General features: G+C 52.3%; 59 protein-coding genes and 1 riboswitch (1 of these 60 only partly in view). Of the genes, 46 read left to right on the top strand and 13 right to left on the bottom strand.

Annotated features, from left to right (window positions below):
- The 13 genes from RSX24_RS28210 to RSX24_RS28150 form a co-directional block, all read left to right on the top strand.
- A protein-coding gene (locus RSX24_RS28210) for a HAMP domain-containing sensor histidine kinase (protein ID WP_343262431.1) crosses the window boundary here: on the top strand, positions 1-161 show its final stretch. It extends 1,024 nt beyond the left edge of the window; only the last 161 of its 1,185 coding nucleotides appear in the window; the start codon falls outside the window, past its left edge; it ends in the stop codon at positions 159-161.
- Between the two features lie 82 nt (positions 162-243).
- Positions 244-912, top strand: a complete 669-nt coding sequence (locus tag RSX24_RS28205; RefSeq protein ID WP_438286897.1) for an ABC transporter ATP-binding protein — start codon at positions 244-246, stop codon at positions 910-912.
- A gap of 1 nt (position 913) precedes the next feature.
- Entirely contained in the window at positions 914-3,340 is a 2,427-nt protein-coding gene (locus RSX24_RS28200) for an ABC transporter permease (protein WP_343262430.1), read from the top strand.
- A gap of 35 nt (positions 3,341-3,375) precedes the next feature.
- Positions 3,376-3,822 (top strand): hypothetical protein, encoded by a 447-nt coding sequence (locus RSX24_RS28195; protein ID WP_343262429.1) that lies wholly within the window; start codon positions 3,376-3,378, stop codon positions 3,820-3,822.
- 131 nt (positions 3,823-3,953) lie between these two features.
- Entirely contained in the window at positions 3,954-4,532 is a 579-nt protein-coding gene (locus RSX24_RS28190; protein ID WP_343262428.1) for an RNA polymerase sigma factor, read from the top strand.
- Positions 4,529-5,827, top strand: coding sequence for a hypothetical protein (locus RSX24_RS28185; RefSeq protein ID WP_343262427.1), 1,299 nt, complete (start codon positions 4,529-4,531; stop codon positions 5,825-5,827). Before RSX24_RS28190 ends, RSX24_RS28185 begins: the two co-directional genes overlap by 4 nt.
- 70 nt (positions 5,828-5,897) lie before the next feature.
- Positions 5,898-6,356, top strand: coding sequence for a 2-thiouracil desulfurase family protein (locus tag RSX24_RS28180; protein WP_236420750.1), 459 nt, complete (start codon positions 5,898-5,900; stop codon positions 6,354-6,356).
- Between the two features lie 145 nt (positions 6,357-6,501).
- Positions 6,502-7,179, top strand: a complete 678-nt coding sequence (locus RSX24_RS28175; RefSeq protein WP_343262426.1) for an NAD(P)H-dependent oxidoreductase — start codon at positions 6,502-6,504, stop codon at positions 7,177-7,179.
- A 179-nt stretch (positions 7,180-7,358) separates the two neighbouring features.
- Positions 7,359-7,733 carry a MarR family winged helix-turn-helix transcriptional regulator gene (locus RSX24_RS28170; RefSeq protein WP_339275954.1) on the top strand — a complete coding sequence of 125 codons (375 nt, stop codon included), beginning with the start codon at positions 7,359-7,361 and terminating at the stop codon, positions 7,731-7,733.
- 137 nt (positions 7,734-7,870) lie between these two features.
- The gene (locus tag RSX24_RS28165; protein ID WP_343262425.1) at positions 7,871-8,452 is read left to right on the top strand and encodes an NAD(P)H-dependent oxidoreductase; all 582 of its coding nucleotides are present in this window, start codon (positions 7,871-7,873) and stop codon (positions 8,450-8,452) included.
- A gap of 115 nt (positions 8,453-8,567) precedes the next feature.
- Entirely contained in the window at positions 8,568-8,879 is a 312-nt protein-coding gene (locus RSX24_RS28160) for an ArsR/SmtB family transcription factor (protein ID WP_236420754.1), read from the top strand.
- A 168-nt stretch (positions 8,880-9,047) separates the two neighbouring features.
- Positions 9,048-10,082, top strand: a complete 1,035-nt coding sequence (locus tag RSX24_RS28155; RefSeq protein ID WP_236420755.1) for an LLM class flavin-dependent oxidoreductase — start codon at positions 9,048-9,050, stop codon at positions 10,080-10,082.
- Positions 10,083-10,387: 305 nt separating this feature from the next.
- Positions 10,388-11,539, top strand: a complete 1,152-nt coding sequence (locus RSX24_RS28150) for an AI-2E family transporter (protein WP_236420756.1) — start codon at positions 10,388-10,390, stop codon at positions 11,537-11,539.
- A gap of 100 nt (positions 11,540-11,639) precedes the next feature.
- Here RSX24_RS28150 and RSX24_RS28145 read toward each other — a convergent pair whose 3' ends face one another.
- Complete coding sequence (locus RSX24_RS28145) at positions 11,640-12,011, bottom strand: ArsR/SmtB family transcription factor (protein ID WP_236420757.1); 372 nt, start codon at positions 12,009-12,011, stop codon at positions 11,640-11,642.
- 225 nt (positions 12,012-12,236) lie between these two features.
- Between RSX24_RS28145 and RSX24_RS28140 the strand changes: the two genes are divergently transcribed.
- Both RSX24_RS28140 and RSX24_RS28135 read left to right on the top strand, forming a co-directional pair.
- Positions 12,237-14,573 (top strand): heavy metal translocating P-type ATPase, encoded by a 2,337-nt coding sequence (locus RSX24_RS28140; RefSeq protein ID WP_343262424.1) that lies wholly within the window; start codon positions 12,237-12,239, stop codon positions 14,571-14,573.
- Positions 14,574-14,687: 114 nt separating this feature from the next.
- Entirely contained in the window at positions 14,688-15,023 is a 336-nt protein-coding gene (locus RSX24_RS28135; protein ID WP_343262423.1) for an SdpI family protein, read from the top strand.
- Between the two features lie 66 nt (positions 15,024-15,089).
- On the opposite strand, the gene RSX24_RS28130 is transcribed toward RSX24_RS28135, so the two are convergent.
- Positions 15,090-15,467 (bottom strand): VOC family protein, encoded by a 378-nt coding sequence (locus RSX24_RS28130; RefSeq protein ID WP_236420760.1) that lies wholly within the window; start codon positions 15,465-15,467, stop codon positions 15,090-15,092.
- A gap of 324 nt (positions 15,468-15,791) precedes the next feature.
- Here RSX24_RS28130 and RSX24_RS28125 point away from each other — a divergent pair, with 324 nt between their 5' ends.
- From RSX24_RS28125 to RSX24_RS28110, 4 genes are all read left to right on the top strand, one after another.
- The gene (locus RSX24_RS28125; protein ID WP_236420761.1) at positions 15,792-16,241 is read left to right on the top strand and encodes a MerR family transcriptional regulator; all 450 of its coding nucleotides are present in this window, start codon (positions 15,792-15,794) and stop codon (positions 16,239-16,241) included.
- A gap of 117 nt (positions 16,242-16,358) precedes the next feature.
- Complete coding sequence (locus tag RSX24_RS28120) at positions 16,359-17,579, top strand: MFS transporter (protein ID WP_236420762.1); 1,221 nt, start codon at positions 16,359-16,361, stop codon at positions 17,577-17,579.
- A gap of 18 nt (positions 17,580-17,597) precedes the next feature.
- Entirely contained in the window at positions 17,598-18,020 is a 423-nt protein-coding gene (locus RSX24_RS28115; RefSeq protein ID WP_343262422.1) for a universal stress protein, read from the top strand.
- Positions 18,021-18,099: 79 nt separating this feature from the next.
- Complete coding sequence (locus tag RSX24_RS28110; RefSeq protein WP_343262421.1) at positions 18,100-19,524, top strand: aldehyde dehydrogenase family protein; 1,425 nt, start codon at positions 18,100-18,102, stop codon at positions 19,522-19,524.
- A 197-nt stretch (positions 19,525-19,721) separates the two neighbouring features.
- On the opposite strand, the gene RSX24_RS28105 is transcribed toward RSX24_RS28110, so the two are convergent.
- Positions 19,722-20,204, bottom strand: coding sequence for a GAF domain-containing protein (locus tag RSX24_RS28105; protein WP_236420765.1), 483 nt, complete (start codon positions 20,202-20,204; stop codon positions 19,722-19,724).
- 191 nt (positions 20,205-20,395) lie between these two features.
- Between RSX24_RS28105 and RSX24_RS28100 the strand changes: the two genes are divergently transcribed.
- From RSX24_RS28100 to RSX24_RS28090, 3 genes are all read left to right on the top strand, one after another.
- Positions 20,396-20,692 carry a hypothetical protein gene (locus RSX24_RS28100; protein ID WP_339275966.1) on the top strand — a complete coding sequence of 99 codons (297 nt, stop codon included), beginning with the start codon at positions 20,396-20,398 and terminating at the stop codon, positions 20,690-20,692.
- Positions 20,693-20,876: 184 nt separating this feature from the next.
- Positions 20,877-21,452 (top strand): GNAT family N-acetyltransferase, encoded by a 576-nt coding sequence (locus tag RSX24_RS28095; protein ID WP_343262420.1) that lies wholly within the window; start codon positions 20,877-20,879, stop codon positions 21,450-21,452.
- 49 nt (positions 21,453-21,501) lie between these two features.
- Positions 21,502-23,013, top strand: a complete 1,512-nt coding sequence (locus tag RSX24_RS28090; protein WP_343262443.1) for an MDR family MFS transporter — start codon at positions 21,502-21,504, stop codon at positions 23,011-23,013.
- A gap of 158 nt (positions 23,014-23,171) precedes the next feature.
- On the opposite strand, the gene RSX24_RS28085 is transcribed toward RSX24_RS28090, so the two are convergent.
- Positions 23,172-23,639 (bottom strand): MarR family winged helix-turn-helix transcriptional regulator, encoded by a 468-nt coding sequence (locus tag RSX24_RS28085; RefSeq protein WP_343262419.1) that lies wholly within the window; start codon positions 23,637-23,639, stop codon positions 23,172-23,174.
- A gap of 341 nt (positions 23,640-23,980) precedes the next feature.
- Between RSX24_RS28085 and RSX24_RS28080 the strand changes: the two genes are divergently transcribed.
- The 5 genes from RSX24_RS28080 (at position 23,981) to RSX24_RS28060 (ending at position 27,521) form a co-directional block, all read left to right on the top strand.
- Positions 23,981-24,709 (top strand): ABC transporter ATP-binding protein, encoded by a 729-nt coding sequence (locus RSX24_RS28080; RefSeq protein WP_343262418.1) that lies wholly within the window; start codon positions 23,981-23,983, stop codon positions 24,707-24,709.
- 18 nt (positions 24,710-24,727) lie between these two features.
- Positions 24,728-25,975, top strand: coding sequence for an ABC transporter permease (locus tag RSX24_RS28075; protein WP_343262417.1), 1,248 nt, complete (start codon positions 24,728-24,730; stop codon positions 25,973-25,975).
- Positions 25,976-26,076: 101 nt separating this feature from the next.
- Positions 26,077-26,277, top strand: a complete 201-nt coding sequence (locus RSX24_RS28070; RefSeq protein ID WP_236420771.1) for a ribbon-helix-helix domain-containing protein — start codon at positions 26,077-26,079, stop codon at positions 26,275-26,277.
- Positions 26,278-26,294: 17 nt separating this feature from the next.
- Positions 26,295-27,095: an alpha/beta fold hydrolase gene (locus tag RSX24_RS28065; protein WP_339275981.1), complete on the top strand. Its 801-nt coding sequence runs from the start codon at positions 26,295-26,297 to the stop codon at positions 27,093-27,095.
- 39 nt (positions 27,096-27,134) lie between these two features.
- Positions 27,135-27,521, top strand: a complete 387-nt coding sequence (locus RSX24_RS28060; protein ID WP_343262416.1) for a hypothetical protein — start codon at positions 27,135-27,137, stop codon at positions 27,519-27,521.
- Positions 27,522-27,641: 120 nt separating this feature from the next.
- On the opposite strand, the gene RSX24_RS28055 is transcribed toward RSX24_RS28060, so the two are convergent.
- Positions 27,642-28,913, bottom strand: coding sequence for a BaiN/RdsA family NAD(P)/FAD-dependent oxidoreductase (locus tag RSX24_RS28055; protein WP_343262415.1), 1,272 nt, complete (start codon positions 28,911-28,913; stop codon positions 27,642-27,644).
- Between the two features lie 286 nt (positions 28,914-29,199).
- Between RSX24_RS28055 and RSX24_RS28050 the strand changes: the two genes are divergently transcribed.
- The 5 genes from RSX24_RS28050 to mutY all read left to right on the top strand — a co-directional run bounded on the left by RSX24_RS28050 (position 29,200) and on the right by mutY (position 34,528).
- On the top strand, positions 29,200-30,885 hold the full coding sequence (locus tag RSX24_RS28050) for a two-component system sensor histidine kinase NtrB (RefSeq protein WP_343262414.1): 1,686 nt from the start codon (positions 29,200-29,202) through the stop codon (positions 30,883-30,885).
- Positions 30,886-31,066: 181 nt separating this feature from the next.
- A complete protein-coding gene (locus RSX24_RS28045; protein WP_236420776.1) occupies positions 31,067-31,501 on the top strand; it encodes a BrxA/BrxB family bacilliredoxin in 435 nt (144 codons plus the stop codon).
- Between the two features lie 135 nt (positions 31,502-31,636).
- On the top strand, positions 31,637-32,446 hold the full coding sequence (nadE, locus tag RSX24_RS28040; protein WP_236420777.1) for an NAD(+) synthase: 810 nt from the start codon (positions 31,637-31,639) through the stop codon (positions 32,444-32,446).
- A 346-nt stretch (positions 32,447-32,792) separates the two neighbouring features.
- Positions 32,793-33,215, top strand: coding sequence for a holo-ACP synthase (acpS, locus tag RSX24_RS28035; RefSeq protein WP_343262413.1), 423 nt, complete (start codon positions 32,793-32,795; stop codon positions 33,213-33,215).
- Positions 33,216-33,268: 53 nt separating this feature from the next.
- On the top strand, positions 33,269-34,528 hold the full coding sequence (gene mutY / locus RSX24_RS28030) for an A/G-specific adenine glycosylase (RefSeq protein WP_236420779.1): 1,260 nt from the start codon (positions 33,269-33,271) through the stop codon (positions 34,526-34,528).
- Positions 34,529-34,628: 100 nt separating this feature from the next.
- On the opposite strand, the gene RSX24_RS28025 is transcribed toward mutY, so the two are convergent.
- Positions 34,629-35,240, bottom strand: coding sequence for a superoxide dismutase (locus RSX24_RS28025; protein WP_236420780.1), 612 nt, complete (start codon positions 35,238-35,240; stop codon positions 34,629-34,631).
- A gap of 412 nt (positions 35,241-35,652) precedes the next feature.
- On the opposite strand from RSX24_RS28025, the gene RSX24_RS28020 reads away from it, so the two are divergent.
- The 8 genes from RSX24_RS28020 to RSX24_RS27985 all read left to right on the top strand — a co-directional run bounded on the left by RSX24_RS28020 (position 35,653) and on the right by RSX24_RS27985 (position 43,203).
- The gene (locus RSX24_RS28020) at positions 35,653-36,078 is read left to right on the top strand and encodes a GNAT family N-acetyltransferase (protein ID WP_236420781.1); all 426 of its coding nucleotides are present in this window, start codon (positions 35,653-35,655) and stop codon (positions 36,076-36,078) included.
- 884 nt (positions 36,079-36,962) lie between these two features.
- On the top strand, positions 36,963-37,556 hold the full coding sequence (gene lepB, locus RSX24_RS28015) for a signal peptidase I (RefSeq protein WP_236420782.1): 594 nt from the start codon (positions 36,963-36,965) through the stop codon (positions 37,554-37,556).
- A gap of 166 nt (positions 37,557-37,722) precedes the next feature.
- Positions 37,723-39,567: a tRNA epoxyqueuosine(34) reductase QueG gene (gene queG / locus RSX24_RS28010; RefSeq protein WP_343262412.1), complete on the top strand. Its 1,845-nt coding sequence runs from the start codon at positions 37,723-37,725 to the stop codon at positions 39,565-39,567.
- A gap of 15 nt (positions 39,568-39,582) precedes the next feature.
- Positions 39,583-40,614, top strand: a complete 1,032-nt coding sequence (locus RSX24_RS28005; protein ID WP_343262411.1) for an HD-GYP domain-containing protein — start codon at positions 39,583-39,585, stop codon at positions 40,612-40,614.
- Between the two features lie 189 nt (positions 40,615-40,803).
- Positions 40,804-41,067 (top strand): YneF family protein, encoded by a 264-nt coding sequence (locus RSX24_RS28000; protein ID WP_236420785.1) that lies wholly within the window; start codon positions 40,804-40,806, stop codon positions 41,065-41,067.
- 53 nt (positions 41,068-41,120) lie between these two features.
- Complete coding sequence (folE, locus tag RSX24_RS27995; RefSeq protein WP_236420786.1) at positions 41,121-41,714, top strand: GTP cyclohydrolase I FolE; 594 nt, start codon at positions 41,121-41,123, stop codon at positions 41,712-41,714.
- 346 nt (positions 41,715-42,060) lie between these two features.
- A complete protein-coding gene (locus RSX24_RS27990) occupies positions 42,061-42,909 on the top strand; it encodes a lipoate--protein ligase family protein (RefSeq protein WP_343262410.1) in 849 nt (282 codons plus the stop codon).
- Between the two features lie 69 nt (positions 42,910-42,978).
- A complete protein-coding gene (locus RSX24_RS27985) occupies positions 42,979-43,203 on the top strand; it encodes a hypothetical protein (protein WP_236420788.1) in 225 nt (74 codons plus the stop codon).
- A gap of 111 nt (positions 43,204-43,314) precedes the next feature.
- On the opposite strand, the gene RSX24_RS27980 is transcribed toward RSX24_RS27985, so the two are convergent.
- From RSX24_RS27980 to RSX24_RS27970, 3 genes are all read right to left on the bottom strand, one after another.
- On the bottom strand, positions 43,315-43,935 hold the full coding sequence (locus RSX24_RS27980) for a hypothetical protein (protein WP_343262409.1): 621 nt from the start codon (positions 43,933-43,935) through the stop codon (positions 43,315-43,317).
- A gap of 124 nt (positions 43,936-44,059) precedes the next feature.
- Positions 44,060-45,361 (bottom strand): Fe-Mn family superoxide dismutase, encoded by a 1,302-nt coding sequence (locus tag RSX24_RS27975; RefSeq protein ID WP_343262408.1) that lies wholly within the window; start codon positions 45,359-45,361, stop codon positions 44,060-44,062.
- Between the two features lie 165 nt (positions 45,362-45,526).
- On the bottom strand, positions 45,527-46,552 hold the full coding sequence (locus tag RSX24_RS27970) for an alpha/beta hydrolase (protein ID WP_343262407.1): 1,026 nt from the start codon (positions 46,550-46,552) through the stop codon (positions 45,527-45,529).
- A gap of 546 nt (positions 46,553-47,098) precedes the next feature.
- On the opposite strand from RSX24_RS27970, the gene RSX24_RS27965 reads away from it, so the two are divergent.
- Together RSX24_RS27965 and thiC are read left to right on the top strand one after the other, a co-directional pair.
- On the top strand, positions 47,099-47,842 hold the full coding sequence (locus RSX24_RS27965; RefSeq protein ID WP_236420792.1) for an IclR family transcriptional regulator: 744 nt from the start codon (positions 47,099-47,101) through the stop codon (positions 47,840-47,842).
- Between the two features lie 127 nt (positions 47,843-47,969).
- Positions 47,970-48,083, top strand: a riboswitch (TPP riboswitch).
- 382 nt (positions 48,084-48,465) lie between these two features.
- Entirely contained in the window at positions 48,466-50,202 is a 1,737-nt protein-coding gene (gene thiC / locus RSX24_RS27960; protein ID WP_343262442.1) for a phosphomethylpyrimidine synthase ThiC, read from the top strand.
- Between the two features lie 149 nt (positions 50,203-50,351).
- Here thiC and RSX24_RS27955 read toward each other — a convergent pair whose 3' ends face one another.
- The 4 genes from RSX24_RS27955 to RSX24_RS27940 form a co-directional block, all read right to left on the bottom strand.
- On the bottom strand, positions 50,352-51,044 hold the full coding sequence (locus tag RSX24_RS27955; protein ID WP_343262406.1) for a hypothetical protein: 693 nt from the start codon (positions 51,042-51,044) through the stop codon (positions 50,352-50,354).
- A gap of 94 nt (positions 51,045-51,138) precedes the next feature.
- Positions 51,139-51,306: a hypothetical protein gene (locus RSX24_RS27950; RefSeq protein WP_236420795.1), complete on the bottom strand. Its 168-nt coding sequence runs from the start codon at positions 51,304-51,306 to the stop codon at positions 51,139-51,141.
- A gap of 524 nt (positions 51,307-51,830) precedes the next feature.
- A complete protein-coding gene (locus RSX24_RS27945) occupies positions 51,831-52,619 on the bottom strand; it encodes a zinc ribbon domain-containing protein (protein ID WP_343262405.1) in 789 nt (262 codons plus the stop codon).
- Positions 52,620-52,694: 75 nt separating this feature from the next.
- Positions 52,695-53,645, bottom strand: coding sequence for a helix-turn-helix transcriptional regulator (locus RSX24_RS27940; RefSeq protein WP_343262404.1), 951 nt, complete (start codon positions 53,643-53,645; stop codon positions 52,695-52,697).
- A gap of 83 nt (positions 53,646-53,728) precedes the next feature.
- On the opposite strand from RSX24_RS27940, the gene RSX24_RS27935 reads away from it, so the two are divergent.
- From RSX24_RS27935 to RSX24_RS27920, 4 genes are all read left to right on the top strand, one after another.
- Positions 53,729-54,424 (top strand): response regulator transcription factor, encoded by a 696-nt coding sequence (locus RSX24_RS27935; RefSeq protein ID WP_236420798.1) that lies wholly within the window; start codon positions 53,729-53,731, stop codon positions 54,422-54,424.
- Positions 54,417-55,514, top strand: a complete 1,098-nt coding sequence (locus tag RSX24_RS27930; protein WP_236420799.1) for a sensor histidine kinase — start codon at positions 54,417-54,419, stop codon at positions 55,512-55,514. The genes RSX24_RS27935 and RSX24_RS27930 overlap by 8 nt, the downstream gene beginning before the upstream one ends.
- A 94-nt stretch (positions 55,515-55,608) precedes the next feature.
- Positions 55,609-56,490, top strand: coding sequence for a M15 family metallopeptidase (locus RSX24_RS27925; protein ID WP_343262403.1), 882 nt, complete (start codon positions 55,609-55,611; stop codon positions 56,488-56,490).
- Positions 56,491-56,525: 35 nt separating this feature from the next.
- Complete coding sequence (locus tag RSX24_RS27920; protein WP_343262402.1) at positions 56,526-57,071, top strand: VanZ family protein; 546 nt, start codon at positions 56,526-56,528, stop codon at positions 57,069-57,071.
- Positions 57,072-57,671 lie beyond the last annotated feature (600 nt).

Below are 57,671 nucleotides of genomic sequence, written 5' to 3'. Positions count from 1 at the left end.
TCCCTTTTTACAGGGGCGAACATGCAAATAGTCAGGATAGACATTCCGGCCTTGGGCTCTACATATGCAAAACTCTGGTTGAAAAGCATGGAGGAACGATAGATATATCCAATAACGAGACTGGAGGAGCTACGGTTCAGGCTATGTTCAGATTAGGTTGAAATTAATGGTTAAAGTTGATAAAAAGTTGAAAATGTTACGTTATGATTCGCTTGTGACCAAATTACGGGCGGAGGGATAACAATGATTTTGGAAGGAAATCATCTCCATAAAGTATACGGACAGGGCGAAAATCAGGTTAGCGTGATCAATGACGTTCATTTTGGCGCAAAACAGGGGGAATTCGTAGCGATTGTAGGGAAATCGGGAGCAGGGAAAAGCACATTAATGCATATTATTGGCGGTCTGGAGCCGCCCACAAAAGGAGAGGTCCTTATTAAAGGGACTTCGGTATATGACCTCAAAGCCGATGAACGCGCGATATTCAGGAGACGCGAGATCGGTTTCGTATTCCAGGCTTTTAACCTGGTCCCCTCCTTGAATGTTTGGGAAAATACATTGCTGCCGATCGGACTGGATGGGAAAGAACCGGATCTTCCGTTCGTGGAAGATGTACTTGCTACACTTGGCGTGGAAACGAAAAAAACGAGTCTCCCGGCTTCGCTTTCGGGCGGCCAACAACAGCGGGTTGCTATTGCGCGGGCGCTTGCCCCAAAACCAGCCATTATTTTGGCAGACGAACCGACAGGCAACTTGGATAGCCGAACCAGTAAGGACGTGCTTGAACTTCTTCGCGTATCTGTGTCCAAATATGGCCAAACGATCATCATGGTAACCCATAACGAAGAAATCGCCGGATTGGCCGATCGAATTGTCAAAGTAGAAGATGGCCAAGTCATGACGGAGAGCTGACATGAAGCAGAACAAGATCGTAAAAGAGATGGCGATCCGTCACCTTGTTTTCTATAAGGGGCGCACACTGGTGACTGTCGCTACAATTGCTCTTTCCGTAGCATTGATGGTTGTCGTCCTCATGTTTTTCCATTCCGATCAAGAGAGAAATCGCAGGGCAGCCATAAATGAAATCGGGGCTTATCATGCTCAATATGATCATCTGACGGAGGAACAGCTGCGCCATTTGCAAAAAAATCAAAAATTTAAAAAGGTTTATGCTGCATATAACATCAAAAATGTAAGCTTTGAACCCTTTGTAGAGAAAAAAATAGATATGGCTATGGTGTATACAGAAGGGATCGAAGACGGCCTGATCGCTCTCAAAAAAGGGAGGGCTCCTCGCACGCCGAACGAAATCGTTTTGGATGAATGGGTGATTGGGGAGCTGGGCTATGCGCCTACTCTTGGACAGGAAATAAAGATGAAGGCACGGTTTGAAGAAAAGGGAAGCCCTAGCTCCAAGGTTATCTCTTTTAAACTCGTGGGGATTACCGAGGATATTGCTGTAAGGAAAGTTGCGCGAGCGGGATTAATGCTGGTATCGGAACCCTTCTTAAATCAGAACGCCATCAAGCCGGATATCAGCTTGTTTGTTTTGTTAAACTCCGATTTTAATGCAACTTCCGTAGCGAGGAACATTGGAATCGCAGAAGGGCTGAATGATGCCCAAATCGTTATCAATGAACGATATACGGGTGCCTACGAATGGAGTCCTGTGTCCATTTTTCAAATGATCATCCTCGTCATGATTGTAGTGTTATGTGCAGGAATGGTCATTTACAATATATTCAATATTCATGTGTCCCAAAAGATCCGTTTGTTCGGAATGTTGCGTGCTATCGGCATGAGTGCTGCACAAATAAGGCGCATGATTGTATTGGAAGGACTCGTTCTGGGCGTTTGGGGAAGTACGATTGGCGTCATTCTAGGAATCGCAGGGAGTTTTGTTGTGCTGCCTTGGGTCGGGGAGCGAATCAGCGGTTCAACTTTAGAGGTACAACTCTCATGGGTAATCATTGCGGTTTCATGGATCAGCGGAATTGCATTGGTACGGTTATGTATCGAACATCCCATTCGAAAAAGCACAGCGGGGTCAGAAATTGAAGCTATGAAATACAAGCTGACTGGAGAAACGGATTATGCGGGCGGGACATCATCCAGACCATTGAACTCGGAAATAGGCATTTGGGGTCTCTCGCTTCTGCAGCAATTCAGATCCAAAAAAAGAACGATCATTACGGTAGCTTCCATCACGTTTACGGGGCTGATATTCATGACGTCTGCAAGCATTTTATACAGCATGAATATAAACAATCTAGCCGGAAGCATGGTGCCCGGCGATTTCAAAATCAGTTTGGCCGGATCTTCAGGCAGCGCTGCCAGCCATAGTTATATCCAAGAAAAAACAATGAACCAAGTGAAGCAAATCGAAGGTGTCCGTGAAGTACTTACGGAAAAATACGACGGCCTGATCTACAATAAAACGGATGCACGTAAACACCTTAATCATTGGGAGGAAATAAAGGGTTCACGGATTATTGCGGATATTTACGGGTATGACCCGAATCTGCTTCAAAAGGCCATTGACCGAACCGGAGGCAGCTCCGAAATGTTGCAGCAGATGAAGGAAGGGAACTACCTGATTGCCATCTCCGAAGACGGAACATACCAATCTGGCGATAAAGTTCGGATGGCGAGTCTGGATGATCAGGGAAAGGAAGAAGAGTACACCATTATAGCCGTCTTGCCCACATACATGACTTATAGAGGCAGCGCGAGCGAAGGAGGCATCTTTGTTGCGCACGAGAACCTGTTTGAACGAGTAGGACTTGATCCGACCATGAAGCAATTCAGCGTGACGGTTGATCCATCCAGACAACGAGACGTGGAGCAACAACTTAAAAGGGTCATTGGAGAAGAGCCTGATTTGATCCTTACATCCTTTCAGGACATTTATCAGGAATACAGCGAGTCCAAACGACTGATGGAGGTCGCTGCATACGGGTTCATTTCGATGTTAATGGTCATTAGTGTGTTTAATCTGATCAATTCCAATTTGAGCAGTTTCCTGGCGAGAAAAAGGGAAATCAGCATGATCGAGGCCATCGGCCTGTCCCGGAAGCAATTGCGAATACTGATTGGAAGCGAGGGACTTGTGATTGTGGTCAGCAGCATACTATTAACCATTTTGCTAGGGACTCCCTTAGGATATTACAGCGTTCGTTTATTTGCCGTTGAGGCTTCTTATGCCATTTATCAGTTCCCTTATCTAGCGCTCACGGTGCTTGTTATCTTTTATTTGGCCGTGCAGTGGGTGGCAATATGGTACATGGAGCGATATCTGCATAGAAGCAATTTGATGGAACGCCTCCGTTTGGATGGATGACCAGGACTTCAATAAGATAGGAGGTGGGAATAAAGATGATTTCGAATTATCGGCTGTTTAGCGCGATTGCTGTAGTATCCCTATTCTTATTGGCGTTAACGGGGTGCGGATCAGGTAAAAGCGACAGTTTGGCACCTGAATACAAGGGCATCAAGTTTATCGGTCAGGGAGAAGAGACGACGGATATCAACGTAGCCATTTTCAATGATCTGGAAGAAGTCGTATTCATTCAAACCGTTAGAGTGATCGATAACCAACCAAGCGCAGAGAAAGTATTTCAGGCCATAACGGCGAATAAGGATCTGGGGATGAATGTCACTCAAAATAAGGAAGGTCATGTTGAAGGCGTAGAAGGTCTTAATAGCAACAAGGAGTATGAGTGGAGGTTGTACGTAGATAATCAAGAGGATAACCGGAGATTGAGTGATATTACGTTGGATGAAGGGCAGCCGCTAACGTTACGATACGAATCGGTACATTAGTTCAATTGCAACAGCATTGCTCATTTTATGAGACATGCTGTTTTTTTTCGTATACAGTAGTAAGGAAAATTTTCACCAAACGGGAACCGGAAGAGCTGCGCTGCAGTCTTATTGAATGAGGTGAATGCCAGTTGGATTTTCAATTTTTGGAGCAGGCCAGAGAGATCGACAATCACACGCTCAGCCAGATCATGGACGAGTACGGGAAGGACGTGTGGAACTATGCCTACTTTCTGACGAGGAGTGCCGAACAGGCAGATGAGCTTTCGCAGGAAGTGTTTATTCGGGCTTACTTGGGCATCTCCCAATTTCGCGGGCAATGCTCGTTGAAGACATGGCTGCTGACCATAACCAGAAACACGACCTTTACATACCGAAAATCGAAGTTTTTTCGCAGCAGCCAGTGGGGAGGCATTTTGCCGATGGAAAACGGAGAAGCGGAAAGGGGCGGATTAATGTCTATTCCCGAAATGCAGGCGCATCCCTCCGCAGAAGCTGAAGCCATTCGGCGGGAGCATGTGCATGAAATCTGGGATGTGGTCATGTCTTTGCCGGACAAATTCAGGGAGCTGCTGCTGCTCCATCTGAAGTATGAACTGACGCTGGCCGAAATTGCGGAGATGCTGGACATCAGCATCGGGACGGCCAAATCAAGACTGTCGCGCGCAAAAGCGAAAGTACGGAAACGATGGGAGGAACGAGACGAATGAAGACAGGGAAGCGTGAAGAATGGGAAGAGGTGCTGAAGGGTGAGCCATTTGCAGGATCAGCGTTTACGGAACGCCACAAGCAGAGCGTGCTGCAGCGGGTAGCGGGAACGAAAGCAATTCAGGGACAAAGCGATGTCGATTCACCGTTTACCAAAAGCATGGAGAAGCTGAATTTGCCGGGTCCACGCAAAAGTCGCAAAAAAGGGTGGGTCGCAGCCATAACCGCAGTTGCCGCGGCGGCAGGGATTTTATTATGGAACGGACAGTACATGGAGTCTGTCGTTGAACGCCTTTATCCCGCTTCAGCCCTTTTATTGGCAGATGACGTGAATAAGGAGCTCCTGACCGAACCGATGAAAAGAACGATTGCCGTTACAATGAGGGATTATTTGGGCAAACAATTGGAAGTGACTATGGTAAGGGACGATACGGCATTTCCGAATGACTCGCATACCATTTACGTGCAGGCCGGGCAAAAAACAGATCACAATTATGCGGAGTTCTCAATTGATGCGGCTACCGGGGAAATGCAAAGTTGGACCCTAAGGGGGCAAATGGATGTCAGCCAGCTCGAACCCCGTTATTTGAGCCAGATTCCAGCCCTTCTCCAAGGCATAGGCAGTGACGGAACGATGAAGCCTTTGCAGGTGGACCGCTCGGCGCATATGTCCCCAAGCGAGGATGATGGGCAGCCGGAAGTGATGACTCTCGTAAAACTCGGAAATGAAAATGGTAAAGTCGAGGGGAGCATCATCTGGCAGCAGGATGAGGTGATATATGTTTCCGGGTCCATTGATCTTGAGAGAGCACCCAAAGAAGCCGTGGTTCGTGCCGAGCAAGCCGTTGAGGCGTACTGTGGTTACTCGGCGTTGCCATTAACAAGTATTGCGTACAATAAAAATATGCAGGACCATTGGAGCAAATGGGATCTAACCTTTGGGGAACGCTATCTTGTAACCTTGTTTGACGGAAAGTATGGTAAAGATGCTGAGGTCTCCATCTATGATATGGCATTGCATCCTGCGTTCAATAGCGATGCAAGGGAAGAAGCAAAGACCGACCAAGGCAAACAACGACTTATGGATGTCCCTGAATCTGCGATCAGGGAAGCCGCCGAGCCGATCATAAAGAACATGTTTCATGCGCCTTTGGAAGAATACAGCTTTTCTCAGGATGCGGACCATCCGGGACAAGGCACCTTCAAACTAGAGAAGAATAGCCAAGTTAAGGATGTAATCGATGTGAGTTACGATGCCGAAGGCCGAATCACTTCACTCTCACGAAGCCGCGAATGAACCTGATCCGTGTGGTACAATTTTCTTTTTAACAGGTTGGAAGTGAGTGCAATAAGGAGAGATTGGATCGATGAAGTATTTAGTGAGCTCTTGTCTCGCGGGCGTTGCTTGTCGTTACAATGGTACGGCGAGTCTGGACGAGAAAATTCAAGAACTGGTGGAACGGGAAGAGGCTAAGATGCTGTGTCCTGAATTGCTTGGCGGTTTTTCGACCCCGCGGGAACCGGCTGAAATTATCGGCGGGAACGGCAGGGACGTGCTGGCAGGCACGGCCAAGGTGATCGAGAAGAGCGGCACCGACGTCACGGAGCTTTACGTCAAAGGTGCTTACGAAACGTTGGACTGGGCCCGGAAGCTCGGCGTGACCTGCGTGGTTCTGAAAGAGTTCAGTCCGTCTTGCGGCTCGCAGATGATCTATGACGGCACGTTCGGCAACGAAAAGATTCCGGGCGAAGGCGTGACAGCTGCTTTGCTTCGTCAGGAAGGGTATACTGTCATTTCCGAAAATGAATTTATGGCTGACCTATGAGCCAGTCGGTTTCAAAGGCCGTAAAGTATCAAAACATATACCTGGTAACATCAATGTGCGTACTTTCAATAAGGCATGATTCATTTTAGAATGATACTGTATCCCAATGAAACTGTACCCCAATAGATTAAAGGATGTGGAGAAAGTGGAATCGACGACACCATTAAATAGAAAAGAAGAAATTTTGAAGGCGTACCATTTCCGGCACGCGACCAAACGTTTTGACCCGAATCGCAAAATTTCGAAAGAAGATTTCGAATTCATTTTGGAAACGGGGAGGTTATCCCCAAGCTCCGTTGGCTCCGAGCCATGGAAATTCGTCATCGTGCAGAATCCGGCGCTGCGCGAGCGCATGGTCGAGTTTTCGAGCGGCGGCAAAGGGCAATTCCCGACCGCAAGCCATCTCGTCGTTTTCCTGGCGCGTACGGACGTGCGTTATGACTCGGCGCATCTGGAATACATTTGCAAGGAAATCAAAGGCATGGACCAGGAAACCTATGAGCGCATTCCGGCAGCATACCGCACGTTCCAGCAAAACAAAGGCATTCTGGACAGCGAGCGGACATTGTTCGACTGGGCGTCCAAACAGACGTATATTGCGCTGGGCAACATGATGACCGCAGCAGCCCTCATCGGCATCGATTCCTGCCCCATCGAAGGATTCAATCAGGAGGAGACCCGCCGCATCTTCGCCGAGGAAGGTTTGCTGGAAGACGGCGTCTGGGACGTTTCCGTCATAGCGGCCTTCGGGTATCGTGCAGAGGAGCCGAAATACGGCAAAACGAGACAGTCGCTGGAGCAGGTTACGCACTGGATCGAATAAGCACCAGCATTCAGCATTCTTTATGTTTATGGAAGATAACAATACCTCCCAATCGTCCGCATCAAGATGGTTGGGAGATTTATATGAATAAGCTGCTTGAAAATGAATAGATATCTATGTATAATGAGGGCATGCCAAAATATAATGCAATCTCAATGATATCCCGGATCAGGGACCACGTGAACAAACGCATCGTGCAAGAACTGGAGCAGCAGGGCGTGAATGGCATAGTGCCATCCCATGGAGATATTCTGATCTTCCTTTATCGGGAAGAGGCCCTGTCCATCAAAATGCTGGCCGAGCGGGTTCATCGTACGCAGCCCACCGTGACCGTGCTTGTCAACAAGCTGGAGAAGCTGGGTTTCGTGGAGCGCAGCAAGAGTGCCGAGGACAGCCGGGTGACGATGATCCGACTGACTGAACAAGGAAGAAGGCTGGAGCCGATCTTCGTGCAAATTTCCGAACAGATTAAAGAGATGGTATACGGCGGTTTGACGGAAGAGCAAGCGGAACAGCTGGAAAACTTGCTCGGCAGCATCCTTCGAGAGATGTAATTTTTTTTGGTTATAAACATAGATGTCTATGTTTTGTAGGTGCAGATTTGAAACAAAGGCATGCTTTGCGGGGATTCATCCCGAAGAAGATGCGCACGCTATATGATAAATCATTTGAACTAATGGAGGGAATACTCATGAAACATCTGATCGTATATGCACACCCGCACACGGACAGCTTCAATAAAGCCATTCTGAATACTACGGTAGACGTATTGGAATCCAAGGGGCACGAGGTCGTCGTGCGCGATCTGTACGCGCTGAACTTCCAACCTGTATTGAAAGCCGAAGATACCCTAGCCATGCGTGCGGGACAGACACCCGAGGATATCGCTGCCGAGCAAAAATACATCACGGATGCAGACGTCATCACAATGATCTATCCTATATGGTGGACAGGGCTTCCGGCTATCATCAAAGGGTACATTGACCGCGTGTTTGCTTTTGGTTTCGCGTATGGAGCAAATGAGACGGGTATCGTCAAACTGTTGACAGGCAAAAAAGGGTTCATCATCAACACGCACGGTACACCGAAGGAAATTTATGACCAGATCGGCATGACAGACGCCTTGAATATGACTTCCGATACAGGCATCTACGACTTTGTCGGTATCGAACCTGTTGGGCATATCCTTTTGGGCGGGGTCGGCAACGTGGACGAAGCGGCTCATGCAGCCATGCTGGAAGAGGTAAAACAAACCATTCAGGCTGCCTTCTAATCGAGGAGCAATACCTGTACAATAAAGAGATCAAAACATTGGGGCTATCCTGCGGAGGGTAGCCTGTTTGCCATAAAAGTTTGCAAATTAATCGAAAGGGGGTATAATCGTACCCATGGAACCAATACTCATTTACAAAGCATTGTCGAACGAAACGCGCAGACAAATTTTGGAGTGGCTCAAGCAACCGGAAGAGCATTTCTCACCAGCGGAGCTGTCTACGCATCCCGATGGAGGGAAGAACGGAATCTGTGTGGGGACCATTCAGATGAAGGCCGGTTTGGCCCAGTCCGTCATATCCAGCTATCTGCTTACCATGCTCAAGGCTGGATTGCTGTTGTCGGAGCGAAGAGGCCAATGGACCTACTATCGCCGCAACGAGGAGACCATCCGCGAATTTGCCGAATATGTGCAGCACAAGCTGTAAGCCGTATGCCGGAACGGAAGCACCCATGCTGGTGCGTAAGGGATTTCCGTCCGGATGCAGACGGCAGCGTGAGGAATATCAACTGCACTGGAAAGTTGTTTTTTTGCACCAATATATCTATATATCTGAATATACGAAATAACAATTCGGAAAAGGAGATTCGATATAATGACTACCGAAACCAATGGTTCGTTCAATAGAAAAACGATTCATGACGTTAAACTGTCCATTCTGGACCTTGCCCCGGTTACCGAGGGAGCGACGCCCGCAGATGCGCTGCGGAACAGCCTTGATCTGGCGCAGCACGCCGAACGCTGGGGTTATCACCGCTATTGGGTGGCAGAACATCACAACATGCCGGGCATTGCCTCTTCCGCGACTTCGGTCGTCATCGGTTACCTCGCCGGCGGCACCAAGAGCATCCGTCTCGGATCAGGCGGCATCATGCTGCCGAACCATGCTCCGCTCGTCATCGCCGAGCAATTCGGCACGCTGGAATCGTTGTATCCGGGCCGGATTGACCTTGGCCTGGGACGGGCCCCGGGCAGCGACCGCCGCACAACGCTGGCGCTGCGCAGAGAGCTGAACAGCGGAGAAGATTTCCCGGAACTGCTCGCTGAACTTAGAGCTTATTTCGATGCATCGGCCACTTCCTATCATGCCCCGGTACGTGCCGTTCCTGGCGAAGGGCTGAACATTCCGATTTATTTGCTGGGTTCCAGCGATTTCAGCGCACGCCTGGCCGGAAGACTCGGATTGCCGTTTGCGTTTGCGAGCCACTTCTCCCCGGATTATACCCGGGTAGCGATTGAAGCATACCGCAGCAGCTTCCAGCCTTCGGACGTCTTGGCGAAGCCTTACGTGATCGCCGGCGTAAATGCCGTGCTGGCCGATACGGACGAAGAGGCGGAATGGCTCAGCACCACGCTGTTGCAGCAGTTTCTGAACATCATCCGCGGCACCACGGGTCTGGTCAAACCGCCAGCCGACATGGAGGGCAAATGGACGGATCGCGAGCAAGCGGCGGTAGCGCAAACGCTGAAAGCCGCGGTCAAAGGAGCGCCGGACACCGCGCGCGGCCAATTGGAACAGTTCATCGCCCAGACGCAGGCGGACGAACTGATCGTGACGTCGATGATCTATGATCATCAGGCACGACTTCGTTCCTACGAACTGCTGGCCGGGCTGGCAGGCAAAATCTGATGAACTCTGCATTACGCGGCCCGTCTCTCTGGAGGCGGGTCTTTTTTCGATGCTTTTTTATGTCCGGCTGGCAGCTGCCCGGGAGGTCATTTTTTCAAAAGAGGAGAATGGGCAGCACGGCCATTTTCGGGTAAACTGATAAGATAGAACGTTTCTTTTTGAAACGATCGAACGGCTGCCTTCGTATATACAGAAAGGTTTTTTGCATATGTTGGTTCGGACAACGTCTTCTTTGCGGGAACGATGTGAAGAAGCCTTTTTCGGCCTGAATTATGGGAGGATACATAAGAAAGGAAGACTTGCCTATGGAGCAACCACGCGTGTGGCCTGACCGATTCAAGCGATTTTTTCTGAATAACAAGTTTGTCCTGTTTCTGCTGGTTTTGTTGCTGATCGGACTGAATGTGATGGTGCTGAACAAAGTATCCTTCGTCCTTCATCCGTTTGCGGTACTTCTCAAAACGATCGTGCTGCCCATTATTTTGTCGGGAATTCTGTATTATCTGCTGAACCCGATCGTGGATCTGATGGAACGCTGGAAGATCGGTCGGGGGTGGAGTATCCTGATTCTTTATCTGGCCATTGCGGGCGTGCTCACGGTCATCATTTTGGCCGTCATTCCGGTGCTGCGCAATCAAATCATGGGGTTGATCGCCAACTTTCCGACGTACAGCGAGAACGTGCGCGTACAATTCGAGGAATTGACGGGCAGCCAGCTCTTTTACCAGCTGCAGGATGCCGTCAATTGGAATTCGACGGACTGGTGGAGCACCGTAACGAAGAAGGCAACCGAGATTCTGAACCATACCTGGACGCGTATTGGCGGGTTCCTGGGTGCGTTTACCGAAGTGGTGCTGTCCATCGTCACGGTTCCGTTCATCCTGTTTTATCTGCTGAAGGACGGCAAAAAGCTGCCTGGCAAAATTTTGTCCTTCCTGCCTGTACAAAGCCGCTCCGGCGCGATGCATGTGCTTCATGACATTAACCATCAGATCAGCTCGTTCATTCGCGGACAGATCATCGTCAGCTTCTGCATCGGCGTTCTGCTGTACATCGGTTATATGATCATTGGACTGGATTATGCACTAATTCTGGCTATCATCGCTTCGTTTACAAGCGTGGTGCCTTATCTCGGACCGGCCATCGCGATTACGCCAGCGCTGATCGTCGCCTTGGTCACTTCGCCGGTGATGCTGCTGAAGATGGTGGCGGTATGGACGATCGTGCAGTTGATCGAAGGCAAATTCATCTCGCCGCAAATCATGGGCAAAACGCTCAAAATTCACCCGATCACCATCATTTTCGTGATCCTGACTTCGGGCAACCTGTTCGGCGTCGTCGGCGTACTGCTTGCTGTTCCGGGGTATGCGGTGCTGAAAGTCTGCGTATCGCACGTATTTAACTGGTTCAAGGATAGATCCGGACTGTATGATCCGAAAGACGGCAACCCTGTTTAATTTTAATCGAACAACGGTGCCCTTATGAAACAAAAGCCCCCGCCAATCGGCTGATAGCCGAAGGGCGAGGGCTTTTGTTTGTTTCGCAGGCCGGCAGAGCCTAGCCGTGCTTGATATGCTGAAGCGTCTGCAGGAAAATCTGCTCGATATGTGTATCGTCCAGAGAATAAAACACGGTTTTGCCTTCTTTACGCCGTTTGACAATCCGCATGTTGCGGAGGGATCGCAGCTGGTGCGAGATGGCCGATTGTCCCATATCGAGCAGTACCGTCAGATCGTGCACACATAATTCCTTCTGCAGCAGTGCATCAATAATACGTAGGCGCGTCGGATCGCTGAACGCCTTGAACCAATCTGCCATTTCGGAAGACGTTTCCCGATCAATCAGCGAGGCACGAATGCCTTGCATATCCGCTTCTGTGCCGAAGCAGGTTGCGTCGCATTCAGCTGGGGCTTTGACTGGTTGTTCCATTTCTATCACCGCCTATGTTAACAACTATACATTCATTATATCCAAAAAACGCCTAAAGCGAAATCATTACTATTAGCATAATTTGGTTGGAAAATCAGCTCTCTTTGGTTGACACATATGAGCACGCGTGAATATAATGGGTTTAATTAAACATATGAATGATTGCTCATATATAAACCGGTATACAATAACGATTGTTTTTTGTACAGCAAAGGGGAGATGGAAATGTCGACCGAACAAAAGCTTGTCAAAAGGGAACTGTTGCTGGACGGTTTGGATTGCGCGAATTGTGCGCTCAAGATTGAGAATGGAGTCAAAAAAATTCAGGGCGTCAGCGAATGCTCCGTCAATTTTGTCACGAAAACCCTATCGATGCACACGACGTCCGACATGGATGAGCAGGTGGTTGAAGAAGCGAAACGCAAAGTGCTGAGACTGGAGCCGCACATCCGCATCTCGGAGAAAAGAAATGCTGCCGGACAGACGGCGGGCGGAGTGAACTCTGACCTTGCCGGCCATTCGCTGTCGAATCAGCATGCTCATGGGCATAAGCACGGGAGCTGCGAGGGACATGATCACGACCATCACCAAGGGCACGCGCATGACCATGGGCAAGGCCAAGCACATCAGCATGATGATTCCGCCGGACACGCTCATGCTCATGCAGGCCATGGCCATGCGGGGCATTCTCACGAGCATGGTGCAGGGCAGACCAAGGTGCTGCTGGCTCGCCTAGCAGCTGGTTCCGCGCTGGTTGCCGCCGCCGTTTGGTCTCCGCTGGAGGGGTGGGCACAGCTGGTTTTGTATATTGCGGCCTACCTGATCGCCGGCGGAGATATCGTGCTTCAGGCATTCAAAAACATGGTGCGGGGGCAAGTGTTTGACGAATACTTCCTGATGACCGTAGCGACGCTCGGCGCATTCGCCATCGGGGAATACCCGGAAGGCGTTGCCGTCATGCTGTTTTATCAGCTTGGCGAGCTGTTCCAAGGAATGGCGGTCAATCGTTCCCGCAAATCCATCCAATCGCTGATGGACATCCGGCCCGATTATGCCAACGTGTTGATGGGATCGGGCGATGAAACCAAACGCGTCTCTCCGGAAGACGTACGCATCGGAGACCGGATCGTCGTCAAAGCCGGAGAGAAGGTGCCGCTGGACGGCGTCGTCAAAGCAGGAAGCTCCATGGTAGATACGTCGGCGCTCACGGGGGAATCCGTTCCCCGCGAGTTGGAGCCCGGCAGCGACGTGCTGAGCGGTTTCGTGAACAAAAACGGCATGCTGACCATTGAGGTTACAAAGACGTTTGGCGAATCGACGGTATCGAAAATATTGGATTTGGTGCAGAACGCAAGCAGCCGGAAGGCGAAAACGGAGCATTTTATCAGCAAATTCGCCCGGTATTATACACCGGCTGTCGTCATACTCGCTGCCCTGATTGCATTGATCCCGCCGCTGCTCATTAGCGGAGCGACGTTCGCGGACTGGGTGTACCGCGCTCTGGTCTTCCTGGTTATATCCTGTCCGTGCGCACTCGTCGTTTCCATTCCGCTCGGATTTTTCGGCGGCATCGGGGCGGCTTCGCGCAACGGCATTCTGGTGAAGGGCAGCAACTATTTGGAAGCCCTGAACGACGTGAAGCTGGTGGTGTTCGACAAGACGGGCACATTGACCAAAGGTGTCTTCAAAGTTACGGACATTCGTCCGGAAGGAGAGCGCACGAAGGATGCCTTGATGGAACTGGCTGCCATTGCCGAAGCTCATTCCAATCATCCGATTGCGGAATCGATCCGCGCTGCATGGGGGCAGGAGATTCGCACTCACGGCGTAGACGGATACGACGAGATTGCCGGACATGGCATCCGCGTTCAGGTCGATGGCCGCGAGATTCTGGCCGGCAACGCCAAGCTAATGAAGCAGGCGGGCATTCCGTATAAGGAACCCCAATCCGTCGGCACCATTGTGCATATTGCCGAAGAGGGGCAGTATGCCGGACATCTGGTGATTGCGGATGAAGTGAAGGACGATGCGGCTGAAGCGATCCGTTCCCTGAAGCAGCTGGGCATTCGCAAAACCGTCATGCTGACCGGTGACGCCAAAGCCGTAGGCGAAGCGGTGGGACGTGAGCTGGGCGTGGATGAAGTTCATGCCGAGCTGCTGCCCCAGCATAAGGTTGAGCGGCTGGAGCAACTTGAGGCGGAGAAACACGCCAAAGAGAAAATGATCTTTGTTGGCGACGGCATCAACGATACGCCCGTTCTGGCCCGGGCTGACGTCGGCGTAGCGATGGGCGGCCTCGGCTCGGATGCAGCCATCGAAGCGGCGGATGTGGTCATTATGACGGATGAGCCGTCCCGACTGGCGAGTGCCATCCGCATCGCCAAGCGCACGCGGATGATCGTGTGGCAGAACATTGCTTTTGCGCTCGGGGTAAAATTGATTTTCCTGCTGCTCGGCGTATTCGGCATTGCCACGATGTGGGAGGCGGTATTCTCCGATGTAGGCGTGACCGTGCTGGCCGTATTAAACGCCATGCGTGTGCTGCGGGTGAAAGACATTTGAAATGATGAAACATACCAGGCGGTTCTTCGTATATACGTAGGGCCGCTTTTTCGTTGATTGCGGCATCGGAACGTGCATGCTTGACGGGAGCAACAAGTCATAAGGGGGAGCAGTGTGGGAGGAATTATTGGAATCATCGTTGGCATCTGTTTTTTTGTGATGGGGCTTATGTTGTACAAAAAACCGCCGAAACAAATCAACGGCATATACGGTTACCGTACGCCTCGTTCCATGAGCGATCTGGAGCTGTGGCATGAGGCGCAGCGATACAGCTCCAACTTGATGATGCAGTTCGGCGTAATCATGGCTGCATTTGGCGTGCTCGGATTTTGGTTTACCGACATGCAGGCTTTGGTGCTGAGCTTGGGTGCGATTATTTTTTACACGGTGAGAATGTTCATGAAGGTCGAAGGCCGCCTGAAAGAAATGCAGCAATCGAATAAGAAATAACGCCCGGCGCCAGCCTCGCCAAATCAGGAAAAGATCCGCACATAGCGGGTCTTTTTTTGCTGCCGATCAAGATGAATGCTCCATAAATTCGAGCCGATTGCCGAAAGGATCATTCACGTAGAACCGGGCTACACCTTCATCGGAACGAGCATCGTCATCAAGGATGTGAACATTTTGCTGGATGAGATGATCACGCAAGGCACGCAAACCCTTCACATAAAAGGCCGGATGTGCCTTCTTGGCAGGAACAAAGTCATTCTGAACACCGATGTGCACCTGCTGAACGCCGCATTGGAACCATACGCCGCCGCGCTTCTTTAAAATCTCGGGTTTCGGGATTTCATTCCAGCCCAATACTCCTGTGAAAAAATGGCGTGCTTCGGACTCGCAGCCTGCGGGAGCGGCTAATTGAACATGATCGATTCCTGAAAATAGAAATGACATCGTACGCCTCCTTGTTTTATTTGATGAAACAAAGTTTCATTTCATGGAATCATTATATATCTTTATGGATTATTTTTCCACATACCACATTGATTTTTATCGGATAGTGTGGAGTGGCTCGGGTAAAATACGGATGTAAAAGATGAACCAAGATAACAGCGATCGGAAGAGGATTCTAACTGTGCAGTGGATCTGCGTAAAGGTTGCTCATTCAACGTATGCGGATTTCAAACCAAAATCTTACGTTGACGTTAACGTTAGTTTTATATATAATTACATACATAACATTAATGACATATGAAATGGCAAGGTGAGGTGAAGGAAATGGATTTGTATAAGATTGATGAGGTTGCGAAGGAATGCGGCCTGACCAAGCGTACGATCCGATATTACGAAGAGATCGGCGTCATGCCTTCACCTCAGCGGACCGAAGGTGGTACGCGGTTATACAGCAGGCAGGATATCGATTATCTCAAAAAAGTCGTGCGTGCCAAAGAGGTGCTTGGCTTCTCGCTTCAAGAGCTGCATGCTTATGTGGCCACGGCGGACGTGCTGAATGAACAGCGTTCTGAATATCGGCAATCGACGGAGGTGCGGGAGCGCATTGACAAGCTGGAACGCATCGAGAATACGTTGAACGACCAGCTGCAGTTGATTGAGCAGAAGCTGATCAGCATTCATGCCGTGCAAGGCGAGCTTCAGGAATTGCGCGAACGGGTCCGAAACGGGCTGCATCGACTGCGAGATGAAGAAGCTGCAATGTCGGATTCATAGTTTTTTTCAAAGCACCGGATGATCCGGTGTTGTTTTCGGGTTGACTGTTTCTGAAAATAGCGTGAAATTTTTCGTTTGTTTTCAAACCAATCTTTATCACTCAGGAGGGGTAATTTTATGAAAAGAGAATCTTCACTGCCGGACGAGCTGCCGTCATCGCGCGGAGGCTTGCTGTCCCAGCCGAGAGCGGTCTGGGCCGTTGCTTTTGCCTGTGTCATTTCCTTTATGGGACTTGGTTTGGTGGACCCGATTTTGCCGGCCATCGCCAACCAGCTGCATGCGTCCAAAAGCCAGGTATCGCTGTTGTTTACAAGTTATAACGCGGTGACCGGTATCGCGATGTTAATTACGGGCGTAGTATCCAGCCGGATCGGCGTCAAATGGACGCTGCTGGGCGGCATTCTGCTCATCGTTGCGTTCTCGGCACTTGGCGGCACGTCGGATACGGTCGCTACGCTGGTTGGGTATCGCGGCGGCTGGGGTCTTGGCAATGCGCTGTTCATCGCGACCGCATTGTCGGCCATCGTAGGGTTGTCCACATCGGGCACGGCCAAGGCCATCATTTTATATGAAGCAGCGCTCGGTCTCGGTATTGCGGTCGGTCCGCTGCTGGGCGGCGAGCTTGGATCGATTTCGTGGCGCGGGCCGTTCTTTGGCGTGGCCGTCCTGATGACGATTGCGTTTATCAGCATTATGTTCATGCTGCCTAAAATGGCGAAGCCCAAAACGCGCAGCTCCTTGTCCGATCCGTTCAAGGCGCTCGGTTATCCGTCGCTCAAAACGTTGGCGATCACCGCGTTTTTGTATAACTTCGGGTTCTTTACATTGATGGCTTATTCACCTTATGTCATGAATTTGGATGAGCATGGTCTTGGTTATGTGTTCTTTGGTTGGGGACTGGCGCTGGCCATAACATCCGTATTCGTCGCACCGCGGGTGCAGCGACGTTTCGGTTCCGTACCGTCGATGAGCGTAATGCTCACCCTGTTTGCCCTTGATTTGCTGGTTATGGCGATCGGTACGGTTATGGGATCTCCCACTACCGTCATTGTTGCGGTTATCGTTGCGGGTATTTTCCTGGGTATCAATAATACGCTGATCACCACGGCCGTTATGGAAGCTGCACCGGTCGAACGGTCCGTAGCTTCTGCGGCATACAGCTTCGTTCGTTTCATGGGCGGTGCGCTCGCGCCTTGGCTGGCGGGCAAACTGTCCGAGTGGTTCCTGCCGGAAACGCCGTTCTATTTCGGGGCATTGATGGTTCTGGTGGGCGTGGTCGTATTGCTTGTTCGTCGTCGGCATCTGAGCGGCATCGATGATGCCATTACGCATCATTAATCGGGAGGAGCGAACATTATGCTGAAACGGATATTGGTTGCAGTGGACGGATCGGAACATGCACGGCGTGCGCTGGAGGCAGCGGCCGATCTGGCGGAAAGCCTGAAAGAGCCTGCACGGCTCACGCTTCTTCACGTCAATCCATCGGTATCCTTGAACGAGCCGGCGCTAGGCGTCGACCTGGATGCCCGGATTGCGGACGAAGGGCGGCAGGTGGTGGATGCACTTCAAGAACGGTTATCAAAACGGTCGGTGGCATATGAAACGCTTTTGACAGGCGGAGACCCCGTGGCTGAGATTTGCCGTGTTGCCGGCGAACAAGGATATGACTTGATCGTGATGGGAACGGGCGGCAAAAAGCGGCTTTCGGAAATGATTATGGGCAGCGTAAGCCATGGCGTGTTGAAGCAGGCGGTTTGCCCGGTGCTTACCGTCAAATAAGGTGGACTGAGTCTATATCGATCATGTAGTGTATAAATGGATGAGAATCGAGATGTGAATGCAGTGGGAGGGAGCAGCCATGAAAAAGCAACACCTTTATATTGGCGGCCAGTCCGTAGAGGCCGCAACGTATGAACCGCTGCACGCGCCATATTCGGGCGAGCAGCTTGCGGAGGTGGCTTCCGCCACGGCAGAGGAAGCCGAGAAGGCCATTGCGGCTGCTGCGCAAGCCAGCGCCGGGATGAGGCGGATGCCTGCGCATCAGCGCTCCGCCATTCTGTACCAGCTTTCCGTCCTGCTTGCGCAGCGGAAAGAAGAAGCAGCGCGCATTATTGCGCTGGAAGCGGCGAAGCCGATCACGGCCGCGCGAGCCGAGGTGGACCGGACCGTGGAGACGTACCGTTTTGCCGCCGAGGAAGCGAAGCGCTTAACGGGAGAAACGGTGCCGATGGATGCAGCTGCCGGCGGGGAAGGGCGCATCGGTTACACGATGCGCCATCCGCTGGGCGTCATCGGCGCGATCACGCCGTTTAACTTTCCGATGAACCTGGTGGCTCACAAGGTTGGCCCGGCCATTGCGGCAGGCAATGCCATCGTGCTCAAACCGGCGGAACAGACGCCGTTATCCGCGTACTTCATTGCCGATCTGCTGAAAGAAGCCGGACTGCCTGACGGTGTGCTCAACGTCATCAGCGGCGACGGCAAAACGATCGGCGACGTGCTTGTGTCCGATCCAAGGGTGGCCCATATTACGTTTACGGGCAGCCCGGCCGTCGGCAAGAGCATCCGCAGCCAGGCGGGGCTGAAGCGCGTGACGCTCGAACTGGGCTCCAATGCGGCGGTAATCGTGGACCGGGATGCCGATCTGGATAAAGTCATCCCGCGCTGCGTAACCGGTGCCTTCACCAATCAGGGCCAGGTCTGCATCTCGTTGCAGCGCATTTATGTGCACCGTGGCATCGCGGAGGAATTTATCAAACGCTTTGCAGAAGCGGCTAGTCAGGTGATTGTTGGCGATCCGCTGAACCCGGATACCATCGTGTCCGCGCTGATTACGTCCAAAGACGTGCGGCGGGCGCTGGGGTGGATCGATGAAGCGAAGCAGGCTGGAGCCGAGCTGGTTGCGGGCGGAACGGCCGAAGGCGGCGTTTTGCAGCCAACCGTGCTGGTCAATGTTCCGCGCGATGCCAAGGTGTCCTGCCAAGAGGTTTTTGCGCCGATCGTGATCATCAATACGATCGATACGGTGGAGGAAGGCATTGCCCATGTGAACGATTCCGTTTACGGGCTTCAAGCCGGGGTGTTCACGAATGACATTCATACGGCGCTGCATGCTGCCGATCATATCGAAGCCGGCGGCGTGATCATCAACGATATTCCGACATTCCGCGTAGACCACATGCCCTACGGCGGCGTGAAGCAGAGCGGCATTGGCCGCGAAGGCGTCAAATACGCGACGGAGGAAATGACCGAGCTGAAATTTGTGGTGTTTAACAAACAATAACGCGGTCTCCCTGATGAAGCGCCAGCCGGAACGGGATCTTCCCGTGCTGCATAGAGTAAGATTGGGCGAGCAAAACATGGATGTGCACAGCAAAGAGCACGGACCTTGGCGGGTCCGTGCTCTTTGCTGTGGTTCGGCAATAAACATGATCATAGCGTTATTGCAAGGAATCTTCGGTCAGGCCGTTTGCAGCCGAATTACTGCAACTGTTCCGAGAGAAGCTTAACGGCTTCCTCCAGAAAGGCTCGGTCTTCGTCGTCGAACCGGTTTTTGAGCGGGCTATCGATATCGAGCACGCCGTACAGCTCCCCGTTTTTGAAGATCGGAATCACGATCTCGCTGTTTGAGGCCGCATCACAGGCGATGTGCCCGGGGAAGGCATGAACATCCTCCACGACAACGGTCCGTCGTTCCGAAGCGGCCGTGCCGCATACGCCGCGTCCAAGCGGGATGCGGATGCATGCCGGAAGTCCCTGGAATGGACCGAGTACAAGTTCTTTTCCATCATACAGATAGAAGCCGACCCAGTTGATGTCGGTCAAAAATACATTGAGCAGCGCCGCAGCGTTTGCCAGATTGGCAATGGCGCTAGGTTCATCGCGGATCAGTGCGCTTAACTGCCCTAGGACGGCGGTGTGCTGCTCGCTTCGCGTTCCTTCATAAGAAACGGCTTGAAACATGATGAATCACCCTCCCGAGCAAACATGAATGGACTTTAACTCAAAGATAGTGCAGTGCCTGCCGTTAGTCAAGCGGAGGATTACGGGATGTCAGCCAGGCGGCTTAAGGTGCGTGTTTGTTTCTTTGTCATCGGAGCAGGGTAATGAATTTGTAATCACGAAGGGCTGCAACCCGGGAAGGAGCTGGATTGATGCACGCAGAAGTACAGAATTTGTTCGTTCGCATCCAACTATTACATCTGGCCCAGGATCAGAATCTGACCGTCAGCGATACGCTGCCTATGCTGGAAAAGCGGGGTTATCGCATTGCGGAGAGAGAGATCCGGCAGCAGTTGGATTATTTGACGCAGGAGAACTTCCTGACGTCTCATGGGGAACAATGGAGCTTGACGGGAGCAGGCATCGAGGAATTCAAGGAAATCTCGGCGATGCTTCACCGGGTTAACGATGAAGTTCTGGCGAGCGGCAGCAAAGCGTCCGCGACCTGATGTTTATGCGGGAGAAGCAGACAGGCCCTCATTGTAACCGTAACAGCAACAAGACCGGACCGAAGGCGGGCCGGTTTTTTGGCTTGAACGCTTCTTTCTGTATGGATGGTTGCCATTCGGCCCAGGTTATGATTAGATGACTTAAGAATCTCATGGTTTGCAGAGAGGGATCGGAGTGGCTTATATGTACAGATGCAAAGGCAGAATTCCGGAGCTGGAGACCAGGCGGCTCCTTCTGCGCAAGATGCGCCGCCGGGATGCGGCCCAGATGTTTGAATGGTGGTCGGACCGCGAGGTTACCCGTTACATGAATCTTTCTCCCATGCTTGGGACAAGCGAGGCTGCGGACATGATTGCGCTCCTCAATCAGATGGCAGGCGAGGAGGAGGCCATTCGCTGGGGGATCGAACTCAAAGCGACAGGGCGCCTGATCGGCAGCTGCGGGTATAATACGTGGCAGCTTGGAGGCGCGTTCCGCGGCGAGATCGGGTACGAGCTGGGGCGCGAACATTGGCGGCAGGGTTATATGACGGAGGCGTTTTCCGTGCTGCTGCCCTATGGATACGAGACGATGGGCCTTAACCGGATCGAAGCGCTGGTAGATCCGCGGAACGAGGCTTCCGGCCGCTTCCTTTCACATCAGGGATTCACGCGGGAAGGACTGCTGCGGCAGTATCAGCATACGTCTACCGGTTACAAGGACATGGATATGTATTCCCTTTTATACGATGAATGGCTTCGGACCGGAACGACAAAATAAGAAAAACCAAATGTTACGAGAGAGAAGGGTTTAAGTGAGAACCGGAGAGTTGAAACGAAGCTTCATTCTGGCGGGGTTGCTGCTGGCCACGTTTTTGTCGGCCATTGAAGGCACGGTGATCGGTCCGGCGGGACCGACGATCGTTAGCGATCTTGGAAGCGTGCAGCTGCTCAGCTGGATCTTTACCGCCTATTTGCTGACCATGGCTGTCAGTACGCCGATCTTTGGCAAGATCAGTGATCTGTACGGGCGCAAGCTTGTATTTCTGATTGGCTGTACCTTGTTTTTGCTGGGATCGTTGCTTTGCTGCTTATCGCAGAACATGGAACAACTGATCGCTTTTCGAGCCATTCAGGGCCTGGGGGCAGGTGCGGTCGTTCCCGTAACGTTCACGATCATTGGTGACATTTACCGGATTGAGGAGCGGGGCAAAATTCAAGGCTGGATCAGTTCCGTCTGGGGAATATCGTCCCTGGTAGGTCCGCTTCTGGGAGGATACTTTGTCGATAATCTGGGCTGGCAGTGGATCTTTGGCTTCAACGTGCCGTTCGGCTTGCTCGCGATGTGGTTCGTGTTCCGCTATTTGAAGGAAGAGGTAACCCCTCGTTCCGCCAAAATTGACTATGCCGGAGCGGTTACGTTTACCGTTGGCATCACGGCTTTGCTTTTCGTGCTATCGGCAGGGGGGCAATACTATGCATGGGAATCTCCCGTTATCGTTGGTTTGAGCGCAGTCGCCGTCATTTTCTTGATCATGTTCTTCGTCGTGGAAAAGAGGGCTGCGGCCCCGATGGTCCCTTTGCATCTGTTCCGCATTCGGGACATTCGCGTAGCCAATGTTAGCGGCCTTCTGGCCAGCACGCTCATGATTGGCCTGACGAGTTATTTGCCGCTCTGGGTTCAAGGCGTCAGGGGGGGCAATGCGACCGAATCCGGCCTGCTGCTCGCCCCGATGTCGGTGGGCTGGCTGATCGGAAGCGTGATGGCTGGTCGCATGCTGTTGAAAATCGGTTCCCGGATGACCGCGTTGATCGGACTTGCAGGCATTGCGATCGGCTCCGGCGGGTTGTTTCTGGTAGGAGGGACTTCCCCGGATTATGTGTTGTTCGTGCTGACGTTCATCTATGGGCTTGGTTTCGGATTTGCGTTCACGATCTTTACGATCATTGCGCAATCCTCTGTAGGGTATCAAGAGCGCGGATCTTCCACGGCACTGCATACGTTCATGCGGACGTTGGGACAAACGATCGGGGCGGCGGCCTTCGGCACATGGTTGAACTACCGCATTTCCGCGTTGTCCGCCGAACAGCATCTCGCCGATGCAGGTATATCGGATAGCGATATTAACCAACTGCTTGCCCCGCATGCGGAAGGAGCATTGTCCGACGAGAAGTGGGCTTTGCTGCGAGGCGTACTGGAAGGAAGCTTGCATTCGTTATTTGTCATCATGTTTGTCATTGCGCTGATCTCGTGGCTGACCGCGTTTGCCTTGCGCAAACGGCTGGTCGTTCCGGAAGAAGGAGAGTCTTCGTCAAGCGCAGCTTCCGGCCAACGTGCTTAAGCAAAAAGTTAAACGCCTTTTGGAACTTCCCCGACGCTGTGGGCTTGACGTGTTCCGAAAGACGATTTTCGGGTGAGATCCAGCTTATATGGTAGGCTTCGGCAAAAATTAAATGCAAAAACAACCGGCTCTCGGAAACAGGGAGCCGGTTGTTTTGTTTATTTCAAATCGTTGCCCATGGTCCGTTCCGAACTTATTGTCAGTCTTTCCAACAGTTCCGAGAGCACCACTTTGTCTTCTTCGCTCAGTCCGCTGACTGCTCTGTTGATTTTATGGGCATAACCCGGAAAAATATCGTCCATGATCCGCTGGCCTTCTTCTGTCAGTTCCACGAAGATGATCCGTCTGTCCTGAGGACAGTGTTTGCGATGCAAAAGCCCTTTTTGTTCCAGTTTGTCGATCACATAGGTAACGTTCCCGCTCTGCAGCAGAAGCTGTGCACCTACTTGTTGAATGGGCTGAGCCCCCTTCATGTACAATACCTCAAGCACGCCGTACGCGGTGGGATTGAAACCATGCACTTTGCTTGTGGCTACCGTATGTTCATTCATGCTTTTGAACGTTTTGGCCAAGATGCGGTACAGATGAAGAGAACGTTCGGTTCCGATTTCTTGTAATTCCAGCATACTGATCCCGCCTTTTCTAAAATGATTGATCCGTTGGGACGAGTACCTTATGGATGTAAAATATGATCCCAACTTTGATTGTCTTCACGTTAAACGATGGAGCCATGATTTTATTTTAAGCGTTGGATTCGAACAAAAACATGCGATATGTCACAAGATTTGCATTTTGAGCAATTCAAATTTGAACATTTTATGGAGGGCAAGTCGACGGTGCTCGCGATTTAACAAAGGACTGAAAATGATCAAAAAGATCAAAATGATCAAAAATTCCTGCTGCAACTCAGGTACAATTAACAACGTATGATCTTCAAACTGGATTGATCAGACAGGAGTGAGGAGAATTGGAACAACCACTGGAAGATACAACGGCGGCGTCAGTACTGGACGTACATATTGAGGAGGCCGGTTACGCGGAAGGGAAAACAACGATCCGTAACATCCGGCTCAACGTGATGCCCGGCGAACTCGTGGGAATCATCGGGCCCAACGGAGCAGGCAAAAGCACGACCATCAAAACGATGCTTGGCTTGCTGGAGTATGCCGACTATGAGGTAACTATTGGCGGGAACGGAAGGTATGCTTATATTCCCGAGCAGCCCGTTTTTTATGAATACATGACGTTATGGGAACACCTCGATTTGGCTGCCGCAGCTTACGAGATGGAGGAGGAAGTGTTTACCGCCCGGGCGCAGGATTTGCTTGCTCGGTTTGGCATGGAAAAAGTCAGGGATGATCTTCCCGGCAGCTTCTCCAAGGGCATGCGCCAAAAAATGATGCTGATGCTCGGTTTTCTTGCTTCGCCGGATGTCTATATTGTGGACGAGCCATTCATCGGATTGGACCCTCGGGCAACGAAGGATTTCCTGAAACTGCTGGATGACGAACGAAACCGCGGAGCGGGCGTGTTGATGTCCACTCACGTGCTCGATACGGCCGAACGCATCTGTGACCGAATCGTGCTCATTCATGACGGAAAATGCGCGGCGCAGGGCACATTGAGCGAGATACGGGCTGCGGCCGGATTGCCGGATGCCTCGTTATTGGATTGCTTCGATGTGCTGACGTCTTGACCGGAGAGGAGAAGGTTTATGGAAGGTATCGATAGATATACGCCCCTTCGTTTGTATAAACGCCGGCGCTCGGAGCATGTCAAGGAACAATGGAACAACTTGAAGCTGGTCGTGGATTGGACGGTGTGGCTGTACCTGCTGGTGCCAGGCTTGCTCTATTTCGGCGGCTGGTATTGGAGCATGTGGACGAAGCCGCTTCCCTCGTGGGCCGAATCGCTGCCATTACCTTTAATGGCGATGGGGCTGGAAGTGGTCATGCTGACGGGCGGCGTGCTGCTTTTTATGGAGGAAGCCGACATGCTGTTCCTGAAATCCCGGAGAACGTGGATGAAAACGTTAATTCGTCGAGGGTTATGCCGTTCGGGTGTGCTTCACATGATCAAAATAGCTGTGCTATTTCTTATGACGGCGCCTCTATGGTCGCGAGCCTATGTGATGCCCATGGGCCATATCATACTGCTTGCCTTGTGGACCGGCACTGCGGCCTTCGTTCAGGCGCTTTCCTTACATCTGATCCTGGTAAAATACGAGTCTTGGCGTCGATGGATTAGAGTACTGCCCTTAGGTGCGGCGATGGGATTCGTCTATGTGACGGCCACGCTGCGGATGCATGATCGGATGTGGGCGATCCTCCTGGGAATCCTTGGCGCAATGGCCGTACTCACGATGTTATGCCGAATCAGGCTTGAGCTGAAAAACACGTTTGAAGGAGATGTACGCGAGGACCTGAGGCGGCGGATGAAGCTGGCGGGAGTGCTGCTTAGCCAGGCTGTGACTGCGCCGAAGGCAACGCGAACCAAAACGTTCATTTTTCGCAAACCCCGCAAACTGCTGCGCAGCCGCAGCCTGTCCAGCAGAACCGCGGAAACGGCGTTTAAGGCGTATTTTCGAAACACGGCAAACACGAGGCTGTACGTGCAGCTCGCGAGTTTATCCGTCGCTGCGGTGGCCATTCCGCCTTTTCCCGCCAACGTCATCGTTTGCGGACTGTTGATCATGATGCTGACGGTGCTGTTCCACCGATCCTGGAATATGTTTGAAACATCGGACTATATTCAGTTGTTATCCTATGACCCCTACGTGTTGAACAGAGCGGGGGACATCATGGTACGCATGTTGTTTATTCCGGTAGGCTTGCTGGTCGGATATGCTTTGGGGGCCGCCTGGCTGGGATGGTGGCAAGGTTTGCTGACGGCTGCTGCTGCCATCGGGTTCGGTTTTCTTACCCTGGAGGTAGGAGGATGGGTGCGCCGTACGAGAAGTTGATTCAGGCAGCACGTTATTTGAAAAAGGTAGCAATAATTGAACCGCAATCGTGTTCATGAAATAATTCGGAATATACCGTTTCTGATGGGAGGAGGTCCGATATGGATGCAGAGAAGGTGAGGGGAGGAGCAAGAGCAGGGGCCGGGCGAAAACGGATCGGTGAAACGCGAAAAATTTCCTTAACCTTGCCTGAAGAATGCTGGGATGAAATTGATCGTTGTTGCGGACGCGGAGACTATACGATATCCGAGGTTTTACGGTCCATCATTGAAGACCATCTCCAGCAGGCGGATTTACTTTGAGGGGAGAGGCAGGCCCTATGCGTGAAGAGCGATTCATTCAAGTGAATGATGGGCGTTTGTTTTCCAGCATGTCGGGTAAAGGCGAACCTCTAATTTTTCTCCATGGCAATTTCAATACACATGATATTTGGAGCGGCCAAGCCGAATTTTTCTCGGCAAAATATCGGGTGATTCGCTATGACCTCAGGGGTTATGGCCGCTCAAGCACCCCTGCTTCAAGGTTCTCCAATGTGGACGATCTGGACACGGTGATGAACTCTATGAACGTAACCCGGGCGGTTCTGATCGGATCGTCGTCCGGAGGAGGCATTGCCCTGGATTTTGCCTTGAAACATCCGGAACGTGTAAAGGCCCTTGTCTTGTCGGCACCCTTTATCAGTGGTCAACGAATGCCTGTCGGGATGATGTGGCATGGAATGAAAAACTACTTTGCCGTTCGTTTAAAAGGGAGGCATGCAGCCATTGAATCATTCATCAAGAGCGATTTTTGGCAGTACTTTATCCCGTCAGAGTCCAACAAAGCTGCCAGAGAGGCCGTATTATTTCAGCTGAGGAACTCTGATGTCTTTTGTCGCTTCGAACCCCGGTTGGCGATGCCCGTCCATCCGCCTGCAATAAGAAGATTACATTCGATCCAAGCGCCGACCTGTATGATTATCGGGGATCAAGACCATCCTTATAATATAAAATCAACTGATAGGTTTCACGCCGCATTGGACAACTCTTCGAAAGTGAGGATGGAGGGCTGCGGACACCTTCCCTTCATCGAACAACCGGAACTCTTCAATGAGAAGGTTTCCGAATTTCTGGAGGGCTGACGATGGGCGTGGGACCATCAGGCCAGGAGGATATCAGGAATGGTTGATCGCGAGCTTCAAGCGCATTTTGCGGATCGTTCTTCCATGGAACAGGCACATGCCATATTAAAGGAGTTGGGTTACGAACCGTACCAGTCGAAGACGGGACCGTTTCAGTTATGCGTCCCGACGGACCAGCAGGATGAACAGTCTGCCGTAGAGATCGTACAAGCCTATGGAGGCAGCGCGGCTTTTGCCGACACGACGGAAGGGCCGAGCATGTTTCAGGAAATTTCGATTCCCGCCCATCTCGTGAATGAGGACTGGGAAGAGGCATATGCTACAGGCCAGAATAATCACTACACTGGAGATGCACTGCAGAACAGGGACGAAGACCCGCCGTTTGATGATGCGGTCGACGGTTTCTCGGGGAGCGTCAAAGCGTAGTGGAGCGGCTTATGGTGGAATAAAGGGCATTCATTCGGCCCACATACGAAAAAAACCTCGAAGTTCACGAGCGTGAACATTCGAGGTTTTTTTGGCGTGTCCGGTTTACCGAAGTCAATGTCAGTGAGTGCCGGCATGACGATAAGCGGCGGCATTCATGCCTGCCGTATAACCGGTCGAGAAGGCAGCCGTGATGTTGTAGCCGCCTGTATAACCGTGAATATCCAAAATTTCGCCGCAAAAAAACAAGCCAGGCAGCAGTTTGGATTCCATCGTTTTCGGCTGGATTTCCTTGAGATTGACACCCCCGCCGGTAACGAAAGCTTCCTTGAGGGAGCGCGTCCCGTCCACACGAAACGTGAAGTTTTTCATGAGCCCGCATAATGCGGACAACATGCCTTTTGGAAAATGATGAACCGTGAGTTCGTCATCGATATTGGCTCGTTTCATCATGAGCGGAATCATGCGTTCGGGAATCCATGTCTTCAAAATATTTTTCACGGATTTACGCGCCTCCTGCTCCAACACCTGCTGCACCTGCGCCTCCAAGGCTCCAGCAGACAAGTCGGGGAAGAAGTCGATGCTCATCTCGACTTGTGGCTTGCCCGATTTCAGCTGCACCTTGCGGATGAACTGGCTGCAGCGCAGCGCGATCGGTCCGGATACGCCGAAATGGGTAAAAATCATGTCCCCCCGATGGGAGATGACCGTTTTGCCTTTGGCGTCCAGAACGGACAGCGCGACATCCCGCAACGATAAGCCTTGCAGCTCTTTGGACTGGATCCAGCTCTCCCCGGAAACGATAGGAACCTCCGTGGGGTAGAGCTCGGTGATCGTATGTCCTGCAGCCTCAGCCCAAGGATAACCGTCTCCGGTGGAGCCGGTTTGAGGGACGGATTTGCCGCCGGTAGCCACAATGACCGTGCGCGACGATATCTTTTTGCCAGATGCCAGCTTTACGCCCGACAATCTCCCGCCATCCAAAATCAGTTCCTTTACCGGTTCCCGGGTCCGGATTTCGACGCCGAGGGAGACGATTTTTCCGACCAGGGCATCCACGACCGTTTTGGCTTTATCGGATACGGGGAACATCCGGCCATTGTCTTCTTCTTTCAGTGCGATGCCCAGGCCTTCGAAGAAACGCATGATCCCCTGGTTGTCCAGGTTCTGGAAGGAGCTATACAAAAATCGGCCGTTGCCGGGAATATGCCGAATCAATTCGTCGGTTTCCTTGGCATTGGTTACATTGCAGCGTCCGCCGCCGGAAATGCCGAGTTTGCGGCCAAGCTGGTCGCCTTTGTCCAGCAGAAGCACCGAGGCTCCATGCTCGGCAGCAGACACGCAGGCCATAAGTCCGGCCGAACCGCCGCCGATCACAATGACATCATACATGTTCGATTCTCCTCTTTTTCGAAAAATAATGGTTTTAGTAAGAAAGGACGCGGGATTGCTTGCTTCCAACATAACGTAAACGAGATATCCGGAAGGAAATCCGCTTTGATCTGATCATTCGCATGCATATTGCAAAATGCTGTCCTCTCCTGGCTTTTTATGCAACAATATTATTGTTTCTACAGTTCTAACAAGCTAATAGAAGGGATATATTGTAATATACTGTCGCCTATGCTTTAATCAGAAATACATGGGGGAACGTGCAGGCGAGGAGGGAGATGGCATTGTGTTTGTATTGAAGGACATTCTTTTACAGGTGCTGCTGGCCGGGGCGGCCGTATTCCTGATTCCCTTATTCCATCTTGTGCTCGCCAGGCAAGCCGGTGCGAAGATGGGACGGACAAGTGCGAGTCTTGCCGCTGCGACGGCCGTTAGCATGCTGCTCTGCATGCTGTTTGCCCATGACGCAAGCCAGGCAGCCATTCCGATTTCGCTCGGCGTAGTTCCTTTCACGCTCGCCATGCTGTATGGCGGGCCAAGAACGGGTCTGATCTTGTCCTTTCTCCATATGCTCTTCTATTTCCTATTCGCTTATCCCTATCATTTGAACGAGTTTCTCCTTCAAACGGGTATTCTTTTCTATCCTATTGTATGGTTGTCCGCCAAACGATTCAAGAATTATGCGTTTTTCCGCAAATTGCTGCTGGTGCTGACACTCGCCGCGGCGGAGATTGCGCTCGCCAGCATGCTAAGCATCCCGCTGATCGGCTCCAATGGCGATGGCATGACAGCAGAGTGGGTGTGGATCGCATTGGCTTACACGGGCGGGGCGGCAATCGCGGGCGGCCTTGGTTTACTCTGGCTTGAACATATTCAGCGCCATGATGGTCTGGAACAGCGCTTGTCCGAAGTGCATCAGAAGTACATATCGGAGACGGAAAGACTTCATCAGATGTTGAACGCTGTTCCGCTCTCCATCGCTACGGTCGACAGGAATGGAACAGTCCAGTTCGTCAACGACATGATGAAACAAACGGCGAGGGAACAGCTTCCTTGTTCAACATCGAACGATCTGATCGGCAACCCGGTCAGCCAATTCGTCGAACAGACTCATGCTGAAAAAATGGAGCATAACATCCGCGAAGCGGTTACCCATGGTGAAGCGAACGGGTTGACCGTGCGCTACGGCTCACATGTCTTTCGGTCGCAGACGGTTCCGCTCTATGGATACGCGGCGGGGGCGCCAGGCGAGACTACCGGGGCGATGTTGGTCATCCAGGACATTACCGAATTGGAAATGCTGCGCAGCGAACTTGATAATGTGGACCGTTTAAGCCTGGTAGGGCAGATGGCGGCAAGCATTACGCACGAGGTCCGGAATCCGATGGCTGTCGTGCGCGGTTTTCTCCAATTAATGCAGGAAAAGAGTCCGGAGAGCTTGCATTATTATTATCGCATCGTCATGGAAGAATTGGATCGCGCCAACAGCATTATTAATGACTTTCTGTCGCTTGCACAGAACCGGATCGCGGAAAAAGAAGAAGCACAGCTGCACGATATCATTCACGAACTCATCCCATTGCTTTGGGCAGATGCCAACTTGCGCGGACAAAGCATCGAGCTTATGCTTGCTCATAATGTACCTAATCTCTATCTGAATACCAAGGAAATCAAACAAGTTGTTCTTAACCTGGCGCGCAACGGAATGGAAGCGATGGAGGAAAAGGGTGTGCTCACCTTGGAAACGACGTACGATGAAAAGCAGGTAGAACTTTTTGTGAGGGATACGGGACCTGGCATACCTCGCAGCAGCCGGGATAAGCTGTTTGAACCTTTTTATACGACCAAGCCGAAAGGGACCGGACTGGGGTTATCCATGTGCCACAGCATCGTGGAACGCCATCACGGCACTATTACGGTCGAATCGGAAGAGGGGAAAGGCACGGTGTTTAAAGTTACCTTTAAGCGATAGATTTGGGGCATAATGCGGCAGCGAACAAGCCATATTATCGAAGAGATGCCTTTTCGCGGGCGCTGTGCAATCTTGCTTTCATTGCTTGGGGATGTATAATAAGGATAACATCATTGTATCCATTTAACGAACAATGACGATGGACAATGGAGCTTATGATGACTATTAAGGAGTGAAACCAATGTCGATGTCATTCGATCAATACATGAAAGATATGGTTCAGCCGATGCGGGATGAGCTGACTCGTTTGGGAATTCAAGAACTGCGCACCCCGGAAGAAGTGGAAGCGAGCCTTCCGGATGCCAAAGGTACTACCCTTGTCGTTATTAATTCCGTTTGCGGTTGTGCCGCAGGACAATGCCGCCCGGGCGTAGCCGAGGCATTGCAGCATGACATTACGCCGGATCATCTGTATACGGTGTTCGCCGGACAGGACAAGGAAGCCACAGCCAAGGCGCGTGAGTACTTTGCGCCGTATCCTCCATCTTCGCCCTCCATCGCTCTGATGAAGGACGGGGAGCTCGTGCACTTCATCGAGCGCCATCAGGTGGAAGATCGATCTGCAGGGGAAATCGCGGCTGAGCTCACCAGTGCGTTCGATCGTTATTGCCGTTAAAACGCTCCAGCAACGCCCCGCTCTTCGGAATACCGATGCCGGGGCGTTTCGTTTTGGGTAAATGGAGTTATTGAACCATGTGATTCTTATGAAGGAATCCGATTTGACTATTCTGGAAACGGGGTGTAGTGCACGATGAGTTTGCAACAACAGATCATCGCTGAATTGAAGGTTAAACCAAGCATTAATGTGGAGGAGGAAGTCCGCAAACGGGTGGATTTCCTGAAAACCTACGTCAAAAATTCGGGCACGAAAGGGCTGCTGATCGCCATCAGCGGCGGGATCGATAGCGCCGTGGCAGCAGGACTGTGCAAACTAGCTACCGATGAACTTACCGCGGAAAGCAACCAGGAGTACAAAACGCTGGGCGTATTTCAGCCTTACGGCGATCAACAGGATATTCAGGACAGTTATTCTGTCGCGAAGGCTTTTGATTTGAAGCATGTGGTCGAAACGAACATTGAAGATGCGGTGAACGAGATTGCGCTGGAAGTGGAGCAGGGCTTCAAGTCCATGGGCAGCCCGCGCCACATGACGCATCAAGGCAAAGGAAACGTAAAAGCAAGAACGCGCATGGTTATGCAATATGCCCTTGCTTTTGAAGAGAACCTGTTGGTCGTCGGTACAGACCATGCGTCTGAGGCCATCACGGGCTTTTATACCAAATGGGGCGATGGCGCCGTGGATATCACGCCGCTGAGCAGCCTGAACAAACGCCAGGTTCGCCAGCTTGCGGCCCATCTGGGCGTGCCTCAGCCGATTTTGGACAAGGCCCCGTCCGCAGGATTGTGGGAAGGCCAAACGGATGAGAAGGAACTGGGCATTTCCTATGAGGCAAACAGCGACTATCTGGAAGGCAAACAGATCGATCCTGCTGCGCAGGAACGCCTGGAAGCATTCTATAAGCGCACGCACCATAAACGGAATGCCATTCCCGGCATTTAAGTTTTTTCCGCTCGAGTCGGGCAAACCGGCTTGATCATCGTACTTACATGAACGACCAATGAACTCCAGACACGTTACTGCCGCTGTGGACGAAGATTTTCCGCTTCCGACAGCCAAGCAGCGTTGCTGGAGTTTGTTGTTTTTATGATCGACGGCTGAACGGATGCTGTGAATCTTGCCCGAACAGCCCCCCAAGATGGAAGTTTTCGCCGATGGCCCCGGGTACTCGCATCTGGGCCTGCCACCTGCTACAATGGAATACGTGTTCGGATATCGAACGTAGGGACTAGCGAGAACATGTTGGTTATTGCATCACAGTATAAATGATTAAGCAGGTGAAGCACGGATGATACACGGAATCGGGAACGATGTGCTGGAGATCGGACGCATGCAAAGGCTGCTGGAAGGCGCGAGGGGCGAAGCTTTCCTGAACCGCATTCTGACGCCGGCGGAGCGGAGGATGGCCGCAGAACGGGGCAAACGCCGCACGGAGTTCGTTTCCGGAAGGTTTGCGGCCAAGGAAGCGGTATCCAAAGCATTTGGCTGCGGCATCGGGCGAGTTTTGTCTTTTACGGATATCGAAGTGCTGCCGGGTGCGCAAGGAAAGCCGGAAGTGACGTTATCTGCCGAAGCCTGGGAACGGCTGCAATTGCCGAAAGACCGACTTTATGCCATTCACCTGAGCATTACTCACCAGACGGAGTTGGCTGCGGCGTTTGCCGTCGTAGAGCAGCTGCACGGACAAGAGCAGAGACCGAAGGATATTTAGGTGATCATGAAGGGCATGTTTATGGACAGGCGTGCAAATGAAAGGAAGGACTTATGGGTTTAATGGAACAGAAAAGACATTTCAGCATCAATCTGCTGGATTGGTATATGGCGAACAAGCGGGATCTGCCATGGCGGCGTCACAACAATCCGTATTTTACTTGGGTATCCGAAATCATGCTGCAACAAACCCGGGTGGATACGGTCATTCCGTATTTCAACCGTTTTATTTCGAATTTTCCAACCGTGCGGGCGCTTGCCGAAGCGCCCGAAGAAGACGTGCTGAAAAACTGGGAAGGTCTAGGGTACTATTCGAGGGCGCGCAACTTGCAAAAAGCGGCGCAGCAGGTCATGGAGCTGCACGGCGGAGAGATGCCGAGCGACAAAGCTTCGGTGTTCGCGCTCAAGGGCGTAGGGCCGTATACGGCCGGCGCGATTCTCAGCATCGCCTTCAACCAGCCCCAGCCTGCGGTGGATGGCAACGTCATGCGGGTGCTGTCCCGCTATTTCCTCATTGAAGAGGACATCATGAAGACGGGTACCCGGGTGTTGATGGAAGAGCTGGCGACCGAGCTCATCCCGGAAGGGCGAGCTCGGGATTTCAACCAGGCGCTGATGGAACTGGGCGCGCTGGTGTGCACTCCCAAGGCCCCGCACTGCCTGACCTGTCCGGTCATGGAGCAGTGCTCGGGCCGCATTGCCGGCAGGGAGCTGACCCTGCCGGTCAAAACGAAGGCGAAGCCGCCGCGTCCCGAGCAGCGGCTCGTCGCCTTGGTGGAAGGCCGCGGTGCCCATCGCGGCAAAGTGCTCGTGCGGCAGCGCCCGGATACGGGCCTTCTGGCCCGCATGTGGGAGCTGCCGCATGTGCTGGCGGCGCCCGCCGCTGCCGGCAAGGCGGCCAAGCCGCTCGCCGATGAGCCGGCCATGGCATTGCTGGCCGGCAGCCTGTGGGCGGAGGGCATTGCCGCCCGCCCCGAAGGCTTGGCTGCACACGCGGAGCATGTGTTCAGCCATATCGTTTGGAGCCTGCAGGTGTACAAATGTACGCAGCAGGACCCGGGCAGCGAGCTTCCGCTGATTGCCGCGGAAGCCGTGGCCGCCTATGGCGAGCAGGCAGCGGCTGCTCAGGCGGCAAGCGGACAAGATGCTGGCGGCCATGCCCGCGAAGAATCGCCGCTGGCGTTCGTCGGTAAAGGGGACGGCCAGACGTACCGCTGGATCGGTCCGGAAGATATGGACAAGCTGGCTTTTCCGAACGTGTTCCTCAAGCTGCTCGGTAATTATTTCGCGGGTGCCTACGCCGTGCTCGAATAGGAAAGAGGCGTGCGTGCGTAAAGTGTTCGCTCGGATGGTTATAAAAAAAGAGCCTGACCGGCCATGCGACCGGATCAGGCTCTTTGTGCAATCACAGTGCTTATTTTGCAGCTGCGTAGCGTTTGTTAACTTCATCCCAGTTGATTACGTTCCAGAACGCGGAGATGTAATCAGGGCGTTTGTTTTGGTATTTCAGGTAGTAAGCATGCTCCCATACGTCCAAGCCCAGAATCGGAGTCAGACCTTCGAAGATCGGGCTGTCTTGGTTAGGCGTGCTAGTGATGGACAGTTTGCCGTCTTTGCCGACAACCAGCCATGCCCAGCCGGAACCGAAACGCGTTGTAGCTGCTTTCGCGAAATCTTCTTTGAATTTGTCGAAACCGCCCAGCTCGCTGTCAATTGCAGCAGCGATGTCGCCAGTTGGAGCGCCGCCGCCGTTTGGTCCGATGATTTCCCAGAACAGGCTGTGGTTGTGGTGACCGCCACCGTTGTTGCGAACCGCCGTGCGGATGCTTTCAGGTACGCTGTCCAGGTTGGCGAGCAGGTCCTCGAGGGATTTTCCTTGCAGTTCAGGAGCGTTTTCCAGAGCTGCATTCAGGTTGGTTACGTAAGTGTTGTGATGGCGATCGTGGTGGATTTCCATCGTTTGTGCATCGATATGTGGTTCCAGTGCATCGTTAGCGTAAGGAAGAGCCGGTAATTGAAAAGCCATAGTGAAATACCTCCTGAGTTTTAAGTTTTAAGGTGCATATGTAACAATACCCTTGCCATTATTATTAAACCGCATCCGAGCCAATTAATCAACATTTTTGTTTATTAAGTCCCTCGGGAAGTTGATCAAATGCATAATCCGCGATAACAAACATATTTTTCCCTATATGCAGAATTTTATGTGATATTGATTAAAATGAAATAGAAATAGAAACGAATTTTGATGTAAACGGTTACAATTAAGCGCTTTCAAAAGAAAATGCGTGTTTTATGGCGAAAAGTATGCTTTAATTGACGAAGAAGCGTTTTTTTCTCGTTTTTTGTCATAATACAAACATCGGGTTTTTGGTAAAAGGGGAACCCCTTTTTGTAAAACCTCATCAATCAAGCTAACGAAAAGGGAGATTTAAGACATGCACGTTCGTTCCTTTCAGTTGAGTGATGCAAGTCGTATGACGGAGCTGCTCAAGATTGCGCTTTCGGAAGATTGTTATGAGAACACGATGGGCCCGTTTGCCCGTCAATTGTCATGGGATTCCGAACTGATTATGGTTGCCGAGGAAGAAGGGGAACTCGTTGGGGCGCTGATCGGCACAATCGATCATAACCAAGGATGTCTCTATCGGATCGCGGTTCATCCGGACTATCGTCGCCAAGGAGTTGGCAAAAAACTAGTCGCGTCCATGGAACAACGGTTCCAGCAGCGTAAAGTCAGCCAGATTTGGGTTGCGGGAGACGAGCATAACAAAGCGGCGATGCCTCTTTACGAAGCGATGGGCTATGGAGCCAATCAGATTTTGAGTGCATTCCAGAAGCTCAGCATCTTGTCCAAGGCGTAGTTTGAATGATTATTACAGATAACATAGCAGATTCACTTAAATATCGGGCATATCCTTTGGGCGCATTGGCGTAAAGGGTATGTCTTTCTATTTTTTCATCTCCTTATTGGTTCTCATCACCAATTGTCTCGTGCAAGCAAATGAAGTAGACTGAAATAGAGTATGCAATTGCAAATAAACCTATCAAATTGGATAAACTAATAGAACAATTCCTGTGCGTTTGCGTATGTCCGTTGTTGGAACCGATGTTCCCGGATTGATGCGCATATCAACATGGATGGAATGTCTGATTTTTGAAGTCTGGCTCAATGGTGAAGTGCTCGGTGTTACCCGGTGAGCCGACGTTCTGAATTAAGGGTACTTGTATTGTAAGGATCGTGGGATGCATGGTGGGCGGACGGAGTAACCGAAAAAAATGTGGTGATCGTACGATCTCGTCATGGTTGCTCGGAGTAGAGGGTCACTTCCAAATCCAACGAACCTGACGCGTCTTATTTGCAGTGAAATTGGACTCTTCGAGTGCTAACGAACTTTAGACACTTTATTTCCCCGAGGATGGGGCAAATATCGTGTTCTTGACGCCAATAGCGTGTTTGAGGTTCGTTACATTTTCTGTGAGGGGGGAAGCCCCTCAATAAGGTGTGTGAGATTCGTTAGCGCCTGATATGCCGCCGCCAAAGTGACTCGTTGTACAAACGTAACGACAACATTTCAAATATGCGATACATTAACGTTCCTTGTAATTAAGGTTTATCATCCCAAAATACCGATGTGCCAATATAACTGCTATAAGCTGCCAGTACCTGATCCGTTCACCGCCTATTTGCGAACCGACAGAGCGCTTGTTATTTCAACACAAAAATTCATGAATGAGGTGACCTTTTGTGAATTCCAACCATCCATCTCCCCCGGAGCATCCTGCCGGGGCCGCCAAGCCGGGGAAAACCTCCGTATCATGGTTGGCCGAGCTATGGGATTGGACCAAAACCATCGTTGTCTCCTTTGCGATCATGATGGTGCTGAACCTGTTCGTTTTCAACCTGTCGATGGTTCAAGGGCAGTCCATGCAGCCTACGCTGGTGGAGCGGGATCGACTGTTCGTCAACAAAATCGTTTATGATTTCGGCGCGCCTTCGCGTTTTGACGTTGTTGTATTGCGCGATCCGAGCGATGGCATCGGCAAGAAGGACTTTTTGGTCAAGCGGATCGTCGGCATCCCTGGCGACACGATCGAGGTGAAGGACCATTATTTGTACGTGAACGGAGAACGGCAGTCGGAGAGCTACACCGATACCGAGGTGCAAGATCCGGATTTTGGACCGTTGACGTTGGAGAAGGACCACTACTTTGTCATGGGCGACAACCGCCATGAAGGGAAGAGCAAAGACAGCCGCATTTTCGGCAGCATTACGTCGGATGAAATCGTAGGCAAGGCGGAGTTCATTTTCTGGCCGTTTTCGGAAATCAAAAAGCTGTAAACAATTGGAAGGGAACTATTCATCATTTTTTGCGTTAAACCATATAACCGGGTTCATCCGAGCTTTTAGGCATATCCATGAACAAGAAGCGCCTGTCTCCCATCACGAGGCGGGCGTTTACCGTTTGCGCCAATGGAGTGGATCGGGAAGAAAAGAGGGAAGGTTTATGACAAATGTACAGACCGGGATGCCGCAGACAGCCTCCTATTGGGAGCAGTTGAAACAGGAGATCAAGGCGGCCGGACCCGGGCTGGGCATTGACGATATCGGTTTTGCATCGGCGGAGCCGTTTGTGTCGCTGAAGGCGATTCTGGAGCAGCACCGGGCCAAGGGTTATGAGTCGGGGTTCGAGGAGAAGGATATTGAAAAAAGAGTACGTCCCGCGCTCGAGGGCAGCGAGCCGGCCTCGCTCATCGCGATTGCGGTCGCTTATCCGTCAAAGATGGTCAATCCGCCCAAGTCGGAACCGGGCGCATATCGCGGCATTCTGGCCCGCTCCGCATGGGGCAGGGATTACCATCACGTATTGCGCGAGGCGATGGACAAGCTGGTAAATTTCATCCGCGAGCGGGTACCGGAAGCGATCATCGAGAGTATGGTGGATACGGGCGTGCTTGTTGATCGCGCGGTATCCCAGCGGGCCGGCATCGGCTTCAGCGGCAAAAACTGCTCGATCATCTCGCCGAAATACGGCTCCTGGATCTACTTGGGCGAGCTGGTGACGAACATTCCGTTTCAGCCCGATACACCGGTTACCGAAGATTGCGGAGAATGCACGAAATGCATCGACGCCTGCCCGACAGGCGCGTTGGTCGGCCCTGGCCAACTGAATGCGCAGCGCTGCATTTCTTTTGTGACGCAGACCAAAGGTTTCGTGGATGAAGAGTTCATGCTAAAAATAGGCAACCGTCTGTACGGATGCGATACATGCCAGATCGTCTGTCCGAAGAATCGGGGCAAAAACTGGGATCACCATCCCGACCTGCAGCCCGATCCGGAGATTGTGAAGCCTTTGCTGCTGCCGCTGCTGGACATGGGCAACCGCGAATTCAAAGAGCGATTCGGGCATACTTCCGCCGCCTGGCGGGGGAGAAAGCCGATTCAGCGCAATGCGGTCATTGCACTGGGGAATTTCAAGGACCAAAGCGCCGTACCCAAACTCACCGAGGTGTTGAAGCGCGATCCGCGTCCGGAGCTGCGGGGAACCGCTGCCTGGGCGCTGGGAAGAATAGGAGGAGAAGAAGCCATGAGAGCGATTGGGGAAGCTGCTGCTTACGAACAAGATGGGAACGTGCTGGACATGCTGCAGAAGGCCAAGGAACGATTGACGTCGTCCGCGTCCTTACCCGAGAAGCCACATGCCAAGCAAGTGAGCGACCATAAACAAGAGGAAGGTGTGACAGGTCCGACCGCGGATAGTAATTCTGCAAATGGAAATGCCGCGCCGAAGGCCAAAACTGAAGCAGCAGCGTGGAAGCCTTCCGCAGTAACCGGTTTGCACGGCAAACCTATTTATTACGACGAGGCCGTTACCCCGATAGGCACGTTGACGTTGTGTGCTACCGAGAAGGGGCTGTGCCATGTCGATTTTGGAGCCTTTCATGTGAGAGAGGCGCATCTTCAACAATGGGCGCGCACCTGGATCGGTGAGTACCGTTACGAGAAGAACGATGACAAGCTGCGGGAGGCTGTAAGGCAGGTTGGCGAATATTTTGCGGGCGAACGACAAACGTTCGATCTGCCGCTCGATTTGCTCGGAACCCCGTTCCAGCTACAAGTATGGCAAGTCCTGTCCGATATATCTTATAGAGAAGCCTTATCACACGAACAGGTTGCTGAAGCGATCGGCAGGCCGAAGGCTGTTCGCGCCGTACTGGACGCGATCAGCAAAAATCCGGTGCCGATCATCATTCCATGTCACCGCATTAGCGGCAAGGACGGCACCCTGCTCGGTTATGTAGGCGGTCTGCAAACCAAGGAGCAATTGCTCGCATTGGAGACGCAATCGTAAGAGCGGGGGACATGCATGAAATATGTAAACGTGGAGAGCGTGGAAGCGGGCGAGATTTTGGGCAAAACGGTATATTCGGGCAACGGCATGGTGCTGTTGTCGGCCGGTGTCCAGCTCACCGTATTCATGGTCAGTACGCTCAAGCGTATCGGCGTGACCATGCTGTACATCCAGGATGAAGCATACCAAGATGTGGATACGGAAGACATACTGGATGAAGCCACGAAACGGGCCATCATTCAAGAGATGAGCGTAACGCTTGAAGCGGTGCGTTCGGGAAAGGAATGGAGCCCGAAAAAGATCGCCGTCAGCATCGACAAGCTGCTGAACGACGTGTTGAGCGGCCGCGAGCTGTTGGTACAGCTGACCGACATTCGCTCCAAGGACAATGCACAGTACATTCATGCAATGAACGTGTGTTTGCTGTCCTCGGTCATTGGGCTGAATATGGGGCTCAACTATAACCAGCTCAAGGACCTTGCCGTGGGCGCGTTGCTGCACGACATCGGCAAGGTAGCCGACGACCCGGGCGGCAGGCCTGCCGCCAACTCCTCTTTGCATCATACATGGCGGGGGTTCGAATTGATCAAAGCCAAGCGTGAGTTCAGCCTTCACACGGCCCATGTGGCATTGCAGCATCATGAGTGCGTTGACGGTTCGGGAATGCCCAGGGGCATCAAGGGCAAGGACATCCACACTTTCGCGAAAATCGTCGCGGTGGCGGACGTGTACGACAATGCCATCAACGGTTCGTCCGGACGGATGCTGCTGCCGCACGAGGCTTGCGAAGAAATGATGGCCATGTCGGGGCGCAGCTTGGACCGGGACGTGCTGATCGAGTTTAACCGGAATGTGTCCATCTATCCGAACGGAACGGCGGTGCGCCTGTCCACCAAGGAAACGGGCGTGATCGTCAAGCAGCATCGCGGGCTGCCGGGCAGGCCGGTCGTCCGCATTGCGCGCGGAAGCTCGCGATACGATCTGGATGTGGTCGAGGTGGACCTCGCCGTGCACACGACCGTGTTCATCGAAGCGGTGCTGGCCTAAGGCGGACGCGAATTCGCGCACTGAAAAGCAGCTGGAAAATCCGTTTGCTCCATGCGTGCGGAAATGCTATGATACTTTCAGGAAAATCCGGACCGTGCATGCAGCAGGAATGGCTTGAAATGGCTTGAAACATCATGGTGCCGCACGGATCACGGGGCTTTCAGATTGCACATACAGAGGTGTCTAAGGATGGAAATTGTTATACCGATTATTACTCTGATTGTCGGTCTGGTCGGCGGATTTTTCATCGGGGTGTTTTATTTGCGCAAACAGCTCGAGAAAATGCAAAGCGATCCGGACATGCTTCAGAAGATGGCCAAGCAGATGGGCTACAACCTGAACGGCAAACAGATGCAGCGTGCCCAGCAAATGATGAAAAACCAAAAGCCTGGCATGAAACAGCCGCAGGCTCCGCAGCATCCTGCGCGTAAAACGTCAGGTCGCCGCAAATAATAGCAAGAAAAAGGGCTGCCCACCCGATGTCGTTTGAAAGGAGGCGTTTGGCAGTGGCTGGCGTTAAAGATTATGTGAATTCCAAAGTTATCGATAACCGGGAGAAGATCGAGTATCATATACAGCAGATTCTGAGCTTGATCGGTGAGGATACAACGCGTGAAGGGCTGCTTGAAACGCCTGCGCGCGTAACCCGGATGTATGAAGAAATTTTTGCGGGTTATGACGTTGATCCGCGCGAAGTGCTGGGCGTAACGTTTGACGAGAATCACGAGGAACTCGTCATCGTGAAGGATATCGTTTATTACAGCCAGTGCGAGCATCATATGGCTCCATTCTTCGGTAAGGTCCATATCGGATATGTGCCGAGCGGCAAAATCGTTGGCTTGAGCAAGCTCGCCCGCCTTGTGGAGGCGGTTACGCGCCGCCTGCAGGTTCAAGAGCGCATCACGTCCCAGATTGCCGACATCCTGAACGAAGTCGTGGAACCGCACGGCGTGATGGTCGTCGTGGAAGGCGAGCATCTGTGCATGTGTTCCCGCGGTGTCAAGAAACCTGGCAGCAAGACGGTGACGTCGGCGGTACGGGGTTCGTTCCGCAGCAATCAGGCCCAGCGTGCCGAGTTTCTTTCTTTGGTGAAAGAATAAGCCGTGCCGGACAAGCTGTCCTTGTACAGAGGGTATATCGTGCACAAGACCGCATTCCTTTCATGGAATGCGGTCTTGTTTTTGCATACAGGACCCGTTCTGTTCTTTTTGCCTCCCGATTGCCGGGTCCGGTAGACAACGATGGGCTGACCGCTCATCCCTGCTGGATTAATCACAGAAAGTGAAATACAATTAACAGGTCGTCAGGAATCGTTTGATCGGACGTGTTTACATGAAATATCCGGAAAGTCGCTGGCACGGGCTCCGTTACAAATGAATCCAATATGGCATCGATATCCTTGGTTGAGGGAGGTCCTCCTTCATCCACCGTTGGGGGAATGTAGATATGGAAATTTCGCAGCTTTCGAATCTTGCGACCAAGCCGGACGTTCAGTCCAAGCGGGATTACGCTTCTCGTTTGCGCATTTGGGAAACGCCGCTGCTGCGTGCCGGGAGCGACGTGCTCGAAGCGTTTGCCTGGGAGGAGCTGATGTGCCGACGCGTGGGTGAAGGACACGCTCCACTTGCCCATATATGGCGTCATCCCGATGCGTTCGTAGCAGGCTTGCGCGACCGCCGGCTGCCGCTGGCCGTGGAAGCGATGGACCGCATCAGGAGCGGGGGAACCTCGGTGTGCGTTCGGCCATCCGGAGGAGCTGCGGTTCCATTGAATCCGGGGGTTGTGAATATTTCGCTTATGCTGCCCAATCCGGGGCGCGATATTAACATTCACGACGACTTCCGGGAGATGGCCTCCATCATTGCCGAGTCGCTGCATCCGTGGACACGAAATGCCCGTACGGGTGAGATTGAAGGGGCATTTTGTCCTGGTGAATACGACGTGAGCGTAGAAGGCATGAAGTTCTGCGGCATTGCCCAGCGCAGGCAGGCCAAGGCTTACATTATTACGGCTTTCATTATCGTCGAAGGGCAGGGCGATGCTTTGGTGCAACAAGTAAGCCGGTTTTACCGGGAGGCCTCGGGAGGTGCCAAGGAGGGTCACCCTGAGGTTCGGCCAGGTACGATGGCGAGCCTGCAGGAACTGGCCGGAGTCCCTTCGGCCGCCATGTACACGGCTGCATTGGTAAGGACGTTGCGGAGCCGTTATGCCGCAGCGGAATCCTTTCCTGTTCCAAGCGTGGATCGCATGGACGTGAAGCGGATGGCAGAGCAGATGAAAAAGCGTTACGATTAGTATCCTTCGTTTGCCTTGGAATCGAGGCTAGGAGATGATATGATGTGTTTTCGAGAGGAGAGTGCCAATATGGAAACATTGAGATATACGTACGAATACGAAGTCGTGTCGACCGGTGAGAAATCCGAGTTCAGTCAGATGGCGACCAGCAAGGAAGAAGCGGCATCGTTGATCGTGGCGCGCATTGCCGATTTGGAATTCACGAGCGAAGACGATATCAAGCTGGGCGACCTGATTGCGATCAGCAAACAAGTCGGCGATAACTATGTGGCGTGCGAGGGCTGTGCTTCCTAAGAAAGCAAGGCCATCCATCGATGATCTAAAGGCAAGCGTTCCTTCAGGAAACGGCTTGCCTTTTTTGCATATCGACCAAATCATGAGCTTCCTTCGTTAAGGGAACATGCATTAATCGATATTGGCGATTTTCCATTGATCTTCTTTGTTTTTCACAAAGAAATAGGTTAATCCGCTGTTCTCCACATTCCCCTCTGAGTCTTGGAGGGCAAACCGGACGCCAACCTGAATTTGTACTCTGCCGTCCATAGTGACTTTCTTGATGGTATCCAAATCATAAAACATATATTGAACGTTTTGTTTATCAAAGAATACCGAATGACGGCTGTAGCTTTCATGCAAGTGTTCAGCGAACTTCTCTTGATCTTGCGCGACAACCGCTTCAAGATTACTTTTCAGCTTGGTAATGATATCGTCATTGAAAAAGCTCTTTTTGAACGAATCAAAATCGATAAGTACCCCGGCCTCGAAGCCAGCCTCAGTCACATCATTGATCGTTCTTGTTGCAGCGTCGATCAACGTCTCGGTAGATTCTGTAGGATGGTCCGCTTCTTTGGCTTGGCCCGTAAAAGTCTTGTTCGCAGAAGCTGCCTGGCTTGTTGGGTTGGCAGCTTCTTCTGCATTGGAGAGGGCCTCGGTATTTTCATCATTTGCACATGCGGATACAAGCAAGGCTCCTGCAATCCATGCAAACCATATGCTTCGCTTAAAAAATTTCAACAAATCTCTCATCCTCCCTTAGGGATATAAACGCGAAGAACGAAATGGAAGTTACGCGTATAGAAACAAAAGGGAGAATGAAAAAGAGAGGTATCTCGGCAGGCACCTGCCCGAGATACCTCTCTTTGCCTTTGGCTTAATATGGCGGCCATAACAGCTTGCGCGCCGCCTCATAGCGTTCGGCAACGGCAGGCCAATACACGACGTTCCACCAGTCTTCGATATATTTTTTGCGCTCGTTCTGATGTTTCAAGTAATAAGCGTGTTCCCATACATCGAGAGGGAGCAGGGGAACGATATCCATCTGCGAAAGGTTCTGGTGTTTTTCGGCTTGCAGTATTTCGAGTCTGTGGGCCCTCGGGCTCCAGACAAGCATGGCCCATCCGCCGCCTTCGACTTTGTTTGCGGCTTCCGTAAAGTGGTTTTTGAATGCTTCGTAGCTGCCGAAATCCCTTTTGATCTGTTCCGCGAGATTGCCGGATGGTTTGCCTCCGCCATGAGGGTTCATAATCGTCCAGAAGATGGTGTGCAGGTAATGCCCGGCCCCGTTAAACGCCAGCTCGCGCTCCCAGTGCTTGACTAATTCGAAATTGTTCCTTTTTCGCGATTCAGCCAGCTTTTTCTCGGCGGTATTCAGGCCGTCCACATAGGATTGGTGATGTTTGTCATGATGGATGCGCATCGTCTTTTCGTCGATGTACGGCTCCAGCGCATTATACGCATAAGGAAGCGGCGGCAAGGTATGGCCTCCAATGGGGACCGGCCTGGCTTGCACGGGCGTATGCGCAGTAACGTCGGATGCGGAGCCCGGGGAAGTCGAATCCGCGTCCATGCCGGGCGGGATGGATGGCGTAGAGCCTGCCGGCTGACCGGGCGGGGGAGAGGAGCTGCCTTTGGCCCCGGCAATGCCCGAATTTTCACTGCTGCGTAATTTCCCCGCTGCGCCTCCTGCATTTGCGATTTCCGCCTGGATCAGCGAGGAAAGCGACTCTCCTTCGGCATCGCGCATGATGCCGGACTTGCCGAGCGTATCCAGAACGCCGAGAAAGTATTCCGATTCGCGAATAAAGTGCAGAATGGCGGTTTTGGCAGGCGGAGCGGCCAGTATAGCGGCGCTTTGCTCGAGCAGGGCATACAGTTGCCGAATAAACTCCCGGGATTGCGTGCTGGCCGTGTTTACCAAATCCTCGACGGCTCGCAGGATATAAGGATCTGGCGGGTGCGTCCCCGGCAACAGCTGTTTCAAAAGCCGGTTGGCGGCAGCCCCCGTGCTGGCAAAAGCGGCCTGCCATTCCCCAAGCAGCTTGACATAGGCGGGCTCAAGATCGGGAACAAGCGCCAGAATGATGATTGTATGCTCCTTCTCTTGTTCTTTCCAGAAACGAATTTCCTCCAGGATCCGCAGTGGAAGCAGCTTTCCATATTCATACCAGTTCATAACGGATTAAACCTCCTAATCACCGAATTTCGTCCCAAAAATATATTCGGATAACAGGCTGTCTTATGTATACGAAAAAAAAGAGCCCTCAAGAGGAACCCAAGAGGACTCGAATTTTCATGCAATTCCATGTTTCTGATGCATAGGCTTCAGTTGCGCTGATCGTCAATGGCTGCCGCCGGTATTTTGCACATCATTGTCGTCGGTGTTTGTGACATGGCTGAGGAATGTGGAGACGCGTCGCAAATATTCTTTTGGATGCTCGCGGAAAATCAGCTCATGGTGCGCTCCGTCAACAATCCATTCCTCCGAATTGGCATTCGACTGGTTGGCGGCGAGCAGCTCCGCGATCGGGTAAGGCGCCTTCTCGTCTTCCGTTCCGTGAACGAAGAAGATCGGGAAGGGATAATCCTTCTTTTTGACTTCTTGGTACGGAATTTGCTGCAAGCCTGTGCCATTCAGGACAGGGAACAGCAGGTTCAAAATTTCCAGCGTCGGCTGGCGCGGCAGGTCAATTTGATTATGGATATTATGGTATAGCGTATCCGGTTCCAGCAGAAACGTGCTGTCCAATATCATGGCGTCGACGTCCTGGGTCAACAGCCCTGCCTGCAATGCCGTACCCGCTCCCATCGAAAATCCCCATACGACGATTTCCTGGGCACCGCGCTGTTTGGCGAATTGGATCGCTCCGAGCAATTGCTTGGATTCCGCCTTGCCGCCCGTAGCGACGGCTTTGTTGACCTGGGAGGCAAAACCATAATCGAACATCACCACGTTGAACCCAAGCTGATGGGCATAATGCGCCAAATCGTACATGGGCACCCAGGTTTCCTCCCGGTTGGCTCCGTATCCATGGCTGAAGATGATCGTTTTGTTCACGTCGGCGTCGGCAGGAATGTACCAGCCTTGCATGATGCGGCTTCCGTCGACGGCCGGGAACGTGATGTCTTCGTATTTCATGTTTTTGGCCTGCATCGGATTGGAGAAGACGGGGGCTACCGTAGGGTTGGACAGCACCCAAGCGATGTAGCCGTGAAGCGCGATGAAGCAAAATAACAGAAAAAATACAACGGAGAGCAGCAACGCCACGATAATATGTTTAAGCCGGATCAGCCTCGGAGACAGCGAAGAGGGCAGATCGGAAACTTTCGTTTGCAGCGGGGCCTCGCTCTGGGATGTCGGAAACATACATGCCCCTCCTTTGTTGAATCGGCTAAAGATGACGACGAATTCTCACTGACGATCATTTTCTCCAAAACTGCCCGCCGCCGGATTACTGGGGCGCAGAGGAGGAAAGAGTCAGATTATGTCGACATGACAAGTTCGGTTCCGTGAAAAAAACAGAGTTGGACGGTTATACTTATACCATTCAGGCATAAGCGAAAATATGAATTCGCTTTCGGAAAGTTATTCCAATAGGAACGAGAAAATGTGGAAACGCTCGTTCTTTTCCTCTTTGTGATGGCGAATAGACTTTTTTATTATCGTATGTTCCACCATAGCCAATGTCAATTCTTCAGGCGTATTTGTTACCTAATTGTTATATAGTTCTTTAGATGCATGGTTATTATTTCCTTTGAGTGCAAAATACAGGGGATGAAGTCTGATAACCTAGACCCCACGATACTTCTTACGGTTCGAATTTAACGGGCATCGGTTTACAGATGGAATCGTTTCTCATATAATTTATGTAACCGAGTTTCATGTGATGAAACATGAGGAGGGCATTCTGCCATGGAGGACCGAAAGTTAACCGTCCGGGCTGTAGAACGGGCGCTGGATATATTATTGTGTTTTACGACCCGCAGCGATCTGGGATTGACCGAAATCGCCAGCCAGATCGGATTGCATAAGAGCACCGTGCATCGCCTCATGGCTACCCTGGAAGACCGGGGATTTGTGATCCGCGATGCGGCGACCGAGAAATACAGACTCGGCATTCGCATTTGGGAACTATCGGCGCATATGTCCCGGAGCGACGATCCCGCCATTTTGCTGCTGCCGGCGATGGAACGGCTGAGAGACCGGCTCGGGGAGACGGTAAGCTTGTATCTGCGCGACGGTGCCGAACGGATTCGGATACAGGCCGTACAGAGCGATCAGGCGATCCGCCGGGTGGCTCCCGTTGGCGCAAGGCTGCCGTTGTCCGTAGGGGCTTCCAGCAAGGTGCTGATGGCTTTTGCAAGCGAGGAAGACCGGGAAGAACTGATGAACGGCCCGGAATGGCCCGTATTCATCGATCCGCAGGCGTATTTGGCGCAGATGGCGGATATTCGGGACGCCGGCTACGCCACAAGTTACGAAGAGCGCGAACCGGGGGCCGCGGCGGTGTCCGTGCCCATTATGGGCCGGGATGGCCGGATCGCCGCCGCGTTGTCCGTATCGGGGCCTGTCAGCCGCCTTTCCCAGGAGACGCTCCATGAGTATGCTCCGGTCCTGAAAGAAGCCGCCGCGCAGATGGGACTTATGCTGGCCTGATCCGAAACGGCATTTTGGAAAATAAGGTTGTTTTTCCGCCATGTTTAGGCTAATCTGTAATGGACAGCCCAAGACATGGGCTGACTGAACTGAATAGGACGCAGCGGCAAAGTTGCCGCTAGCCGTCAAACGTTACTGGGGGAGTCCGAATTGTCCGGACTGAGACGGAATCGCATGAGATTCCGGACCCTTAGCACCTGATCTGGATCATGCCAGCGTAGGGAAGTAATCGGCGAAACAACGACGAGCATCGTCAATATGCCTTGAGTGAAGCTCCCCTGTGGGTAGACTTGCCGTGGCACGTTTGGCGATGAAGGATAAAGCCGGTTCCCTTGGGGAACCGGCTTTTTAATGCAGTATCCGACAAATCATCGCATCTCCGTGGCGTTCCGACAAGGTGGAGATGTGTGATGCGGGGGCCATGGTTGCCATGTTCCCGCCCGCCCTGGAGCTGTATCCGTGTTTTTGAATTCGCCCGTGCTGTACTTCCTTCATGCTTGGCCTGATGAACAGGTGCGCAGAATGAGCAATGCCGGACCATACCATGAGGAGGAGAACGAGCGATGAGTACAGGACACGAAACAGCGGGACAGGAAAACCATCGGGATACGGAAAAAGAAAGCATGGGGCGGCTGCGGCCTTTTCCGGGCAGCCGCAAGGTATACATTCAGGGCTCGCGACCGGACCTGTTGGTCCCCGAACGCGAAATTGCCCTTCATGACACAAGCACTCCCCAAGGGGTGGAGCATAACGAACCGCTCCGCGTGTACGATACGAGCGGTCCGATGACCGATCCGGATTATGAGGTGGACATCCGGACGGGCCTGCCCGCGCTGCGCAGACAGTGGATTACGGAGCGCGAGGACGTAGAAACGTACGAAGGCCGGACGATTAAGCCGGAGGACAACGGCTTGAAGCCGGGCAGCACAAGAGCTGGAGCCGAGACGTATCCCGGCGTCACCGGGAAACCGCTGCGGGCACGGGAAGGGCGATGCGTGACGCAGATGCACTATGCACGGAGAGGCATCATTACGCCCGAGATGGAATTCGCGGCCATCCGCGAAGGCGTGGAGCCTGAATTCGTACGGCAGGAGCTGGCCAGCGGCCGAGCCATTTTGCCTTCCAATATCAATCATCCGGAGAGCGAACCGATGATGATCGGACGCCATTTCCACGTCAAAATCAATGCCAATATCGGCAATTCGGCCGTATCGTCTTCCATTGAGGAAGAGGTCGAGAAGATGACCTGGGCCGTCCGTTGGGGAGCGGATACGGTGATGGATCTGTCCACGGGCAAAGACATTCACACCACCCGCGAATGGATCATTCGCAATTCGCCGGTACCGATCGGCACGGTGCCGCTCTATCAGGCATTGGAAAAGGTCGGAGGGGAGGCGGAGGCGCTGACGTGGGAGCTGTACCGCGACACGCTGATCGAGCAGGCCGAGCAGGGCGTGGACTACTTTACGATTCATGCGGGCGTGCTGCTCCGCTATATTCCGATGACTGCCAAACGGATGACGGGCATCGTGTCACGGGGCGGATCGATCATGGCGGCCTGGTGTCTGGCGCATCATCAGGAAAATTTCCTGTACACCCATTTCGAAGAAATCTGCGAGATCATGAAGCGGTATGACGTCGCCTTTTCGCTGGGAGACGGCCTTCGTCCGGGCAGCATTTATGATGCCAATGACGAAGCGCAGATGGCGGAACTCGCGACGCTGGGGGAATTGACCCAGATCGCCTGGAAGCATGACGTGCAGGTGATGATCGAGGGTCCTGGACACGTGCCGATGCACAAAATCAAGGAAAACGTGGACTTGCAAATGGAGATTTGCCAGGAAGCGCCGTTCTACACGCTCGGCCCGCTGACCACGGACATTGCGCCGGGGTACGACCATATTACGTCGGCCATCGGGGCGGCCATGATCGGCTGGTTCGGCACATCCATGCTCTGTTACGTTACGCCGAAGGAACATCTCGGCTTGCCGAACAAGGACGATGTGCGCGAAGGTGTCATCGCCTACAAAATCGCGGCCCATGCCGCCGATCTGGCCAAAGGCCATCCGCGTGCGCAGCGCCGGGACGACGCGCTTTCCAAAGCCCGCTTCGAATTCCGCTGGCGTGACCAGTTCAACCTGTCGCTCGACCCCGAACGGGCCATGTCCTACCACGACGAAACACTGCCTGCCGAAGGAGCGAAGCAGGCGCATTTCTGCTCGATGTGCGGACCGAAGTTCTGCAGCATGCGCATTACGCAGGATATCCGTGCATTTGCCGCGGAGAAGGGATTGTCGGAACAAGAGGCGGTTGCCGCAGGCATGCAGGAAAAGGCCGAAGAATACCGGATGCGCTCATAATGCCGGCCTTCTTGCGCGGTTGTCCGCGAATCCGTTAAATTGGCGTTATTGTCTGTCCGCAACAAAACGGACAGGAGGAGAAGCAAAACAGCAAAAAGCAGTTCATCTCCCTATCTTGGGGAATGAACTGCTTTTTTGCATGTCATGCATCACAAGCCGGACTTTAGCTGCATATTCAATTCCCGTTGCAAATACGGTGCCAGAACGGAAAGGGGACTGTGCACGGTTATGCCGCTAGCCATTGTTACCCGTGCTGCCGCCGGAGCCATGGACAACTGGGCGGCAATCGGCGTCCAACCCGAATATCGTTCGGCATGCCGCATCAATCCCGCCTGAACGGCTGCCGCGTAACCTTCGCGGTCACCGCGCATAATCAGCTCGAACGTGCCTGGCAGCAAAACGCTCTTGGCTTGAAGGGCATGATTTGACGCGTGATGTTCCTCCTCCGGCTGTAAATGGCGCAAAAAGCGGTCCATCGTTCCTTGGACGGTGGCTGGGTTGGTGAAGGCGAGCAAATAGGGCTTCGGCTGGCGCTGCATCATCGATAACAAGGGATCGTCGATGCCGATCACGGGAATGGAAGCGGGCAGGGTCTCCTGTTCCAGAACGGCCGTGAAGAGCGTGCAGGTGACGAGAATGGCATCGGCATGGCATCGTGCGATCCATTCCATCGTGCTGGCTACTTTGTCGCGGACGGTGTTTTCGTTGAAGCCTGCGTCGCTTTTGATCCGGTCTAGTCCCGGATCGACGTAGTGCACCAGTTCGACGTCATAGGCAGACAGCGCCTCCTCGATGAGTGCAATATTGGAATAATGGGCATGAAAGCAAGCGATGGTCATCATGAGGCATTCCCCTTTAGGATTGTTGCGGGAACCGTGTGAAGGAGCCGCGAACGTTTTAGCCCATTATAGAAACAGGGAGGGGGAATGTACAGCATTATCGCATGGATGGGGAGGCATTCTTTTTGGCCATTTTTTGCTGCAAAATGTCGTGGAAGGTCAACTCTTGGGTATCCCGGTTTTCTTTTTTCGGAGCGTTGACCGCTGCATTTCGCGGATACTGGTGATGGTATGGGATCATTTGCTGAATAGGCATGCGGATCATTCGGGTTCCTCCTTTTTGAGAACAGGTTATATGTAATATAAATATGATGATTTCAGAGCATGTTGATTGTTGTTTGCAAAATAGGCATATATGACTTGTTAGATGAAACAAGGGTGTGTAATGAACCTTTCCAAATCGGAATGTAGTGATTTTAACCCGATTTTCGAAATTGTAAACATTTTTAGCGATATTCAGGAGTAAAGGACCGTATATTAGGGGCGGTATATGGGAGCATGGGGCGGGGGGGTGTGCGGATAGTCCCGATCAAGCAAGACCAAAATGGGTCGAAAATAAGTCGTTTTGTCTGGTTGCATAGAAGGGGATAAGCGAACGAAATTAGTTCAATGGTCTGTAGGTACGGATAACAGAAGAACGGAAGAAGTGGGCGGCAGGGAATAGGGGAAATGAAAACCGAATCGCATCATCGATGTGCAGGAAGGCGCACGCAAGGTGGGCGGGCAAACATAAAAAAAGCTGCCGGGACCCTTCCCGACAGCAAGCATGTTCACTATATTGCAGCCAAGTTATGAGCGTGGCCGGACGGCGATGTACAGTTCCGCCTGCATGTTCAGGGGATCGAGACTGCGTTCATCGTACAGCTCGAAGTCCCCGGTAAACGTGCGTTCGTCCCGGTTGTTCCAAGCCCATACAGCCCCCCAGGCTTCGCTGACCACTTCGGCCATGGGGCCTGTTCTGGTTGCAAATACAGCGTATGTCGCGGGCGGGATTTCAATGACTTCCAGATGGGGCGGCAGTGCATCGCCCGGTGCCAGTTCATGTCCAACCAGAATCGTGTATTCTCCGAGAACTCCATCCGCATAATCCGTGTAGCAGCCATAACGAGGCGTCGTGGCAGCAGGAAGGTCAGGCAAGCTCCAGTAACGCTCCCACAGCGCTTGTATGCTGCCTTTGCCGCTCATCTCCACGCCATTGCTGGTTCTGGCGGTGACGCCGGCTAACCGTTTCGCTGGCAGGGTGACATACGTGACAGGCTGTGCCGAGGGAGATGCGTTATGCTCCTGCTTCAATTCGGCAGACGTCATCCCGGCTTGCGCGGATGCACTCCATCGTTTCAGGAAGGGAAGCTGATGGCGAAGCATCGATCGTGCGGACGGCTCGTCCATGCCTTCCTGAACGAGAATTGCGGTGCACATCTCAATCATGCCGTCCAGCGATATGTCCGGCTGCTCGAAACGCCCCTCCTTATAACAATAGATGCAATACTCGCTGGTGCTTTTCCCATCCATTTCGGTGCCCCACTGGGCAGCATTGCCGAGCGGCATTCCGCAGCTTTGACATACAGTTATGTTCATTGTAGTTCCTCCTTGTTTTTCTTCTATCGATCAGTCATAACCGAAGTATAAACGGAGGAACTGGACAGCTATCTGTCAAGTTTGCGGAGGGTTGGCATAATTTTGGGCGATCTGCACGGCGATCCGGCGTATGTGCTCGCGAATGTGAGGCGGCTCCAACACTTCGACGTCAGCTCCGAAGCTCAGGATGAAGCCATATAACCAGTTGTCTTCCGGGAACGCGACCTGGCTGATATAGTATCCTTGGCCATCCGGAACGACGTTTTCGATGCCGAACCATTCTTCGGCGGTATGCCGTGCCCGTGCATGGAAGCGGAGCGTGAGCCCCGTCTGGTTATCCGGAGCGGTCCATTCCTGCTGCCAGGGTTTGTCCTGCGGCTGAACGGGCCTGCGTTCGAAGCGGCCTTCAGCCAGCGCGACATCCCGCATGCGGACCAGCTTAAACATGCGAAAATCGTCGCGTTCATGGCAGAAGGCATACAGGTACCAGGAATGCCTTTTGAGCACCAGCGTGTGGGGATCGACCGTCCTGTGCGAATGGACGCCCTCTGCGCTGCAATATGTAAACGTGATGGAACGCAGCTGGTCGATGCCTTGCTCGATATGCCGCAATTTCTGCTGCAGCGCCTCGGAGTAAGTCCATGTGGAATAATCCACGATGAACCGGCTCGTATTGGCCTGAAAATCCCCGTTTCGGGATGCCGGCACGATGCTGCTCAGCTTCTCCATCAACAGATCGCGTGCCGTACTGGCATGGGCCGTCGAGACGCTCCGCAGCGCGGTTATGATCGAAGCCAGATCCTGATCGGTGAGCACGTTCCGGTCCAAACGATAACCTTCGGCCAGCCCGATGCCCCCGCTCGCTCCCTGATAGGTTACTACCGGAATGCCTGCCTGGCCCAGCGTATCAATGTCGCGGTAAATCGTACGAACGGACACCTCGAACGTGTCGGCCAAGTCTTTGGCCTGCACCCGGCCCCGATTGATTAACAATACTACGATGGCTAACAGTCGATCCAGTTTCATACATCTTTTCCTTTCCGAAGATTCAATGATCCAGCCAGTTGTGTTATATTGTTGAGCATCACATACATGGAGTGGAGTAAGCAATGAAGCGGATTACGATATTGGTTGCCGACGACGAAGTGGAGATTGCGGACCTGGTGTCCCTGCACCTCCAAAAAGAAGGATACCACACGATCAAGGCGTTCGACGGAAAAAGTGCCATTCAAGCGATTCAGACGCAAACGGTCGATTTGGCCATTTTGGATATCATGATGCCCGGCATGGACGGTTATGAGGTAACTCGCAAAATCCGCGAGCAGCATCATTTGCCGATCATTTTTTTAAGCGCCAAAACATCGGATATGGATAAAATTACGGGACTTGTCATGGGCGGGGATGACTATATGACCAAACCTTTCAATCCAATGGAATTGGTTGCGCGCGTGAATTCACAGCTGCGCCGTTTTCTGCAATTCAGCCAGGCTGCACCCGTCAACCGTTCGGTATTGGAGATGGGCGGGCTGGTCATCATGCCTGATCAGCACCGCGTCACGCTGTATGGCAAAGAGGTTGATTTGACGCCGAAGGAATTCGACATCCTGTATCTGCTCGCCAGCCATCCGAAACAGGTATTCAGCGCGGAAAGCATCTTTGAGCAAGTTTGGGGAGAAGCCTATTACGAGAGCGGCAACACGGTGATGGTGCATATACGGACATTGCGCAAAAAACTCGGCGAAGAGATGGACAAAAACAAGTTTATCAAAACGATCTGGGGCGTGGGGTACACCTTTAATGAATAATCAAAAAAAACAAAGAAGCTTTCGCACCACGATGATTATGCTGCTTGGCCGGAGCATGCTTGTTTCGGGTGCGATTACCTACGGAGTGTACAAGCTGCTTCAGTGGTATTATTCCGGCGTCCGTGCAGAGGATACCTTGGCCGATTACCGGCGTTTCATGAAAAGCGTGGGGGATATTTATTTTTTCATGATTTTGTTTATCCCGCTGGCGATTCTGTTTTTCTTCTGGTTCACAAGGTCTTACGTCTCCCATTTCAAGGAGATATCGGAGGGAATACGTCATCTGGCCAATGGCGATTTTCAGCATCGCGTTCGGATTTCGTCCAAGGACGAGCTCGGGGCAATCGCGGAGGACGTGAACTTGGCCAGCCAAAAGCTGCGCGATGCCGTGGAACGCGGCGATTTTGCCGAAAGCAGCAAAGACCAGCTCGTGGTCAATCTGGCGCATGACCTGCGGACTCCGCTGACTTCCATTCTCGGTTATCTGGATCTGTTGATGAAGGATGATCAATTGACGGAGGAGCAGGCCAAACATTATACCTCCATTGCTTTCACCAAATCGCGGCGCTTGGAAAAGCTCATCGACGGGCTGTTCGAGATCACCCGAATGAACTACGGCATGCTGCCGATCAACAAGCAGAGACTGGATCTGAGCGAGCTGCTGCGTCAAATGAACGAAGAGATGTATCCCGTTTTCGAGAAAAATCATCTGACCTCCAGGCTGGACATCGAACCCGATCTGATCGTGCATGGGGACGGAGAAGTGCTGGCCCGCGTATTCGAAAATTTGCTCATGAATGCTGCCCGCCACGGCAGGGACGGATTATACGTAGATATTCGCGGCCGTACGGAAGGCGAGCAGGTGGTCATTCAGGTCGTTAACTATGGGGACAGCATCCACCCCGAAGATTTGCCTCATATTTTCGATATGTATTACAGGGGGGATCGGGCGAGAACGCTGCAGGAGGGCAGTACGGGGCTGGGGCTGTTTATCGCCAGAAATATCGTGGAACAGCATGACGGAGTCATCTCCGTGCATAGCGATGTGATTCACACGGCATTCGAAATTCGCTTGCCTGTTTTAAAGTAAGATCGGCGATTTAAGAAAAACTTTATTTTTGCCGCACTTTTTCTTAAATTGTTTCCACTATTCTTGGTATTACGAGAGAAGGGGGAACAACGTAATGAAAAAGTGGGGCTTTTTGATCGTCCTGATTGCGCTGGGGTATATTTTTCTTCGCTCTTCCGTGGCGATGCCCGACCCGGATCAAACGGGAGTGCCCGTCATGGAGCTGGGAGAAGCCGTGGACGGCTGGAGTGCTCCTGGACGGGAGATAACCCTGGATTTGCGGAACGACGTTTATCAAGGGGACTTGCTGCTCGTGAACAAGGAATATCCGGTACATGCCGAAGGCGTGCGTAAGGATATTGTCCGTTTGGCGGACGAGCGTGACTTGGATCGAGGATACGGGATTCTTGATCGGGACATTCAGCTGTCGCGCAAGGTGGCAGAGGCGTTCCGGCAGATGGTTGAAGCAGCCGCAGAAGAGGGTGTAAGGTATTTCCTGATCAGCAGCGGCTACCGGGATTTCGATAAACAACAGCAACTCTATGCGGAAAAGGGTTCCGATTACGCGCTTCCCGCCGGTCACAGCGAGCATAACCTGGGCCTTTCGCTGGATATCGGCTCGTCACTGGGTGCGATGAGTGAAGCGCCGGAGGGCGCCTGGCTGCAGGAAAACGCGTGGAAATACGGCTTCATTCTGCGGTACCCCAAAGATAAGGTGAACATCACGGGCATTCAATACGAACCATGGCACTTTCGGTATGTAGGGCTTCCGCATAGCGCGATCATGCACCACAAAGGCCTTGTGCTGGAGCAGTACCTGGAGCTGCTTCGGGAAGAGAAACGGATTGGGGTCGAACTGGATGGCAAACGTTATAGCATAACGTATTATCCGGCAACGTCGAATGCCAAAGTGTTCATTCCCGAGGAGGGCGAATATGAGATCTCGGGGGATAACATGGAAGGCGTCATTGTGACGACCAGCAACGAAGAGCAGTAGAGCCGACATGAACGCAAGGTAAGGAGGTTGCAGAGATGAACGCAAAAGGATGGCACATCAAGATCATATGGGGAGCGGCTCTGTTTCTGTACCTGATCGTATTGCTGAAACTGATCTTGTTCAAAGGAGGGGCGATCGATTTGAAGCATGTTGCGGTTCAGGTTATGGAGACGGTCAGGCGGCCGGATTTGCTGCACACCCGGTCCATGAATCTGGTACCGTTTCGGCAAATCGCGCAGGAATGGCACCAACTGTCATTGCATCATCCGGCTTCCGCCCTGAATCTGATCGGCAATGTCCTGGCTTTTGTGCCGCTGGGGATTTTCCTTTCTTTTATGCCGGGCGCGAAAAGGCTGTTCACGGCACTGCTCGCTTGCACGTTGCCGCTGCTGCTGAGTTTGGCGTTCGAGGTAACGCAGTTGCTGACAGGCATGGGTGTTTTCGACGTAGACGACCTGATCCTGAACAGCTTCGGCGGGGCGGCAGGTTATATGATTGCCGGAACGCTTGCGGCAATGGGGTCTGTTGTGCTTTCGTTAAGCAAGGTTGATGCCGGTGCGAAGAAATACAAGGAAACATAGGGCGCGATTGGACTTGTCGATACAGCCAAGTCAGACACATAAAAACATTGGGTGCAGGAGTTCGAACCTGTTTTCGGACAAATGGACTCTTGCACATGTTTGAACGATATTTAAATACCAAAAAGAAGCCCATGCTTGTGTTGCGTGAGCTTCTTTTTGGTGCAGGGGGACGGATTTCCTGCTACAGCATCATCATGCTACATTGGAGCTGAGATGGTTGGCCTTCTGCATAGGTCCGTAAGGTCGGGCTGCGCGAGGGGGATGGGTTGTTTTTTCCAGGAGAGAGCAGCTTATATGGCGAAATGGTAGATGCACCGCATGGACGCCACATACTAACGTCAGGTATGAACGCCGATTACGTAACGAACCTGAAGATTGCTTATTGGGGTGACTTGGCAAGCAAATCAGACCTAACGAATCGTAGACACGTTATTTCCTTGAGTGGTTTGCAGAAGGCTGTTTTGACGTGAAATAGGGTGTCTGAGGTTCATTAGACGTGGATGGAAGCAAAATTCGTGTATATAAGGTGTCTGGGTTTCGTTAGAATACGTGGCGGCTGTTAGCGGAACTTTTGCATGAAAGACGGGTATGATCAGAGGT

This window comes from Paenibacillus hubeiensis, from assembly GCF_032334105.1.
In the GTDB taxonomy this organism is placed as follows: domain Bacteria; phylum Bacillota; class Bacilli; order Paenibacillales; family Paenibacillaceae; genus Paenibacillus; species Paenibacillus hubeiensis.
This window is presented reverse-complemented; position numbering and strand designations above follow the sequence as displayed.

Bases quoted from the DNA above. Each gene is read 5' to 3' on its own strand.
- RSX24_RS28205 (WP_438286897.1), top strand. From the start codon at position 244: ATGATTTTGGAAGGAAATCATCTCCATAAAGTATACGGACAGGGCGAA.
- RSX24_RS28200 (WP_343262430.1), top strand. From the start codon at position 914: ATGAAGCAGAACAAGATCGTAAAAGAGATGGCGATCCGTCACCTTGTT.
- RSX24_RS28195 (WP_343262429.1), top strand. From the start codon at position 3,376: ATGATTTCGAATTATCGGCTGTTTAGCGCGATTGCTGTAGTATCCCTA.
- RSX24_RS28185 (WP_343262427.1), top strand. From the start codon at position 4,529: ATGAAGACAGGGAAGCGTGAAGAATGGGAAGAGGTGCTGAAGGGTGAG.
- RSX24_RS28180 (WP_236420750.1), top strand. From the start codon at position 5,898: ATGAAGTATTTAGTGAGCTCTTGTCTCGCGGGCGTTGCTTGTCGTTAC.
- RSX24_RS28165 (WP_343262425.1), top strand. From the start codon at position 7,871: ATGAAACATCTGATCGTATATGCACACCCGCACACGGACAGCTTCAAT.
- RSX24_RS28160 (WP_236420754.1), top strand. From the start codon at position 8,568: ATGGAACCAATACTCATTTACAAAGCATTGTCGAACGAAACGCGCAGA.
- RSX24_RS28155 (WP_236420755.1), top strand. From the start codon at position 9,048: ATGACTACCGAAACCAATGGTTCGTTCAATAGAAAAACGATTCATGAC.
- RSX24_RS28150 (WP_236420756.1), top strand. From the start codon at position 10,388: ATGGAGCAACCACGCGTGTGGCCTGACCGATTCAAGCGATTTTTTCTG.
- RSX24_RS28145 (WP_236420757.1), bottom strand. From the start codon at position 12,011: ATGGAACAACCAGTCAAAGCCCCAGCTGAATGCGACGCAACCTGCTTC.
- RSX24_RS28140 (WP_343262424.1), top strand. From the start codon at position 12,237: ATGTCGACCGAACAAAAGCTTGTCAAAAGGGAACTGTTGCTGGACGGT.
- RSX24_RS28130 (WP_236420760.1), bottom strand. From the start codon at position 15,467: ATGTCATTTCTATTTTCAGGAATCGATCATGTTCAATTAGCCGCTCCC.
- RSX24_RS28125 (WP_236420761.1), top strand. From the start codon at position 15,792: ATGGATTTGTATAAGATTGATGAGGTTGCGAAGGAATGCGGCCTGACC.
- RSX24_RS28120 (WP_236420762.1), top strand. From the start codon at position 16,359: ATGAAAAGAGAATCTTCACTGCCGGACGAGCTGCCGTCATCGCGCGGA.
- RSX24_RS28115 (WP_343262422.1), top strand. From the start codon at position 17,598: ATGCTGAAACGGATATTGGTTGCAGTGGACGGATCGGAACATGCACGG.
- RSX24_RS28110 (WP_343262421.1), top strand. From the start codon at position 18,100: ATGAAAAAGCAACACCTTTATATTGGCGGCCAGTCCGTAGAGGCCGCA.
- RSX24_RS28105 (WP_236420765.1), bottom strand. From the start codon at position 20,204: ATGTTTCAAGCCGTTTCTTATGAAGGAACGCGAAGCGAGCAGCACACC.
- RSX24_RS28100 (WP_339275966.1), top strand. From the start codon at position 20,396: ATGCACGCAGAAGTACAGAATTTGTTCGTTCGCATCCAACTATTACAT.
- RSX24_RS28095 (WP_343262420.1), top strand. From the start codon at position 20,877: ATGTACAGATGCAAAGGCAGAATTCCGGAGCTGGAGACCAGGCGGCTC.
- RSX24_RS28085 (WP_343262419.1), bottom strand. From the start codon at position 23,639: ATGCTGGAATTACAAGAAATCGGAACCGAACGTTCTCTTCATCTGTAC.
- RSX24_RS28075 (WP_343262417.1), top strand. From the start codon at position 24,728: ATGGAAGGTATCGATAGATATACGCCCCTTCGTTTGTATAAACGCCGG.
- RSX24_RS28070 (WP_236420771.1), top strand. From the start codon at position 26,077: ATGGATGCAGAGAAGGTGAGGGGAGGAGCAAGAGCAGGGGCCGGGCGA.
- RSX24_RS28065 (WP_339275981.1), top strand. From the start codon at position 26,295: ATGCGTGAAGAGCGATTCATTCAAGTGAATGATGGGCGTTTGTTTTCC.
- RSX24_RS28060 (WP_343262416.1), top strand. From the start codon at position 27,135: ATGGTTGATCGCGAGCTTCAAGCGCATTTTGCGGATCGTTCTTCCATG.
- RSX24_RS28055 (WP_343262415.1), bottom strand. From the start codon at position 28,913: ATGTATGATGTCATTGTGATCGGCGGCGGTTCGGCCGGACTTATGGCC.
- RSX24_RS28045 (WP_236420776.1), top strand. From the start codon at position 31,067: ATGTCGATGTCATTCGATCAATACATGAAAGATATGGTTCAGCCGATG.
- nadE (WP_236420777.1), top strand. From the start codon at position 31,637: ATGAGTTTGCAACAACAGATCATCGCTGAATTGAAGGTTAAACCAAGC.
- acpS (WP_343262413.1), top strand. From the start codon at position 32,793: ATGATACACGGAATCGGGAACGATGTGCTGGAGATCGGACGCATGCAA.
- mutY (WP_236420779.1), top strand. From the start codon at position 33,269: ATGGGTTTAATGGAACAGAAAAGACATTTCAGCATCAATCTGCTGGAT.
- RSX24_RS28025 (WP_236420780.1), bottom strand. From the start codon at position 35,240: ATGGCTTTTCAATTACCGGCTCTTCCTTACGCTAACGATGCACTGGAA.
- RSX24_RS28020 (WP_236420781.1), top strand. From the start codon at position 35,653: ATGCACGTTCGTTCCTTTCAGTTGAGTGATGCAAGTCGTATGACGGAG.
- queG (WP_343262412.1), top strand. From the start codon at position 37,723: ATGACAAATGTACAGACCGGGATGCCGCAGACAGCCTCCTATTGGGAG.
- RSX24_RS28005 (WP_343262411.1), top strand. From the start codon at position 39,583: ATGAAATATGTAAACGTGGAGAGCGTGGAAGCGGGCGAGATTTTGGGC.
- RSX24_RS28000 (WP_236420785.1), top strand. From the start codon at position 40,804: ATGGAAATTGTTATACCGATTATTACTCTGATTGTCGGTCTGGTCGGC.
- RSX24_RS27990 (WP_343262410.1), top strand. From the start codon at position 42,061: ATGGAAATTTCGCAGCTTTCGAATCTTGCGACCAAGCCGGACGTTCAG.
- RSX24_RS27985 (WP_236420788.1), top strand. From the start codon at position 42,979: ATGGAAACATTGAGATATACGTACGAATACGAAGTCGTGTCGACCGGT.
- RSX24_RS27980 (WP_343262409.1), bottom strand. From the start codon at position 43,935: ATGAGAGATTTGTTGAAATTTTTTAAGCGAAGCATATGGTTTGCATGG.
- RSX24_RS27975 (WP_343262408.1), bottom strand. From the start codon at position 45,361: ATGAACTGGTATGAATATGGAAAGCTGCTTCCACTGCGGATCCTGGAG.
- RSX24_RS27970 (WP_343262407.1), bottom strand. From the start codon at position 46,552: ATGTTTCCGACATCCCAGAGCGAGGCCCCGCTGCAAACGAAAGTTTCC.
- RSX24_RS27965 (WP_236420792.1), top strand. From the start codon at position 47,099: ATGGAGGACCGAAAGTTAACCGTCCGGGCTGTAGAACGGGCGCTGGAT.
- thiC (WP_343262442.1), top strand. From the start codon at position 48,466: ATGGGGCGGCTGCGGCCTTTTCCGGGCAGCCGCAAGGTATACATTCAG.
- RSX24_RS27955 (WP_343262406.1), bottom strand. From the start codon at position 51,044: ATGATGACCATCGCTTGCTTTCATGCCCATTATTCCAATATTGCACTC.
- RSX24_RS27950 (WP_236420795.1), bottom strand. From the start codon at position 51,306: ATGATCCGCATGCCTATTCAGCAAATGATCCCATACCATCACCAGTAT.
- RSX24_RS27945 (WP_343262405.1), bottom strand. From the start codon at position 52,619: ATGAACATAACTGTATGTCAAAGCTGCGGAATGCCGCTCGGCAATGCT.
- RSX24_RS27940 (WP_343262404.1), bottom strand. From the start codon at position 53,645: ATGAAACTGGATCGACTGTTAGCCATCGTAGTATTGTTAATCAATCGG.
- RSX24_RS27935 (WP_236420798.1), top strand. From the start codon at position 53,729: ATGAAGCGGATTACGATATTGGTTGCCGACGACGAAGTGGAGATTGCG.
- RSX24_RS27930 (WP_236420799.1), top strand. From the start codon at position 54,417: ATGAATAATCAAAAAAAACAAAGAAGCTTTCGCACCACGATGATTATG.
- RSX24_RS27925 (WP_343262403.1), top strand. From the start codon at position 55,609: ATGAAAAAGTGGGGCTTTTTGATCGTCCTGATTGCGCTGGGGTATATT.
- RSX24_RS27920 (WP_343262402.1), top strand. From the start codon at position 56,526: ATGAACGCAAAAGGATGGCACATCAAGATCATATGGGGAGCGGCTCTG.